The sequence below is a fragment of the Nitrobacter sp. Nb-311A genome (assembly GCF_000152905.1).
Taxonomy (GTDB): Bacteria; Pseudomonadota; Alphaproteobacteria; order Rhizobiales; family Xanthobacteraceae; genus Nitrobacter.
The window spans coordinates 379,412-437,082 of record NZ_CH672416.1 but is presented as its reverse complement, the minus strand read 5'-3'; the positions used below and the strand labels follow the sequence as shown (position 1 = coordinate 437,082).

Below are 57,671 nucleotides of genomic sequence, written 5' to 3'. Positions count from 1 at the left end.
GCGTGATCGTGCACGGCCTCGACGATGTCGAGCGCAAGGCGGCCTATGCCTGCGACATCACCTACGGCACCAACAACGAATATGGCTTCGACTATCTGCGCGACAATATGAAGTACCGTCTGGAGGACATGGTCCAGCGCGAGCACTTCTTCGCCATCGTCGACGAGGTCGATTCGATTCTGATCGACGAGGCCCGGACGCCGCTGATCATATCCGGCCCGCTCGACGACCGCTCCGAATTCTACAACACCATCGACACATTCATGCCGAATCTCGAAAAGGTGACCGACTACGAGGTCGACGAGAAACAGCGCACGGTGGCGCTCACCGAGGCCGGCATGGAGAAGATCGAGACGCTGCTGCGCGAGGCCGGCCAGCTCAAGGGTGATTCGCTCTACGACGTCGAGAACGTCTCCGTCGTTCACCACATCAACCAGGCGCTGCGCGCGCATTCGTTGTTTACCCGCGACAAGGACTACATCGTCCGCGACGGCGAGGTCGTCATCATCGATGAATTCACTGGCCGGATGATGCCCGGTCGCCGCTATTCGGAAGGTCTGCATCAGGCGCTGGAAGCGAAAGAGCATCAGCCGGTTCAGCCTGAGAACCAGACGCTGGCCTCGATCACCTTCCAGAACTACTTCCGGATGTACAAGAAGCTTGCAGGCATGACCGGCACTGCGGCGACGGAAGCCGATGAACTGGCCGACATCTACAAGCTCGAAGTCGTCGAGATACCGACCAATCTGCCGATTGCGCGTCTCGACGAGGACGACGAGGTCTACCGGACCCAGAACGAGAAGTACGCCGCGATCATGGCCGAGGTTGAGCGCGCCAACGCGCGGATGCAGCCGGTGTTGGTCGGTACTGCCTCGATCGAGAAATCCGAAGTGCTCGCCGACTATCTGAAGAAGCATGGTTACAAGCAGATCGATTTCAGCGATCCGAAATCGATGCGGAAGCTGTACGCTGCGGCTCGCGCCAGCAAACCGGCAAAGCTGTTCGCGGTGCTGAACGCCCGCTTCCATGAGCAGGAAGCCTATATCGTCGCCGAGGCCGGCGTGCCCGGCGCGATCACCATCGCGACCAACATGGCCGGTCGCGGCACCGATATCAAACTCGGCGGCTCGCTGGAGATGCGCGCTCAGGCCGAGACGGCCGACATTACGGACGAAGCTGAGAAGGAAGCGAAGCTGGCGGAGATCAAGGCCGATATCGAGCGCTTCCGCGACATGGTGCTCAAGGCGGAAGAGGTCATCGAGATCGAGCCGGCCAAGGGATCAAAACCGGCCAAAACCGTGACCCGCCCCGGCGGGCTCTACATCATCGGTTCGGAACGTCACGAGTCGCGGCGCATCGACAACCAGTTGCGCGGGCGCTCCGGCCGCCAGGGCGATCCTGGCCGTTCGAAATTCTTCCTGTCGCTGGACGATGATCTGATGCGGATCTTCGGATCGGATCGGCTCGACACCATGTTGCAGCGGCTTGGCCTTAAAGAAGGCGAGGCGATCACCCACCCCTGGATCAATAAGGCCCTGGAGAAGGCGCAGCAGAAGGTCGAGGCGCGCAACTTCGACATTCGCAAGAACTTGCTCAAGTACGACGACGTGCAGAACGACCAGCGCAAGGTGATCTTCGAACAGCGCGTCGATCTGATGAAGAACGAAAGCGTCGCCGAAACCGTCGACGACATGCGCCATGCGTTTGTCGAGGACCTCGTCTCAAAGCATGTACCTGAGAACCAATATCCTGAGCAGTGGGATGTCACCGGCCTGAAAGAAGAGCTGAAGCGCGTGCTCGACATCGAGTTGCCGGTCGATGAATGGGCCGCGGAAGAGGGCATCGCCGGCGAGGAGTTGCTGTCGCGTATCGAAAGCCGTGTCGACGAGCATATGGCGGCCAAGGTCGGGCAGTGGGGGCCTGACGTCATGCGCTACGTCGAGAAGACCATCCTGCTACAGACGCTGGATCATCTCTGGCGCGAACACCTCGTGATGCTTGATCATCTGCGCCAGGTCATCGGCCTGCGCGGCTATGGCCAGCGCGATCCGCTGCAGGAATACAAGTCGGAAGCCTTTTCCCTTTTCGAGAGCTTGATCGCCCACCTGCGCGAAGCGGTGACGGGGCAGTTGATGCGCGTCGAGATCGTGCCGCCCGAGGAGGAGCCGATGCTACCTGTAATGGAAGCCCACAAGCTCGATCCGAATACCGGCGAGGACGAGATGGCGTTTGCGCAAGGCAGTCTTGCCGGAATTTCATTGGCGCCGGCTGCGAACGCCGGCCGTTCCAGCCGTGATCCGAATAATCCGGCGAGTTGGGGCAAGGTTGGCCGCAACGAGGATTGTCCTTGCGGTTCGGGCAAAAAGTACAAGCATTGCCATGGTCGCTACGCCTGAGGCTCCCTGACGTGGCCTATCATTCGTGGCGAGCGAGCCCCAGAGCGTTTTCGCGCCTCCGGCTTGACCCAGGATGGATACGGGTTCGGGTGAAGACAACGCTTCAGATTAAAATCATGAAGGCATGCTTCTGATTTCTGTCAGAGGTCGACAGTCTCCTAGCCGCTTCTGATAGAATCAGAAACGAGCTCTATGATTTTGTTTTGTCGCGTTTTCTTCACGCGAACCGGTGTCCACTTCGCTCGAAAACGCTCTAAGACCGCGTCGTATGGCCGGGAAAAACGCCGGTCTGACATGATCCCGAAAACCGGAAACCGGTTTTCGGGAAAAGATCATGCTCAAACAAAAATATAAGCGACGAGTCGGTTCAACGCAGTTGAAACAGACTCTAGCGGAACGCCGAGAAGCGGCTGTCGAACGAGCCCGTTGACGCCACCGGCGCGGTGCTCGGAGTCGGTGTGGCCACCGTCTCCGCTGATCTGGATTGCGGACGCGCGGTCGCGACGTGTTCGGGCTTGGCCGCCTTTCGGGCCGTCTTCTCTGCCGGTTTAGGCGTTGCGTGTTTCGCCACGGTCGGGCGCGACCGAGCGCTTCGCGCCGGAGTTGCGGCCTTCGGTCTGGCCGGAGCAGATTCTTTGGCCGAAGCCGAAACAGAGCCTTTGGTTGTGGCAGTCGTGTCGGCGTCTCCGAAACCAATCTTGCGGGCGAGGTTGGTGAAGATGTTGTTCGGCTTGGAAGGGGCGAGCAGAGATGACGACGGCCTTGTCACGTCGGTCTCCGGTTCGTATGAGGTCGTAACCGTCGCTGCCGCTGAATTGCGCGGCGGGTTGACCGTCGGCGGAATCGTGCCGGGTGCCGGCGAAAACGCCGCGGCCCTCAGGCCGGGTTCCACGGGATCTGAAAGCCCCGTCTGACCTTGCGGCAGCTTGGCGGCGAACACTCGGTTCATACCGCCGTCGATTCCGGTGTTGAGCTTGGCGACCGGCGATCCTTTCGAGATCAGGTTGGCGATTTCGGCGTTGTCGCGCTGCTGCTTCTCGCGTACGGCGCTTGCGATGTCGTCAGGCACCGCATAGGCCGGACATCTCGCCGAGGCGTTGAACTCAAGCGGCCGGGTTGAGCCGGGCGGAGGCGCCGGATCGAACACGTACTTATGCTCGCAGAATGCGACCTTCGGCTCTTGACGCGTCACTTCGAAATGATCGTTGCCTTCCTTGATCATCTTCCAGAACGGCATGTTCGGATTGTTGCGGTGCTTCGCAAGGTTCGCAGCCGTCATGCGGAACGGATAGGCTTGAAGCTGGAAGGCGCGCTGACCGCCGAAGAATGACTCCCGGCCGACGGCGTAGATTTCGGCAATCTGCTCGTCGGTCATGGCGTAGCATCCGCGCGAGGAGCAGTCGCCATGCACCATCAATTGCGAACCGGTGCGTCCCAATGACTTGTCGAACTCGTTGGGGTAGCCGGTGTTGAACGAGAGATAATAGGAGGAGCGTGGGTTCATCTGCGCGGGCGTGATACTGTAGAATCCTTCCGGAGCCTGACGGTCTCCCTCACGCGTCTTGGGGCCAAGATCGCCGGACCAGCGGCAAATCGGGTAGATCTTGAGCAGTGCGAACTTGCCCGATCGGTCCTGCTTCCAGACTTCGAGCTCGGCCTCCTGCTTGAAGAGGCGGATCAGGATCGGCGATTGCAGTTCCATGTCCTTCGCGGTCATGGCAGCGACGAGCTTGGGGGGAACCGGCCGGTTGGCCTTGGCGTTGCTCGCGAGCGAGGCGTCGTCGGTGTTGCAGCCGGCCAGAAGCGTTCCGCCCGTCAGCGCGGCCAAGGTCATGATCGCGCGAGCGGTCGAGCGACTGATCACAGCAAAGCTCCGCAAGAGACAGGCAAGCCTGCACCCCCATTCATGGCATCCTGCCCCAAGCCATTGAATAAAATATTATCCTTAAGCCTGCGTGACCGCAAGCCGAGCGGAACCGAACGAGGCGAACACTGGCTTCGATGGTGAATGGAGATTAAATATTCCCCGCGAGGCTGAATTAGGGCGATCCGGCGACTTCCCGAAAAGCCATGTTCCGGAACGGCCATGATACGCCGGGGGGCAAACTCCCGCTTGCCTGTGATCGGAGAGGCATGAATTCGTGTCGCCAGACGTGACGAAGCACCCTGCTCAGCCCAGTTTACGCCCGATATCGAGAAATTTCTGCCGGCGCTGCTTGCGAAGCGCGTCACGCTCGAGAGAGCGCAGATCGTTCAGCGCCTCGGCGATGGCGGCCCCGGTCAGCGCGACGACGGCGGCGGGATCGCGATGGGCGCCGCCCGCCGGCTCCCTGAGAATGGCGTCGATCACGCCGAACCGCAGCAAGTCCTGCGCCGTGATCTTCATGTTGGTCGCGGCTTCCTGCGCCTTGGAGCCATCCCGCCAGAGTATCGACGATGCGGCTTCCGGAGAGATCACGCTATAGATCGCGTGTTCCAGCATCAGCACGCGGTTGGCGGTCGCGATCGCGATCGCGCCGCCGGAGCCGCCCTCGCCGATGATCACGGCGATATTGGCGACGCCGAGCGACAGGCACGCGTCGGTCGAGCGCGCGATCGCCTCGGCCTGACCGCGCTCCTCGGCGCCGATGCCGGGATAGGCTCCCGCGGAATCGATCAGCGACAGCACGGGAATGTCGAAACGGTCGGCCATGTCCATCAGCCGGACCGCCTTGCGGTAGCCTTCCGGGCGCGCCATTCCGAAATTGTGCTTCAGCCGGCTTTCGGTGGTTGCGCCTTTCTCCTGTCCGATGACGCAGATGCTTTCGCCCCGGAAGCGGCCGAAGCCGCCGATGAGCGCCTCGTCTTCGCCGAACTTGCGGTCGCCGGCCAGCGGCGTGAACTCGGTAATGAGGCCCTTGACGAAATCAGAGAAGTGCGGACGTTGCGGGTGCCGGGCCACCTGGGTTTTCTGCCAGGGAGTCAGGTTGGCGTAGAGATCCTTCAGAGCCTGCGCGGCCTTCTCCTCGATACTGGAAATCTCCTCGCTGATGTCGCTGCCGGAGGCAGCGAGCGCACGGAGTTCGTCGATCTTGGAATCAAGCTCGGCGACGGGTTTTTCGAAATCGAGGTAGCTACGCATGGGGTCGGGCATTCCAGCAGTATAGAGACGAAGGCGCGTGGAGGCGAAATCTATCGATCGGATAGAGAAAAGTCATTTTTGTCAAATATTTAGGAGGCGGGAGAGACTGGACGCCCGAGAGCTGGTTCGGCGCGGTTGGGCGCGAGCGCTCTTTCGCGGCTGATTGGCGTTAAGTCAAGGGCGAAGCGAGGGTGCGGACGTCGGGGCCGGGGTTGCGATGTCTGTTCGAAAGCGTCTGCGTCTACGCGGCCGGTCAGGCTTCCGCTAACGGGTGCAGGTCGCGCACCAGGCTTTTCAGGCGCTCTTCTACGACGTGGGTATAGATTTGCGTGGTCGAGATGTCGGTATGGCCGAGCAATGTCTGCACGATCCGCAGGTCCGCGCCGTTATGCAGCAGATGGCTTGCGAAGGCATGGCGCAGCACGTGCGGCGAGACCAGCCGGGGCGCGAGACCGGCCGCCGCCGCGAGTTCCTTCAGCTCACGCGCAAAGTGCTGGCGCGTCAGGTGGCCGCTATCGCCGAACGACGGAAACAGCCATTTCGGTCGTGTCGCCGCAGTTTTGCCCGCGCCGCGCTGATCGTCGATCGCGACGAGATAGTTTGCCATCGCCTGCCGCGACGCATCGTTGAGCGGCACTAGCCGCTCCTTGCCGCCCTTGCCGCGCACCACGATCATGCGGGCGTCGCGCCGCGCCGCCGACAGCGGCAGGGAGACCAGTTCGGAGACACGCAGGCCGGTGGCATAGAGCACTTCCAGCAGGCAATACAGCCGCGCCGCGCGTAATCGCCGGGCAGGTGAGATGTCGGGAGATTCGGCATCCGCCTTTGCGCGCGCGAGCAGGCGGTCGACATCGGCTATCGACAGGATTTTCGGCAGGCTGCGTCCGCGTTTTGGCCCTGAAAGGATGGCCGCGGGATCGTCGCTCCTGACGCGTTCGCTCAGCAGGAAACGAAACAGATGACGCATCGCTGACAGACGCCGCGCGACGCTCGATGACTTGAAACCCCTGAGGTCGAGGTCATTGAGGTAGTCTCGTAGCGTCTGGGTGTCAGCGATGACGAAACTCCGCCGCGCGCGGGCGAGGAACGCGGATAAATCCTCGAGATCCCGGCGGTAGGCGTCGAGCGTGTTCTCGCCGGCGCCTTGTTCGGCCGCCAGCATGTCGAGAAACAAGGCGGCCAGCTTCGTGTCGGAGACTTTGTCGGATGTCATGCCGCCGCCTATAGCGTTTTCGAGCGAAGTGAATGACCTGTTCGCGTCAAGAAAACGCGTCAAAACAAAAAGCTGGAGCCCGGCTTGGATTCCGTCAAAGCCGGAATAGCTCTAGCAGCTATTTCTTGAGAAATTTATCCGGGTGGACGGTCACCGTCATTTCCCGCGGCGTCGGTTCGACGAAATTCGCCAGCCCGAAAATAATGCCGTAACCGATCGCGCCGAGCACCGCGACGATTGTCAGAAAGCGGAACAGGCTGGGCATTTGCAGTCCCGAGCACGATATTAACCTTCAGGCGAGCGCAACAAGTACCAACATGTTCGCAGGCGGAGCGCAAGAGTCTCTGGCAACGCCCTTGACGACAGTAGTATAGCTGATCGTGACGAGGCGGTCCCAACCTGACACCGCATCCCGTTCAGCGAACGCCCTTGACTGGATGTCTGGATCAAGAAGGATCGTCAAAAGCTTTGGATTCGACATTCGCCGCCGGCGAAGGGCCGAATGTCAAAACCGCTTCAGACTGCAACCGCGTTCCGGCAGGTGTCCTTTGGCGTCCGAAACCATTTCACCGACCAACATCGGCGCATCTCCCGAGACAGCCATTGTCACGGCGCTCGCCGGCCGGTCGTTGGCGCTCGTCGGCATGATGGGAGCCGGCAAGTCCACCATCGGGCGACGTCTCGCGGCGCGTCTTGGGATGCGATTCGTCGATGCCGACGCCGAGATCGAACTGGCGGCCGGGATGTCGATTCCCGAAATTTTCGAAACTCATGGCGAACCCCACTTCCGGGATGGCGAAGCGCGCGTGATCGCGCGGCTGTTGAATGGCGGCCCGATCGTGCTCGCGACCGGTGGCGGCGCCATGCTGCGCGATGAAACCCGGATACGCCTCTGCGAGCGGGCGGTCTCGATCTGGCTCAAGGCGGACGCCGAGGTGATCCTGCGCCGGGTCCGGCGCCGCGCCGACAGACCCTTGCTGAAAACGGCCGATCCCGCCGCGACAATCGAGCGTCTTATCGCCGAGCGCGAGCCCATCTACCAACAGGCGGATATCACCGTCGCCTCGCGCGACGTGCCGTACGAATGGATCGTCAATGAATGCGTCGGCCGGCTTCATCGCAGGCTTTGCAGCGGCTAAATGACTGCTTTGAAACACGCAACACGATGTAAAAACCCTGATGGGGGATTGAACACCACGCAATGACCACTTCATTGAAAAGCCCCGATCCGATCACGGTTGATGTCGCGCTCGGTGAGCGTTCCTACGACATTGTCATCGGCCGGGGCATCCTGCCGTCGCTGGGCGAGCGAATCGCCACGTTGCGTCCCGGCGCGCGCGTCGCCATCGTCACCGACGAATATGTCGCCACCCATTGGCTTCAGCGAACCGAGGCGTCGCTTATCGGCGCCGGTCTCGCGACGTCGCGGATCATCGTCGACGAAGGGGAGATTTCAAAGAGTTATGAAGGAATCGAATTTGTCTGCGAGGAACTGATCCATGCCAGGATCGAGCGCAACGATCTTATCGTCGCGCTTGGCGGAGGCGTGGTCGGAGATCTCGCGGGTTTCGCCGCCGCGATCGTACGCCGTGGCGTCGATTTCGTGCAGGTGCCGACCTCACTGTTGGCGCAGGTGGATTCATCCGTGGGCGGCAAGACAGGCATCAACTCGCCGCAGGGAAAGAACCTCGTCGGCGCCTTTCACCAGCCGATCCTGGTGGTCGCGGACACTGCCGTGCTCGATACGTTGTCGCCGCGCCAGTTCCGCGCGGGCTATGCCGAAGTCGCCAAATACGGCCTGCTCGGTGATGAAGCGTTCTTCGCGTGGCTGGAAGCCAGCCATGCGGATATCGTCAGGGGGGGCGCTGCGCGGGAGCAGGCGGTTGCCGGCAGCTGCCGCGCCAAGGCTGGCATTGTCTCCCGCGATGAGCGTGAGACGGGCGAGCGTGCGCTGCTCAATCTCGGCCATACTTTCGGCCACGCGCTGGAAGCCGCGACCGGATTTTGCGAGCGCCTTTATCACGGCGAGGGTGTCTCGATCGGCATGGTCCTGGCCGCCGAACTCTCGGCGCAACTCGGAATGATCGCGGCTGCCGATGTGTCCCGCATCCAGCGGCACCTGGCGGCGGCGGGTCTGCCGACGCGCTTGCAGGACATCGCCGGGTTCAAGCAGGAAGGTCTGGCGGATGCGGACGCGCTTATGACGCTGATGGCGCAGGACAAGAAGGTGAAGCGCGGCCGGTTGACCTTCATTCTGCTGAAGGCGATCGGTCAGGCGGTCGTATCGTCGGATGTCGAGCCCTCGATGGTTCGGGATTTTCTTGCCCGCAAGCTCGCCGACGCGCCGGTCTAGAGCATGCTCACTTCTGATTGACATCAGAAGTGAGGCTCTCGTTTCTTGTTTTGACGCGTTTTCTTCACGCGAAGCGGGATCCGCTTCGCTCGAAAGCGCTCTAATATTTTGATCCGACGTCGCAATGTTCTCGCTGCAACTTTGATTCCGACGTTCGCAGCAATACCCGCCGGAGGGGATGCGCATGGTAAGAATCGGATAGGTTCGGCAAGTCCATGGGACCGCAATGAGTTCGACTTTCCTGCAGATACTGCTCGCCTTGCTGCTGCTCGCGGCGAACGGATTCTTTGTCGCGGCGGAATTCGCGCTGGTGAAAAGCCGCGGCTATCGAGTCAAGGCAATGGTGGAGCGCGGTCAGTTCGGCGCGCGGCTGATGCGCGACATCATGGGCAATATCGAGGCCTATCTCGCCTGCTGCCAGCTCGGCATCACCATGGCGTCTCTCGGCCTCGGCTGGGTTGGCGAGCCAACGGTGGAGGCGCTGCTCGCTCCTCTACTGAAGCCGCTCGGCATGCCGGAACCGGCGCTGCATTTGACCGCGTTCCTGACCGGATTTCTTGTATTCTCGTCGCTGCACATCGTAATCGGCGAGCAGGTGCCGAAGACCTTGGCGATCCGGCAGCCGGAGCCTGTGTCGCAGTGGATCGCCTATCCGCTCCGTGCCTCCTATGTCCTGTTTTATCCGCTGAACTGGCTGCTCAATGCGGCCTCGCGCGCCATTTTGCGCGCGCTGCGCGTCAGGGAAGTCCTGCAACATGACGTCTTGACCGGCGCGGAGATCGAAGGGCTGATCGGTGAGTCCGCCGAGCACGGCGGAATCGAAAGCGGCGAGGCCGAATACATTCAGAATGTGTTCCGCTTCGGCGATCTCGCGGTGTCAGACGTGATGGTTCACCGCACCGCGATGGTGACGATCAATGCCGACTTGCCTCCCGAGGAGCTGGTCCGCGAAGTGCTTGCCAGCGAATATACCCGCATTCCGCTCTGGCGCGACAAGCCGGAGAACATTGTCGGTGTGCTCCACGCCAAGGATCTCTTGCGGGCGATCCACGCCTCGGAGGGCGATGTGGCCAGCATTAACTTCAACGCGATTGCGCTGCCGCCCTGGTTCGTGCCGGAAATGCGTCCAGTGTCCGATCAGCTTAAGGCGTTTCGTCGTCGCAAGACTCACTTCGCGCTGGTGGTCGACGAATACGGCGAAGTCGAGGGCATGGTGACGCTGGAAGACGTTCTCGAGGAGATCGTGGGTGATATATCCGACGAGCACGACGTGGTCGTAGCCGGCGTTCGGCAACAAGCCGACGGTTCGGTGGTGGTGGATGGTTCGGTGCCGATCCGGGATCTCAATCGCGCCATGGACTGGCATCTTCCGGACGAGGAGGCGACCACCATCGCAGGCCTCGTGATTCACGAGGCGCGCTCGATCCCGGAACGTGGCCAGAATTTTACCTTTTACGGCTTTCGCTTCAGGGTTTTGCGGCGCGAACGCAACCGCATCACGGCGCTGCGCATCCAGCCGGTGCCGCGTGGCGGGGAGGCAATCGAGAGCAGGCCGAAACGGACAGGAACGATGTCCTGACAGTTGTGAGTGGCTCGCGATTCGCGAAGGTTCTGATGAAATCAGAACAAGGCGGGCGCATGGAGCTTTCCCGCTATTAACAGAATCAATGGGGGAGAACGAGCGTGGATCGCCGCGCGGATCTCGTCACGAATCGGATTTGGCAGGCGCCCGGCCTTTCTTCTTGAAATTGCCCGGTACCTTGTCCTCAACGAATTTGACGCCAATCTCGTCGCCATTGACGCGGACGAGTTCACAGCGACGAAAGGCGAGGCCGGTCGATGATAACAGCAGGAAGAATTCCTTGAGGTTGAGTCCTTCGATCGAGTCCTTCACCTGAAGGCGCGCGCCGTTGTTGGAGATGTCCAGCATGGTGCATGGCCGTTGCCACGTTCCATCGATTCCCATCATCAGGACGGCGTAGCCTGTGGCGAATGCCACCCGATCCGCTTTTCGACTGTCCCAGCTCATGGCTCAGATATCCGAAACGGCGACCGCCGTGTCTGGTGCATCGGCCTTTTTCGCCGAGCCGCGTGCGGACCAGAACCGGATGGTGCGTTGCGCTGATGACAGAGAAAGCGCATCGAACACTTCGCGACCGCTCTCGAATTCCTGTCTGGTCAGAGGACGGCAATGCGGGCGATTGCGGAGAATCATATTGGTCGTTGACCAGTTCAGCCGTGCGGCCTTGCAGGCGACGATCAATCCATCGGGGCGGGGGTTGGTGATCAGCGGCTCGATCGCTTCGATTTTCACCGAGTTCAAAAGCGAGAGCGCGGCAATAATGTGGGTATACTCGTTTTGTATCGCAAACCGGTTGATGGTTTGATCGCCGAGTTTTCCGGCCCGGTTCAGGGCAAGGACCATCGACTCCGATTCGGCGTAGTTGACCGGCGCCAGGCCGGGGGAGGCGATCTGCTCGACCACTGATTGAATCGCGGCCTGTATCCTCGCCCGCATTTCAGGGGGCGCGGCCTTGAGCAGACGCTCTCGCACCGCCGCGCTGGCTCGCGACAGAAGCTCGCGGAGCACCTTGAGCGGGATGTCCAGCCGCAGCCCGAGCTTCTCGGCGAGCGTATCATCCTTTTGGGAGCTTTCAACCAGCACCGCGTAGCCGAGTTCGGAGAAACGCGCGCCCGCATTCTTCGCCAGCGTATGAGAGACCCGCGAGTCGCCGCGTTTGAGCAGTACGTCGGTCACTCCTTCGCTCAGGGTATCGCGATGCGATATGGCGAGCAGGTGCTGAGGTCCGCGCAGACTCGCGATTTCAATCAGGTCGCCGTCAGACAGTCTGGCTGATTTTGTCAAAACCGGTACCGCGACCGACGCATCCTGATGATACGCAAGTTGCCGGACGGTCTCCTTCGGCGCGAGACTTGACCCCGAAAGGTGGGTACTGAGTTGCGCCAGCGCGCGCGCCTCCATCTGCTCCATCAGCCGGACGAGAACATCATCGAAGACGCCGATCTGGTTTTCATTGAGCCGGTCGGCATCGGACAGGAACAGGTCGGTGACCTGGCGAAGCATCTGGAGCCGCCGCTCGGATGAGCCGCCCTTCACCGCACTTTCCAGTTCCGCGATGAGCGCTGTCGAGGCTGCTTCGGCCATGGATAATTCCAGCGAGTCGAATCGGATGCGTTACGTCCTGCTGCCTTCGCGTTTTGCCGTAACGCGAAGGTAGCCTTCTCCGGTTTACTGAAAAGCGGGTTAATTTCCGATAAAAACCAGCCGTGAATTTTGGGCGGCGCGGGCGCGACACGCTGCTTGGAAGCGGCTTTTACCGGCGGACCGCTGGCGTGCGGTTGACGCGATTACCAGGACGGACCTTGCCGTCCGGCATGGCCAACATTCAGCGCTCCTGTTCGCCCGGTGCCGTCGCCCGAATCGCCAGCGCGTGAACGGGTCCGGCCAGTTCCGTGGCAAGCAGCGTATTTATCATGCGATGACGCTCGACCCGGCTCTTTCCTTCGAAAGCCTGCGATACAATATGAATACGGAAATGCGTCTCGCCGCCCGGCCGATGGCCGGCGTGACCCTCATGAAGATATGACTCGTCGGCGACATCGAGGCTTTCCGGCGCGAAAGCTTCGCTGAGTTTCTGCGAGATGTTATCCTTGACGCTCATGGCGAGCGACTTAACGCTCATCGCTCGTTTCCGTCAATGGCGCGGATGCCGAACGGAATAAATGCGATGTCAAGACTTGAAGCCTGGAGCATTGCGGTGTCAAACACAGACCATGCCGATAGATACGTCGAAATTCTTCGATAACATCCGCATCAAGCCAAGAGCCGGTGCGAAGCAGCCGCGCGCGCGGGAGGAAGTGGTCGCGTGCGAGTGGCCGGACTGTGAGAGCAAGGGACCGCACCGTGCACCGAAAGGTCGCGGCAACGAAGGCGGTTATTTCCATTTTTGCCTCGACCACGTCCGCGCTTACAACCAGTCCTATAATTTTTTTCAGGGCATGAATGCGGAAGCGGTGGCGCGCTATCAAAAGGATGCGCTGACCGGCCACCGTCCGACCTGGAAAATGGGCGCCAACGGGGCCAAGGGCAAAGGCAGGAGTGGTGCGATCGATATCGAGGGCGTGGCCGATCCCTTCAGCGTATTCGGCGAGCTTCATGGCGGCGGAAAGTGGCGTCCGGGTTCCGGGTCAGGATTTGAAGCCAAACCAGAGACGCGCAAGATATTCAATGCGGAGCGCAAGGCGTTGCAAGTCTTGGGGCTCGGCGCCGACGCTACGCTCGAAACCGTAAAGGCGAAATACAAGATGCTGGTGAAACAGCATCATCCCGATGCCAACGGCGGTGATCGCTCGACGGAAGATCGCCTGATCGAGATCATCAAGGCGTATAATTATCTGAAGACGGTCGTGCGCGGCGCCTGATGGGTTGCCTCGCGCCGGTTGCCATCGAGCTTTGACGCAACTTGTCAGCGCTCATCCGTTTTCTTCTCAAGCATCAGCGTGCCTTTTTTCTGAATAACGCCCTGAATTCCGTGCGCCAGGCGACTGAGCAGCCATGGCAACGTCACTTCGAGGCGAACATGGTCTTCCGCCACGTCCATGATTCCCGATACCTGCTGCTTCATAGCGGTAACGGAAAAAACCAGACGATCTCCGCTCCACAGCTCTTCATTGACCTGAATCAATTGGGCGTATTGCGTTCGGGCACTGCCAAGCCCCGCTTTCATCCGGCGCAGCGCTTCATCCTTGCCGAGGCGGTGGGGAATGGAAACCACAAGAGGTCGGGTCATGATCGCTCCAATGATGGCTTGAGCATTCTCGCTTCCGATTGAATCAGAAGCGAAGGCCTGGTTGTTGTTTTGCCGCGTTTTCCTTGCCCCTAGCCGGGTTGGTTTGTCCGCAGAGGCGTTCACGTTGAAGCCGCGCCCGCGATAGCGCCACCATGTCGCGGTGCCGATGATCGCGGCAATGACGATCACGGCAGCAATCCAGATCAGTTTGCCGAAATGATGAGGCAGCCCGCTATAATGATGCTGGGCCGATATTGCGAGCGCGCCGGGCGAGCGCGCCGGGCAAGATGTGCGCGGAAGCCCAGAGCAGGATCGGCTGGCGCCCTGTTCGATCAAACGTCTCCATCGTATCTTGGGTTCAAGAATTGTTCCTGCAAAATTTTGGCCGACGGGACCTGATTCGCGGGTCAGTCCTTCCAAATCTGCATTTGGTATTTATCTCGATGATATTCCAATGGAACTTTGATCGCGCGACGGGCTTCTGCCGGCTACGGCTCTCTGCTAAATTTCGGGCGAGCTTCTCATTCGCAGCCATGCGCAGTCCTGGTTTCGGGAGCGCGCCCCGAACCTCGGAGGATTGATGACGACCGCCGCCATAACCAAGACCGAGACTTCCGCGGGCCTGCCAGACATGAAGGTGTCGGTGCGGCAGGTGTTCGGAATCGACAGCGATCTCGAGGTTCCTGCCTATTCAGGGACCGATCCGCATGTCCCGGATGTTGATTCCGACTACCGCTTCGATCGCGCGACCACGCTGGCCATTCTCGCCGGCTTCGCCAAGAACCGCCGCGTCATGGTGACCGGCTATCACGGCACCGGCAAATCAACCCATATCGAGCAGGTGGCTGCGCGGTTGAACTGGCCTTGCGTGCGCGTCAATCTCGATAGTCACATCAGCCGGATCGATCTCGTCGGCAAGGATGCGATTGTGATCAAGGACGGCAAGCAGGTCACCGAGTTCCGCGACGGCATCCTGCCGTGGGCCTATCAGAACAATGTCGCGTTGTGCTTCGACGAATACGATGCCGGCCGTCCGGATGTGATGTTCGTGATCCAGCGCGTGCTGGAATCCTCAGGGCGCCTGACCCTGCTCGACCAGAGCCGGGTCATCAAGCCACACCCGGCGTTCCGCCTGTTCGCGACCGCGAATACCATCGGTCTCGGCGACACCTCTGGTTTGTATCATGGCACCCAGCAGATCAATCAGGCGCAGATGGATCGCTGGAACATTGTCACCACGCTGAACTATCTGCCGCACGACAACGAGGTCGAGATCGTCCTGGCCAAGGCCCGTCACTATCGCACGCCGGAAGGCCGTGACACCGTCGGCAAGATGGTGAGGCTGGCGGATCTCACGCGCAACGCCTTCGCCAACGGCGATCTCTCCACGGTGATGAGCCCGCGCACCGTTATCACCTGGGCGGAGAACACCGAGATTTTCGACGATCTGGGCTTCGCCTTCCGCGTCACGTTCCTCAACAAATGCGACGAACTCGAGCGGCCGCTGGTGGCTGAATTCTACCAGCGCTGTTTCAACGTCGAACTGAGTGAGTCTGCGGTCAACGTGGCGTTGAGCTGATTTTTCTTCCCTCTCCCTTACGGAGAGGGCGCCAAGCAGTCACGCGCTGGAGGCGGGCGAGGGGCCTCTTCCAGTCATGCAGGACCTCCTCAACCGGCACGGACTTCATCCGCGCCACCTTCCACGGGGAAGAAGGAAAAGCAGTCCGGACGGTTATGAGCACCGCATCACCCAGCAACAAGTTCCGCACCTCTCCTAAGGAAGCGCCGACCGAGCCGTTCAAGCGAGCGGTCACGTCATGCCTGCGCGCCATCGCCCGGCGACCTGAACTTGAGGTGACGTTTGCCATCGAACGGCCCGGCCTGTCGCCGGGTAAGGCGCGGCTGCCTGAGCCGGGGCGCAAGATGAGCAAGCGCGACGCGGCGATCGTGCGGGGTCATGCCGATTCCATCGCGCTGAAAATAGCCTGTCATGACCCGAAAGTGCATCGCAAGCTCATGCCCGGCAATCCGCAGGCGCGCGGCGTGTTCGACGCGGTGGAGCAGGCGCGGGTCGAGGCCATCGGCTCACGCCGGATGACAGGCGTCGCAAAGAATCTGACTGCGATGCTCGACGATCAGTTCCATCGCGGCAAGTATGACGAGATCACCGACCGCGCCGACGCGCCGCTATCGGATGCGCTGGCAATGCTGGTGCGCGAGCGGCTGACCGGGCTGCCGCCGCCTGCCGCCGCGTGCAAGTTGGTCGATCTTTGGCGGCCGTTCCTGGAAGACAAGATCGGCGCCCGGCTGGATCAGCTCAGTCATTTTACCGAGGATCAGGCGAAGTTCGGCGACCTCGTACACGACCTGTTGTCGGAACTCGATCTCGGTGACGACATCAATGCCGAGACAGAGAAGGAAGAGAACCAGGACGACAATCGCGAGGGCGAGAACGATCAGTCCGGCGCGGAAGGCTCGCCCGATAGCGAGGCCGCCCAGGAGATGAGCGCGGATCAGGCGCAGGACACGACGGACGACATGCCGGACGGCGCCATGGAAAGCGCGCAGGCTTCGGTGAGCGACACGTTCGACGACGGCGACCTTGCCGAGGATGAGACGCCTGGCGAGGCGACGCGGCCCAACGCGAGGGGCGCCAACGAGCCGCGCGGTCCGGAATATCATGCATTCGCGCCGAAATTCGACGAGGTGATCGCTGCCGAAGACCTCTGCGATCATGACGAACTCGAGCGGCTGCGCAGCTATCTCGACAAACAGCTTGCGCATTTGCAGGGCATCGTGGCGCGGCTCGCCAATCGCCTGCAGCGGCGCTTGATGGCACAACAGAATCGCGCCTGGGAGTTTGACCTGGAGGAAGGTATTCTCGATCCGGCGCGGCTGTCGCGCGTGGTGATCGATCCATATCAGCCGCTCTCGTTCAAGCACGAGAAGGAGGCGACCTTCCGTGATACCGTGGTGACGCTGCTGCTCGACAATTCGGGTTCGATGCGGGGCCGGCCGATCACCGTGGCCGCGACCTGCGCCGACATTCTGGCGCGCACGCTGGAACGTTGCGGCGTCAAAGTGGAAATTCTCGGCTTCACGACGCGGGCCTGGAAGGGCGGTCAGTCGCGCGAGGCGTGGCTCGCCGCCGGCAAGCCGGTGATGCCGGGGCGGCTCAACGATCTTCGCCATATCATCTACAAGGCCGCCGACGCCCCCTGGCGGCGATCACGGAAAAACCTGGGCTTGATGATGCGCGAAGGCCTGCTCAAGGAGAACATCGACGGCGAGGCGCTGGATTGGGCCCATAAGCGGCTGTTGGGCCGCTCCGAACAGCGCAAAATTTTGATGATGATCTCGGACGGTGCTCCGGTCGACGATTCCACCCTGTCGGTCAATCCGGGAAATTATCTCGAGCGCCACCTGCGATGGGTGATCGAGGAAATCGAAACCCGATCGCCGGTCGAACTGATCGCCATCGGCATCGGTCACGACGTGACGCGCTATTATCGCCGCGCGGTGACCATCGTGGACGCCGAAGAACTCGGCGGTGTCATGACCGAGCAGCTCGCCGAACTGTTCAGCGAGACCCACGATCCGCCGCCTCGCCTGGCCCGGTGGCCCCGCAAGTTGCATTCGTAGTCGGTAAGCCGGCCTTGGTTGCATTCCGGGCGGGAATGCCGCCCGGCGTATGGGGCGCATGACAGACAGATTTGGTCCTCTTCGCGAATGGCACCGTTGATCGATCGCCGCAGCCTGTTTCTCCTGACCGCATCCGGTCTGCTGTTGACCCGTCACTCGGCGGTCCGCGCGCAGCTCGCAAGCTTGCCGAGGCAGCCGCCACCCGACGAACTCACACCGCCAGCGCCGGTGTCGATCATTGTGAATGCCCGTCCTGTCGCCGCCTTCGATCTGCGCGATCACGCGCGCACCCGCTTCGGATCGCTCGCTTTTCGCAGCGGGCTGATCCTGACCTCCTCGTTTCGCGGCTTTGGAGGACTGTCGAGCTTTCTGTTGGATTCGAAAGGGCGGCAGTTTATTTCCGCGAGCGATAAGGGCGCCTGGTTCACCGGTCGCATCGTTTATGGGACGTCCGGTGAGATGGCTGGGCTCGCGGACGTCGAGGCCGCGCCGATGCTGGGTGACGATGGCAGGCCGATCGCCGAGCGCGGCTGGTTCGATACTGAATCGATCGCGCGCGATGGATCATTGGTCTATGTCGGTATCGAGCGGGTCAACCGGATCATGCGGTTTGATTTTGCCAACGGAGACACTCGCGCGCGGGGCGAAGAGATCGACGCGCCGGCGGCGATCCGCAGGCTGCCGTTCAACAGGGGCATCGAGGCGATGGTCTTTGTTCCACGCGACAGACCGCTCGGCGGTACGCTGATCGCGATCTCCGAACGGGGACTCGATATGGAACGCAATATCATCGCGTTCCTGATCGGCGGACCCTCGCCCGGCCGGTTCGCCATCCGCCGAACCGACAATTTCGATATCAGCGATGCCTGTTTGCTGCCCTCGGGTGACCTGTTGATCCTCGAACGCAAATTCTCGCTGACGGGCGGCATCGGCGTTCGCATCCGTCGTATCGAGATCAATGCGATCATGCCCGACGCGCTGGTGGATGGCCCCTCGATTTTCGAGGCTGACCTCGGGCAGGAGATCGACAATTTCGAGGGCCTCAGCGCGTTCGTGAACGACAATGGCGAAATCGTCCTGACGCTCGTATCCGACGACAACTTTTCGTTGTTCCAACGTACGCTGCTGATGCAGTTCGCGCTGGTCGAGAATTGAAGCTGTGGGAACGCTCGCGCCCCCGGAGCGAACGATCGGGACCATGGGCGTTTCGAGCAATGCATGTCCTCGGGCTTGACCCAAGGGTGACATCCGCGTGAAGAAAACGCGTCAAATCAAAATCGTCAAATCAAAATCATGAAGCCGCGCTTCTGGTTCAATCAGAAGCGGATAAGGCGCATCCTCAGAGTATCGCCGCCGAGTAAATCCGGTCAGCCGCAAGCTCTCAATCAATAGCTTGCGCATATTCTGGTCGCAAAACCGGTTATCTATTTTTGCGGAATACGTTAGCCGGCCTTGGCGGCCTGCTTCTTTTGGATCTGGCGCTTGATCTCCACCGCCTTTGGTGAAAGCTCCGAGTCTTTCGCCTTCAAGAGGAAGGCATCGAAGCCTCCGCGGTGATCCACGCTCCTCAGGGCATGGGTCGACACCCGGAACCGGACCGAACTCGCCAGAGTGTCCGACACGAAAGTCACGTTCACCAGATTCGGCAGAAAACGCCGCTTGGTCTTTATGTTGGAGTGGCTGACCCTGTGGCCCACCAGGGGAGCCTTGGCCGTCAGTTCGCAGCGCCGGGACATGGCGAAAATCCTCTGTCGTCCCCGGCGGCGGCCCTCAGGGCAGGCTCGGGGTTCGAAATCGCGTCCATTTCAGGAACGGCGGACGTATAGGTGGACAGCGGCAAGGCGTCAAGCGTCAGGACTGAACTGGGCTTGTTCGGGCAAACGAACGCCAACCTGCCTCATTTTCGGTTGGTTCGGCGAGCGGAGCCCGTACATCATGCTGTGCATCATATAAAGGGCGTAATCCGTATCGACTCATGCCATCGACCGCGGGCGTTGCGGGTCAGGAGGCCGGGATTTGTCAGGGTCCGAAGCGGTGAGCCCCCGAACCGGTCCTGCTTTACTCGCGCGCGCGGACCTGCCGGGCTGATCTCGCAGTGGTTTCTATTCGGATGAGCATTCGACGGTCATAATAAACGATAAACGGCAGTCAGCGGGCCTTGGGGAGCCTTGCCTGTCGAAACGAGAATATGCGAGGCCAGACGGAGACATGCAGGATCACCCGTTGTGAGCTTATGCCGCGCGATGTTGCGCCGATGGAAACTTTGTTCGGTTCAGGTTCTGACCGGCGCATCGTTTGCGTTTTTTGCGGCGATGTCGACGATGACGGGTCCGGCGGCGGCGCAGGGCAAGCTCGAGGCTCACTATGACGTCACCCTGGCCGGGATTGTTGTCGGCACCGGCGCCTGGGCAGTCGATATTCTCGATGATCAATACTCGGCCGCGGCAAGCGGGGGCGCCACCGGACTTCTTAAGGCGCTCGCCCATGGCACCGGAACCGGCTCCTCGCAGGGACGCATCGTCAACGGAGCGTTGATTCCATCGAGCTATACGGCGACCATCTCGTCCTCAAAGAAATCCGAGACCATTCGCATGTCGCTGGCCGGCGGCAATGTAAAGGATTTCGTCATCGAGCCGACCCCGCCGGTCGACACCAGGCGTATTCCAGTCTCCGATGTTCACAAGCGCGGCGTGTTCGACCCAATGAGCGCAACGCTGCTGCGGGTGCCCGGTACCGCCGATCCCCTCGGCCCGGACGCCTGTCACGCCTCGACCGGAATCTTCGACGGCCGCATGCGCTATGACCTGCGCCTCAGCTTCAAGCGCATGGATACGGTGAAATCGGAAAAAGGCTATCAAGGTCCAGTCGTGGTCTGTGCGATCTATTTTTCGCCGATCGCCGGCTATGTCCCGGACCGTTTTGCGATCAAATATCTCGCCGCCCAGCGTAACATGGAGATTTGGCTCGCTCCCATCGCCGGAACGCGGGTGTTGGTACCCTATCGTCTGACGATTCCGACGCCGCTCGGCACGGGAAAGATGGAGGCGACCGAGTTCAACACGACGGCCATGCCGCCGCAGACGGCGGCTAAAACCCGGTAGTTTCCGGGACCTCGCCGAGACGGACGGACCCGTTTTGCTTTCAAGAAATCCTGTTGACTCCCGCTGCTGAATTCATGCGTCCATGAATTCATAAACAAGGAGAAATTGGTGATCTTGTTAAGCCGCGCAGAACTTGATCTAGTTCCAAGATGTCTATTCCACACGAGATGTTGCGGTGAACGAAGCCAGATAAATCAAGAGTCAGCGATTCGGGCGCGATTCGTTCTGGACTCGTTCCAAAGCTTAAGCTGCGACCCAACCTGCGTCGCATAGTGAAACATATCCGAACCCGTGGTCCGGTTGGAACGTTCGTGTTCCAAGCAAGCGCCCACGACATTTGCCTCGCCCTCGACCAGCGCCGCGAAAGCCCCCGAAAGTATGGCCTTTTCATCTTCGATATTTTTGCCTGGCAATGACCGCGCGCCCGGTGCGGGCGTAACGGCGGTGCTAGGTCCGACCAACACCGGCAAGACCCACCTGGCCATCGAGCGGATGCTGGCGCATTCCTCCGGCATTATCGGCCTGCCGCTGCGGCTGCTCGCCCGCGAAATCTACAACAAGATTGTCGACCGGGCCGGGGTGGAGTCCGTCGCTCTGGTCACCGGCGAGGAAAAGATCAAGCCGGCGCGCCCGCGCTTCTGGGTTTCAACGGTCGAAGCGATGCCGCGAGATCTCGACGTGTCGTTCCTCGCCATCGATGAGATCCAGATCGCTGCCGATCTTGAACGGGGCCATGTTTTCACCGATCGCATTCTGCGCCGGCGTGGCCGCGACGAGACGCTGCTGCTCGGCGCCGCCACCATGCGTCCGATCGTCGAGCGGCTTTTGCCGGGCGCGAGCATCGTCACGCGTCCGCGGCTATCCCAGCTTGAATTCGCCGGCGACCGCAAGATCACCCGGCAGCCTCGCCGCACCGCGATCGTCGCCTTCTCGGCAGACGAGGTTTATGCCATTGCCGAACTGATCCGACGTCAACACGGCGGGGCAGCCGTGGTGCTGGGATCGCTTAGCCCGCGGACCCGCAATGCACAGGTTGCGATGTTCCAATCCGGTGACGTCGATTATCTCGTCGCCACCGATGCGGTCGGTATGGGCCTCAATCTTGACGTCGATCATGTTGCCTTCGCCTCGGACCGCAAATACGACGGCTACCAGTTTCGCAGGCTGAACCCGGCGGAATTCGCCCAGATCGCCGGCCGCGCTGGCCGCGCCACCCGCAACGGGACCTTCGGCACCACAGGACGGTGTTCACCGTTCGAGCCCGAACTGGTGGATGCGTTGCAGAACCACACGTTCGAGGCGGTCAGAACGCTGCAGTGGCGCAATTCCGATCTCGACTTTTCCTCGCTCGGCGCCTTGCAGGTCTCGCTGGCGTTGACGCCCTCGCACGAGGCGCTGACCCGCGCGCCGATCGCCGAGGATCTGCGGGTGCTCGATCATGCGGCGCGCGACGTCGAGGTCCGCGCCATAGCGCAAAGCGCGGCTGCCGTGGAGCGACTGTGGGACACCTGCCAGATTCCGGATTATCGCAAGATCGCGCCGGCGGCTCATGCCGAGCTGGTGACGACGCTGTTCGGCTTTCTGATGCGCAAGGGCAGGATTCCTGACGACTGGTTCGCGGCCCAGGTCGCGCAGGCCGATCGTGCCGACGGAGATATCGATATCCTGTCGGGGCGGATCGCGCAGATACGGACCTGGACTTTCGTGGCAAATCGGCCTGATTGGCTGACTGATCCCGAGCACTGGCAGGGAATTTCGCGAGAGGTCGAAAATAAATTGTCCGACGCGCTGCACCAAAGGCTCACGGAGCGTTTCGTTGACCGCCGGACCAGTGTATTGATGCGCCGCCTGCGGGAAAACACGATGTTGGATACGGAAATCGGCAAGACGGGTGAGGTGATCGTTGAGGGCCATGTGATTGGCCGTCTCGACGGATTTACGTTCGCGCCGGACGCGACGGAGGCGGGTTCCGAAGCCAAGGCATTGCAGGCTATCGCGCAAAAGGCGCTGGCCGGCGAAATCGAGGCGCGCGCGGAGAAATTGGCGGGGACGCCGGATGACCAGTTCGTGCTGACCTCGGATGGCACCATCCGCTGGACGGGCGACGCGGTGGCGCGACTGGTGGCTGCAGACGACGCGCTGCATCCGCGGTTGCGGATCATTTCCGACGAGCGGCTGACCGGAGCGCCGCGCGAGGCGGTGCAAGCCAGGCTCGATCTATGGCTGAAAACCCATATTGAGAAGCTCCTCGGACCGCTGTTCGAGTTGTCTAAAGCCGAGGACATCACCGGTATCGCACGCGGCATTGCCTTCCAGCTGATCGAGGCGCTTGGCGTGCTGGAGCGGCAAAAGGTCGCTGCGGAATTGAAGGATCTCGATCAGCCGTCGCGTGCGTCCTTGCGCAAATACGGGGTGCGGTTCGGCGCTTACCACATCTATTTCCCCCTGCTCCTGAAGCCGGCTGCGCGGTCGCTGGCCTCGCTGTTGTGGGCGCTGAAGCAGGACAATGTCGACTTTTCGGCGCTGTCCAGCGCGCAGCATCTCGCAAGTAGTGGACGCACCTCTTTCCCGGCCGACAAGCTGCTCGATCGCGGCGCTTACCGCGCCCTCGGCTATCGGCAGTGCGGCGAACGCGCCGTCCGCGTCGATATCCTCGAAAGGCTTGCCGACCTGATCCGTCCGGCGCTGTCCTGGCGGAAAGGCGCGCTCGGCGAAAAGCCCGCTGGAGCATTCGATGGCCGCGGGTTTGTCGTGACGCAGGCCATGACATCGCTCGCAGGCACTGCCGGCGAGGATTTCGCCTCCATCCTGCGTGCCCTCGGCTATCGCATGGAGCGATGTCCGGTGCCGCCACCTGTTACGCCCCCGCCTGTTACGGAGGCTGATCCGGCCGCCGACGGCGACGCGGAGGCGGCGTCCTCCGAGGCGGCGGAGAACGTGTCGGGCGAATCGGCTGCCGCGGCCGCCACGCCCGAGGGGCCGGTCCCGGATAAGGTGGAGACGTCCGATGCCGGATCGGGCGCCGAGCCGGTGCTAACGGTGAATGCGAACCCGGATGAGGGGGCGCCGGAAGTTGTCGTTATGGCGACCGAAGTCGCGAGCCCGATCGAGGAGACGCCGGTCGCGGTTTCGCCCGACGTCGCGGTCCAGCCCGCTACCGACGTTCCTGAACCCGAGCCCGCCGCCGCGCAGGGCGGCTTAGTGGCTGGCGAAGCCGCAAGCGCACCGGCAAGCGACGCATCGGCCGGGACCGCCGCGGTTGCCGCGGATAATGTCGCGGCGGATGCCGAGCCCGCAACAATCGAGGTCTGGCGGCCGGGCGGGCGTCCAGCCGATCGGCGTCCGCGCCACGATGGCCATCGGCACCGTCGGCAACAGCCGCGGCAGGATGGTCCGCAGGCGGCAACCGTGGACGGAGAGGTTTCAGAGGGAGCGCAAGGGCGCGAAAGAACTGGACGGAACCGGCGTCGGCAGTCGGCCGGTGCCTCGGCCGACAGCATACTTGCGGGGAAAGAGAGCGAGTCGCGCGAAGGCAAGGGACGTCCGCGTGAGCGCTTCAAGGGTAAGGGTCGGGACAGGGATCAGGACAAGGGTCGGGTTGAGGGTTCCCACAAGGGCCGTCGGGAAGGACGTTCCGATACCGGACCTTCGCATCGTCCCTACGCCAGCAGCGCGCCGCGCGAGCGCGAGCAATCGATAGACCCGAACTCGCCCTTTGCCAAGTTGGCTGCCCTCAAGGACCAGTTGGCCGGACGTAAGGATTGAACGGCTGGTCCTTGAGAACAATCCGGTATCCACTCCGTTCGGAAACGCTATGGCAGTGTAGTTTCGCGATTTGAGCGACTGTTGGGTATCTTGGAGCGCCAGCGTCTCGATAAGTGGTTGTGGCATGCGCGTGTGGTCAAAGCCCGTACCCAGGCTGCTGCGCTGGTCGAGGCGGGCCATGTTCGTGTCAACGGGACGCGCGAGACATCCCCCGGTCATTCGCTCAAGATTGCTGATGTTCTCACGATCAGGCTGGACCGTGGCGTTCGTATCCTTAAGGTCACGGGATTCGCCGAACGGCGAGGCGGTGCGACCGCAGCACGAACCCTCTATGACGACGTGTCGGATGTTTCCGGCGGAGCTGATAGCTAGAGCGTTTTCAAGCGAAGCATGTCCTCGGGTCTGACCCGAGGAGGACATCGGTTCGCGTGAAAAAAGCGCGTCAAATCCAAATCTTGGAAGCTCGTTCTGATTCAATCAGGAGCGGAAAGGCTCCAGATCGTGATTCAATCGAGCTCCGGCGATTCGATCGTGTGCCGTTGCGGGTTACGGATCACCTTTACGCGCACCGGGTGGTTCCTCAGCTTGCGGCAGTGCTATTCCTGCGCTACCCCAGCCTGCAAAACCGAGTCTGCCGGAGCCTTGGATGACTTACGTCGTCAACGATGCCTGCATCAAATGCAAATATACCGATTGCGTTGAAGTTTGCCCCGTCGATTGCTTTTACGAGGGCGAGAACATGCTCGTCATTCATCCGGATGAGTGCATCGATTGCGGTGTTTGCGAGCCGGAATGCCCGGCCGAGGCCATCAAGCCTGACAGCGAGCCGGGACTTGAAAAGTGGCTTGAAGTTAATGCCGAATACGCCAAAAGCTGGCCCAACATCACGCAGAAGAAGGAAGCCCCGCCCGACGCCAAGGAATTCGAGGGGCAGGAGGGCAAATTCGAGAAATATTTTTCTCCAAATCCCGGCACAGGGGACTGATCGTTTCCCGCACCGTTCTGGGTGCCTAAGTTCCTGAGGCCTTTCACGGTCGGTATTTACCTTTTTCCGACCGGAAGCGCCGGAATCCGCCAGCGCGCGGGGCTGGCGAGCATAAATCATTGATTTTTGCGGAAAATGTGCTAGAGTAGGCGCGTTCTGAGTTCGATTCTGTCCTTTACCTGCTTATGGGTCCGGAAGGGCTCCGGCGTGAACATCCAGGAAGGCGTGGGTATCCCACGCGCAGGCTGTGTCACAGAAAACACGCAAGAAAACTAGCTCGAGAGCGTCTACCGCTCGCCGCGGTGCAACGAAGGTCCGTGGCCGGACTGTTGCCTCGATTACCCGAACGACGGCTGCCAAGGGCTCGGCCGGAAAATCCTCAAGAAATAAAAGAGGCGAAATGCCAAGCAAGACCTCCAGAATGCCCGCGAAGGCCGCAAAAGCGGCTGCTTCAAAAACCTCTGCTTCGAAATCCGGTTCGAAAACGGTCGCTTCGAAGACCGCGTCCGCGCCTAAGGGGGCAAGGACTTCTGTCAAGCCGGCTACAAAATCTGCGACGAAAACAGCGGTGGCCAGCAAGCCCGCAGCGAAGCCTGTCGCCAAGGCTGGTGCACTCCGTGTCGAGGAGCCGAAGAAGGTTCTGACCCAGCGCCAAGGGTTCAAGACCAACGAGTTCGTAGTCTATCCTGCGCATGGTGTCGGCCAGATTTTGGCGATCGAGGAACAGGAGATTGCCGGAGCCAAGCTCGAACTGTTCGTCATCAATTTCATCAAGGACAAGATGACCTTGCGAGTCCCGACGGCTAAGATTGCCAATGTCGGTATGCGTAAGCTGTCCGAGCCTGATCTGGTCAAGCGGGCGCTCGAAACCTTGAAGGGCCGCGCGCGCATCAAGCGCACCATGTGGTCGCGGCGGGCGCAGGAGTATGAAGCGAAGATCAATTCGGGAGACATCGTTGCCATCGCCGAAGTGGTCCGCGATCTCTATCGGTCAGAATCTCAGCCCGAGCAGTCCTATAGCGAACGTCAGCTCTACGAAGCCGCCCTCGATCGCCTGTCGCGCGAGATTGCGGTCGTTCAGCATGTCACGGAGACCGAAGCGATCAAGGAAATCGAGGGACAACTGGCCAAGAGTCCCCGCCGCGGCGCCAAGGCGGAGTTGGACGCCGAGGCCGACGGCGACATGGAAGCCGATGGCAGTGATGCCGCGGTTGCCGACGAAGCTGCTTAACTGGATTTCTGCGAATCACGACAAATAGACAAACAGAAGCTCGGCTGAGAGGCCGGCTTTTGCATCATGCCCGCTCGGGATTGCCGTATCAGCATAATCAGTCCTATATGGCATAGCGTCCCACATCGCGATATCCGTCTGCTTTGAGCTTACGCACCCGGTCCTCCCAAGGAGGATTGCTGAACGAACTGGCCTGGAAGACGGTTCGCGTCAGTCCACCACGATCTTGACTCGAGAGCGTACCTTCACTTGGGCGCGCGGATCGAGGCCGTTGAGCACGCGAAAACGCTCGGCGGGATGATCGACACCCGCCATGCGGCGAGACAGCGATTCCACGGTGTCGCCCGGTTGTACGGTGATCACCTTGATCCGCAGCGGTCGCGCGGCCTGAATCTCGTCCAGCGTCAAGCGGCGGAAGGAGGCGACCGTTTCGCGCGCATTGCGTTCGCTTTCGGTTGTCTTGCGACGGGTGGCGAAAATGAAGCGATAGACGTCGCTGCCGAAGCGCAAGGCATAGACCCGAAACTGCCATTGCTCCCCGCTGGCGACCGCCGATGCCGCGGGGAAGCCGTTGATGGTCAGTTCTTCCGTCGACGCCTTGTCGACGTTTTCCATCCAGCCTGAGTTAAGGTACTCGGTAAGCTTCTGTTCCGCAGGCACCCGGACCACGTCGAAGCGCATGGCCTGACTGCCGCCCTCCCGAACGCCGATCACCGCCTGAGCCGTATTGTCGAGCGCGAAACCTTCTGGCGCCTGAAACGTAAAACCGAGCTTTGGATGCAGGAAGCGCCGGCCTCGAACGAACCCTTCGCTGGGATCCTCGCCGTAGACGATGTTGTCGATCGCGTCGAGATAGGTCTCGCGGTCTCGTTCGCCTTGTGCGGGAGCGCTATATTGCCGCGCGTTGGCCTGCGCGTTCTGGACGCGCTCGGGCGTTGCCGGATGCGACGACAGGAAGTCCTGCGAGCGCGGATCCAGCGAGGGCTTGCCGGCCTTGAGCGCGGCATTGCGCTCCATCGCGGCCAGGAAGCGCGCTGCGCCATAAGGGTCAAAATGGGCTCGCGCGGAAATCCCGACGCCGATGCCGTCAGCCTCGAATTCCTGGGCGCGCGAAAAGCCTGCCAGCGTCAGTTTGGATTTGGCGAGCGCCAGCGCCGTCAAATCCGGGTCGGTTCCCATTTCGGTGACGACGTGGCTGACGAGGGCGGCCTGCCGCGCCTGGTCTTCGCGGATGGTCGCGTGCTTGGCCAGAACATGCGCCATCTCGTGCGACAGCACCGAGGACAATTCCGAGGTATCGTTCGCCAGCGCAACCAGACCGCGGGTCACATAGAGCTGACCGGTCGGCAACGCGAAAGCGTTTACTGCGCCTGAATTGAGGATCGTGACCTTGTAGGTGAGGTCGGGCCGCTCGGACACCGCCACCAGCCGCTCGACCGTTCTGTTGATCAGCGCTTCAAGTTTGGGATCATCATAGGCGCCGCCATAAGAGGCGAGAATGCGCTCGTGCTCGCGGTCGGATGCCGGTGTATGGGCAGCCGCCCGCGCGGGCTTCACCGGTTTGGCGGATGGGGGGGTGGCGGTCTGGAACCGGGTCATGCCGCCGCATCCGCTGAGGGCAAGCGCCGCGCAGAGCAGCACGACAGGCGCAGCCAAAAGGCGGCTCACTCCTGTCCTGCGCCATATTGGGCTCGCCGTCATGGTCGCAACATTCTCCCTCGGATGGAAGATTCGATTTCAGCAGTCGCAACTTGTTCAGCAAGCCTGACTGCAAATGCTGACATTCAACCGCTGAATCTTACTACGCCAGCGTAGCCTACCTTTAGACGTTGGCTTCCGCAGAAACCGGGCCGCTTCTAGTCATGGGCCACTTCGATCTGCCCAACCCGGAGCACCTCGACCCGCGGTCCTCCGCGCCGTTCGATCCAGCCACGGACACGGATCCGCCGTTGTTCGAAAGACATCGGCGCTATACCTGCCGCCTCGAAAGATGGCATTATGCGTCTTGAAATAGTCGCAGCAAAGTCTCGTGTCCAGCGGGGGCCGAAGTTCAGATATATGGTGCCGCCGACAGCCCTGACAGACCGGACATAGCCTTCCACGATGGCGAACTGCCCAATACGCGCCAAAATATCGTCCGGACGTTCGGCGCTTTTGACGACGGACGATTCCGCCCAAGTTCCACGTCGGGTCTGACGCGCCGCCGCTTCGGCGGCTGCGAGTTCCGCTGCGCACGACTTGTCGGAGACCTCGGCAGACACAAGCGCTTCGCCGCGTGCCAGAAGATCGCTCTGGACCGAACTCGTGGACGTTCCGAGATATATGAAGGCGGTTTGCCGGCCATAGCGATCCGGATCGTCGCGCTCCCCGCGCAGGGTCACGCGGCGGCCGATCAGCGCCGCGAGCGCCGGCCGACGATTGGCCGGTTCTCCGGCGACCACTTCGACCCCTGCGAGCCTGATGTCGCGGCCATCTTCGAGGCGGAGCGTCCGCTGGTCAATAACAGCGCTCACGACGCCTTCACCCTGAATGACCAATTGGCAACCGTCGGCGAGCGCTGGCGCGGCCTTGGCAAACGAAAACCCGCAAAACAGCGCCCCGAATAAAATATGGCGCATGCGGAGATATCGGGCCGTCATCACCGGCAGTCTCGTGCCTGCGCCGTTTCGGCACGCGTCCCTTTGATCGCGCCGCCCCTCAAGACTTCGCCCGAGAACGGGATTGCTATCTCGGACCGGAAATCACGCCGCGGGCGACCAGCCTGTTCCAGATGAACAGCACCACCACCGCGCCGATGGTCGAGGTGATGAAGCCTGCACCCTGATCGGGACTGTAATGACCGATCGACTGCCCGATGAAAGTGGCGAGGAATGCACCGGCGACGCCGAGCGCCGTGGTGAGAATGAATCCGCTCGGGTTGTTCGGGCCGGGGGACAGGAATTTTGCGATAACCCCTGCGACGAAGCCGACCAGAATGATCCAGAGAATACCGCTCATGACGGAAGCCCTCCTCAGCGTGATCGTGATGGTGAACTCTCCGCGAGATCAGTCGGCCCAGGGACGACTCCCGCAGGGGTCAGCGATCCTAAAGCAGTCGCGATAGCTCATTCTCCGTCGGCAGGCGCCCCTCGGGGGTCAGATGGTGAACGACCTCGGGCAGGTGCTGACTCAATTCGGCGAGCAATTCGTCCCGGGACAGGCCGGTCTGCGCTGTCAGGGCGTTGATCTGGTCGGCGCCCAGCGCGTCGGCGAGATCGCGCGGCGCGATCTGCTTGTTCGGTCCCGGGCCGACCCAGGAATTAGCTGTCTCGCCATGGCCCTTCTTCTGAAGCTGGTTCAGCAGGTCGCTGAGCCCGCCGCTCAGAATGCTTCCGGCTGCACCGCCCGCAAGCAGCCCGCCAAGCCCGCCTTTCAGCAGGTCGCCGAGGTCGCCTGTGCCGCCGCCGGGCAGGCCGGCGTTGACCGTACGTTCGGGCGCGGGGGGAGGGGGTGTGGTCGTGCCAGGTTCAGGCCGGCTCCCGGTGAAATGTTTCAGCGCCTTGTATCCCAGCACAGCGAGGATCGCCAATGTCAGTGGCGACAGGCCGCCGCTTTCGCCTTCCGCGCTGGGTTTGCTTGGGCCGCGCGGGCCGTTCTGCATTCCGTTGAGGACGTCGAGCAAACCCATGACCGTCTCCTGATTGCGAACCAGCCCGCGCAAAAGATAACGTTGCCGTATGAGACTCACAAGGCGCTTTTGGCGGGCGGAGAGGCTGTCGCTCCATTCCGCAAGCGAGAGTGGCTGCGGGTTGCGGGTGAAGGCACTTTCAAAACAAAGAGCGCCCGGCGTCTGCAACGGTCGCCGCCCCGTTATGACAACAAGTCCCGCCCTGTAATTCTGTGGTCTTGCCGGATCGCCTGCCGGCGAGAGCTTCGGTCCGGGCTGGAATGGACCGCGCGTCGGCATCGGCCTCTTGAATCGGCAATTTGATTCGGATCGGATGCTTGGGGCTTGCCCGAGACGCTCATGTGCCGGATAAGTGCCACGACTCGGCGTTCAGTCCCGGTAGCTCAGCTGGATAGAGCACAGGTTTCCTAAACCTGGGGTCAGGGGTTCGACTCCCTTCCGGGACGCCATTTTCAGGTGCGATTTTTTCGCCAGTCACGCGGATGAAAAGCGGCGAAGTGGAAGTTCGAATAATCGATCGAATTTGCATTATCGGGAGGTTCCATTCTGCGCCTGCCACACCATCGATTCTACAATAGGCAAGCGCCCCGGCCGGAGTCTCTATTAGAGTCTGTTTCCACCGCTTTGAATTAGACTCGTCGCTTATCTTTTTGCTTGAGCATGATCTTCTCCGAAAAACCGGTTTCCACTTTGCACTGGCGCGGCCCTTCGGGTCGGGATCATGCTCTAGCAGACGTCGGCGATTTGTCTCGGGCCAGCTGTGCTGTCCGCTGGCCTCTGCGTTTATGGTCCTCTCAAAATTCTCCGTCCGATGGAGGAGGGCTTGACCTAAGCTGGTTTTTGCGCTCCTCGCTCACTGCCTGCAGATAGGCGAAGAGATCGTGGCGAGAGGGTGCATCCAGCACGCGCACCGGCATGCGGGTGCCGGGCACGAATTTCTTCGGATCGGCAAGCCAGCGGTCCAGATTGTCTTGCGACCAGACCAGACCGGCGTTCTTCAACGCCGGCGAATAGTGATAGCCGGGAACAGTGCCTGCCTTGCGGCCGACCACGTCGCCCAGCAGAGGGCCTGCCTTGTTGGTATCCAGCGCGTGACATGCCGTACATCGCTCGCTGAAAAGCTGCTTGCCGTGCATGGGATCAGGCGGCGCATTGGGAAGGAAGCGCGACAGGTTCTTGCTCTGCGACGGATTCACCGACCGCAGGAGCGTGTAACTGAGCGTGATCGTGTCGACAGCGCGGTTGTCGGGATCCTCGGCAAAGGCTGGATCGACGAAAAAGACAACCGGCATCTCGATCTTCTGATGTGGATCGAGACGCTCCTCGTTGAAACAAAAGCACTGAATTTTATTGAAATAAGGTCCGCTGGTGTCCGGAGTGACATTATACGTGGCATGGCTGACGATCGACTCGTTACTCAGATTCTCGGCCGTGAAGAAAACCATTTTCTGTTCGCCGAGACGAACCGTCACGGAACGCTGTTCGGGCTCGAAGCGCCACGGAAGATCCGACGCGACGTTGGTGTCGAACGCAACGGTGACGGTCTTGTTGGAGGTGACGGCCGGATCCGCATATGCCCGCTGCGTCGTTCCTCCGTACCCGGTCGCGCCGCAGAATACACGATACAGCGTCGGCGCGTAGGCGACCAGTCCGAGCATGATGCCAAGCACGACAACGACAGGCAGGAGAACGTTCAGATGCTTCCGATTGCGCGGCATCATCTCCATCCCTCACGTTGGCTGCGCAGCGTCGGTCGCGGTGTAGGGGGATGGGCAGCGATTGTCCACCTGGGGAAATGTCAGGAAGCCGCTCGAAACGCGATAACAAGACGTTTTTGATGGGGTCTTACGAACTTGTGATCCTGATTCGGTCGAAGGGCGGAAATCCATTCAGGAACGAGACGCGCTGGCGATGAAGCCCTGGCAAGACCAGGACAGGCGCCTTCCTTGCGCGGATGAGGGGCGATGCTGAGCATGCGGTCAGCGATGCAGCCATCAGCGGGACGGTCCTCGCGATCCGGGACGGGCGAGAGCCTCCGCAAATTTGTCAATAATAAGCTCGATAATACATATCTTGACGCCGCCTATCTTGACGCCGCCATGTTTGCAGGAGGCTTGGGAATGAAAGGTCGCCTAGCAGGCTGTTGAAAAAGCCAGTCGCGGCCGAGCTGTGAGCATGATTTATTGCTCCGAAGCGATTTGGAGATGATGAGTGCGCGGTGGTGACAATCTGACTGGCGAGCTGTTCAGCTACGTTGATCTGGAGGCGCGGGTTCGACGCGACCACCCGCTTCGCGCCATCCGGGTCACGGTGAACGAAGGGCTTGTCGCTTTGGAGCGGGAGTTCGCGGCGCTGTACTCGCCACTCGGGCGGCCGTCGATCCCACCCGAGAAGTTGCTCAGGGCGATGCTCTTGCAGGCGTTCTACTCGATCCGCTCGGAGCGGTTGCTTATGGAGCGGCTGGAATACGACCTTCTGTTCCGCTGGTTCGTGGGCATCGGCGTCGACGATCCAGCCTGGGACCATTCGGTGTTCTCGAAGAATCGCGAGCGGCTGCTTGAGGGCGACATCGCGGCCAAATTCCTGAGTGCGGTGCTGGCCCAGCCCAAGGTGAAGAAGCTGCTGTCGACAGATCACTTCTCGGTCGACGGCACGCTGATCGAGGCCTGGGCTTCGATGAAGAGCGTCAAACCGAAGGACGGCTCTGGCGAGCCGCCGGCCGGCGGCGTCGGGCGCAATGCCGAAGCCGACTTCCACGGCCAGAAGCGGACTAACGACACGCATGCCTCGACCACCGATCCGGACGCAAGGCTCTACAAGAAGGGCAAGGGCAAGGAGGCGAAGCTATGCTTCATGGGTCATGGGCTGATGGAGAACCGCCACGGCCTGTTGGTCGACGCCTGCCTGACGCTGGCCGACGGACATGCCGAGCGGGTGGCGGCGTTGCACATGATCGAACCTCGCGCCGACCGGCCCCTGGCCATCACACTTGGCGCTGATAAGGCCTATGACACGGAGGACTTCGTCAATGAGTTGCGCGCGATGAAGGTGACGCCGCACGTGGCGCAGAACACGAGAGGCCGAAGCTCGGCGATCGACGGACGCACGACGCGGCACAGCGGCTATGCCGTCAGCCAGCGTATCCGCAAGCGCATTGAGGAAGCCTTCGGCTGGATCAAGACGGTCGCCCGCCAGGACAAGACCCGCTTCCGCGGCCGCGACCGCGTCGAATGGGCCTTCACCTTCGCAGCCGCCGCTTACAATCTGGTGCGACTGCCGAAGCTCATGGCGGTGCCAGCATGACCCCCCGTCCCACGGCCACGCCAAACTGCTCGACAGCTCAATCCAAATCTCATCACAACGGCGATTAAGCCATCCCGAAAGCCAGACGGGACACTTCTTCAACAGCCTGCTAGAGGTCTCTCCAAAAGCGGGCCTGCTCTTTGTGTTCTTCCTCTTTTGCTTCGACGTATTGTTTGCTCTGGACCGAGGAGAAGGGGTGGTCAGCCATATATGGGGTCCTCTTGTCTGGGGACTCATTGCCTTTGCTTCTTTGGCAATTTACATCCGTATCTGGCGAGTTCGCAAAAATCCCGGGGAGATGAGGAAGATTGAGGCGCAAAGTCTATATGGCATATTGCCCCTCAAGCTTCGCAACTGGCTTTTTCCTTAAAGAGCTCGCCGTCTCTAACTCCGCCGCCGCGCCATCTAAAACCCGAGGATGTCGCTGCGACGTGGCGCGCTCCCTGCCGCTCCGTTCTGATTCCTTCGCTTGGGGAGCCGCGAAATGGCGGAGAGGGAGGGATTGCCGCGCAGCTTCAACAAAATCAATAGAATCAGAGACTTATCGCTCGCCCGAGCGGCTCGTGTGTACCAGTCTTGTGTCCCGAAGTCGAGCCGCCTTCGCTTCTGCCGTTGCAAAATATCGCTTTCGACTGTGCGAGGTCATCTGCTGGCCCGGCGCTATTTCAGTTTAGAAGGCAGTTTCCCCTCCATCTGAACCGTCTACTCCTCTTTACCTGCCATCCACTCGCCTACCCATCCACTTTCCGGAGGGCAGGGCTCTCCATTCTACGGCACGGGCGTTGGCGCCAGCTTGCGGCCGCCTCTCAGGCAACTGCCGTAATGACGTTTCCACCGTATCGAGCCCCCGCGCCGCCGCGCCCATGCCCACGCTCGCCCCCTCGGAGAGCGTTCGGCCCAGATCTAGGGTTCGCTGCAGGGTGCCGAACGTGGTCTCGAACGTCTCGCTCTATGTCCTCGGCAACCGCCGTCAAGCAAGCGCGTTCCTCACACATCACGGGCTGCAAGGTCGTCAGGCGTCGCCTTGTTCGATACAATGCGCGCGCGCCGTTCGTCGTGGCGTCTTTTTCCGTCATCAAGGAAGAACAGCAAGTCCTTTGCTCCGCCGGTGTGACCGTCGAAAGTGTAATGCGTACTGCCCTCCGTTAAGTGAAGCTCAATGGCGTTGAGGATTTCTGACAGTGTTGCAATGATTTTATTCACTTGCTCTCGGGTGCCGCCGTTTATCTGGTCGGCGGTACCGTTGATGGCTACGTCTAAGTCTCGATGGGCCACCAGCTTGTTTCGCCAATCGCGGCAGAACTCCGACTGCTCAAGCGCAGACTTAAGCAGCGGGTCGACCTTTGCCTTTAGCTTTTCATCGTTGATAAGGTCGGAAAGATTTTGAAAGGTCAGGTTTGAGAATTTCCCCATCTGTGACGGGTCGGTAAGCCGGGCTATGTGCAAAAGCATATCGTCGTAAAAGACATCCTGCACGGTCCGGAAAAACACCGGCGCGGTTGCATTCATAAGCTGAACGCGCGTCGGCTTAGTGCCGAACAGGGTAATATACTCCATCCACTTGCGGTTCAGATAAATGACCTCTTGGCGCAGTTCGTGAAACTGCGGCCCAAGTTTGTCGCCCATTTTAGCGGTGTATTTTTCTTTCGCTTGGGCGGCCGTCTGATAGCTCATGGCTTCCCCCTCTTGCGCTTTGATGTTGTCCAATATGACATCGCTGTCAGCGTAGAAATATTCGGCGAGTTCGCCTGACATCGGCGAAACGTAGTTGTGACGTGGCTTCTCATCTTCTGGTATGCATAAGCAAGCTGCAGGGAGCGATAAAACTGTTTGTCCATATATAAGTCGGCGGGGGTGTGAACGCCGGACCTAGTCGCCGCACGCGCGGCGTCGTCGATTGCCATGAGCTGGGCAATCGGCAAACCCAAGCTATTTAGCGAGATGTGATTGCCACTCTTGGAAACATGCGTCACGCCGTCATCGTGGTATTCATTGCTTCCCTGCGTGAAAACGCCATAGGCGTTCAAGCCGAGAATGTCTCGGTATGCCGCCTGAACTTCAACGTAGAGATACAGCAGCAATTCCGGTTCAAAAGTGTATTTGACGGTGCTTTCGTAGTGCCCGACCGTCCAATTGCTTTTGAGAAGAACGCTGTCGGCAAACGAAACGAACGACACTTGCGGCCATTTTCCCGCAAGTTCGTCCAAGCGCTCCCGCAGCCTCAACAAACCCTCGCGGGTTAACTTGTTCTCCACAAGCGCTGCTTTGACGCCCACGGCGTCAATGAGAGCAAAAACGTTGTAGCTGCGCACGTGGAGGTGGGTCAGCCAATCGCCTTTGACAAAAATGTGCGGCGTTTCATCACACTGCCAGGAACCGACGCAAGTCACGAATGCCTCGTGCTGAAGCCACGCCGTCACCTGGTGGAATCGGCTGTAGACATTCGGACCAAGAGACCTCAATGCCGTTGGTGCTGTGTATTCGGCGGGCAGCGGCATAGCTAATCAACCCGGGCGATTGCAGCCCAGCCCCCTTTGCCTGCGAATACTGCGAGCACGTACCGCTCGTACTCGGGCATCCATTTTTCATCCATCAAGTAAATGTCGCGATTTAGTGGAACAGCCTCGAAGGAGTATTTGTCAAAACGCTCGTCATCGAACATCAGAGCATTCGTAACGCCGTCCCTGTTTGGTGGGCAAGAAAATTCCAGGTGCAGTTAGTTGGGCGGCGCTTCGCCTTCCGTGGATTTGCTCCCCAGATCTACCCATCAAGCGCGAATCTCCGGAAAGCAGAATCGGCTCCTGCCACTCGGCCAGCGAGCGGCGGCAGGACGAGCCGAGATTTAGTGTTCTGCGCTGCGCGGGCTAACCGACGCCGCTTCACTTGCTCGGCTTCACTGTATATCGCGCGACCAGTTCCGCAGGCGTTAGCCCAAAGTGCTCCAATTGGGCAGCAACCACCCGAGGCTCCGCGAACCCGTTGTTTTGGCCGACAGCGACCGCGTAGTCGTTCAGCGCCTTAATCAGTCTAACCAGGCGATCCCCATCGATAATTCGCGAACCGGCGTAGAGCGTCGCCGCGAACTCAGGTTTCGTCTTTGGGTGCACCATGATCGGCGTCGCCGAACAGGTCTGGTCGTATTGCGCCGAGAACCAGGTCATTGAGCCGTTCAATTGATTGCAGTCATGCTTGTTGATCGCCTGTGCCTGGGTCGCTCCGCTCTTACACTCGATGACGAAATACTTGAGCGCCCCGACCGCCCACAGGTTGTCAGGGCCTCGACCTGATTCTTTTTCCGGCTGTTGCGAGCCGTAGCCGAGGAACAGGCCGAGATCCCGCATCGCGCTCTCGAACGTGCCGCTGTTCTCCTCGCCCCACGCGAGCGATTCGGTCAGTGCGTTGACCCAAAGAATAAGCTCGTTCTTCTCAAGGAACTGCTTCATGAAGCCGACCGCTGTCGCGGCCTGTCCGTCCCTCGGGACTTCGAGTTTCCGGTAGCTTACGCCCTTGATCGGCCTCAACAGCGCCGCGTTGGCCTGTACCGCAGCGAGTTGCGTCTCCTGCGCCTTCACGGGGTCCAAATGATGCAGGAACTCCGCGCGCTGCTGGAGAAGGTAACCCCGAGCCGGCCGTTCCTTCGTCTTGTCGATGACCACCTGCACTTCCTTTTCCGCAGCGTCGTGGCGTCCCAAACGCGCGGCATCAAAAGCGTTCCGGAGTGCCACGACAGATTCTTCGATGTGGCTCGCGTTGCCCGCGTCAGCATTCACCACGGCCGACCGGCTCAATTCGAGCCATTCATCACGACCGTTCAGACAGTCCTCCATAACCTTGGCGATCTCCGCTAGAGGCTCGCCTTTCAACTGGGACGTGATGTCGCGCCCCAATTCCAACTGAGCGCGGGTAGCCGGCGAGAACATCGCGCGCGCGTCCGCCCCGTGAAGTCGCGACGTCAGTCTCGAGCCCATGAGTATGACCACACAATGATCCTGGCTCGAACGGACACCGCGTCCCATGCCCTGCTCAATGCGCTGAACCTGCCGCAGTAACTGTCGGCGCGTACCATTGAGAGCCTCCTGCTCAATGCGCTCCAGCAGGCCGTAGACTTCCGGTAGTCCGTCGATCACCAGCACCTCGCACGCCGGCCCGGGCAGATCCACGCCGTCGTATTTCGCCACGAACACCGTCAATCCAACGTGACCCGCGCGTAACCGATCAGTGCCTGCCTCCATGTTGTCGGCGGTCAGGGTCTGGTGGGCGACGTCGCTCCAGAATTCGGCCCTCTTCTTCGACGGGACGATCACGGCCACGTTCAAGCTCTGGGCCACGTGCGAAAGCAACGCCTTGATCTCGTCGGTGGTGATCTCCGGATTGATTTCCTGCGGAGCGAGGATCATGCGATCCCCGATGTCGCCACCGCCTTTCGGTCGGATGGGGTCCGCGACCTCCTTCGGGTCTGCTTGGAAGTGGCTGACCAGGATGCCGTCGTCGGCCAGAGTTGCCGTCATATAGATGCGCCGTTTCGCTCCCGTGAACGCTGGAACGTTGTCGATCGGAATGAACCGTGGCGCGATTTCCACATGGCCTCCGCCGAACGCGCATTGACTCAACGACAGCACGTCCTCGACGAGCCGCCACGGCCACCCCAGGAATTCGTCCTCTCGATGAGGATGGAGGATGCGTAGCACCTCGTCCTGCTTGTCTTTCCAAGCCCAGTAAGGCACCGCCATAACGGTTCTCGGGTCCTGCGCCTCGATGTCTAGATAACCGGACGCCGATTGGCTCGCGAGATCCGGCTTGAACAGCTTCAGAAGCGGTCCGTAGGCCTTGTGCGTCGAAGAGAGACGAATCCGGAACTGCTCGGCTACGGTGGCCAGACAAGCGTGCGCGTCGTCGATCACAAGACTTCCGATCGAGATCTTGGTGCCGTCGCGCCCGACGCCGAAGACCGATCTGCCGTTCACCAGCTTCTTAATGTTGATGACGAGGATCGCGGTGCCGGCGATGAAACCTGGATCGTTCTCATTCTCTGTAACCGTGACGCCCAGCGACGCAGCCTCGGCGACGACCTGTTTCACGAGATACTTGTCGGGAGCCACGTAGACGGCCGGCCCAACACCTTCGTTCAGGCTACTCTGTAGGCAGAGCAGGCCAACCACCGTCTTGCCTGAGCCCGTATTCATCTTGAGTGTGTTGTCGGCACGATCTTTCTTCGCGTACCAGAGATCAAGCACGTCGGCTTGCTCATCCGACGGTCGCTTGAATTTGCTGGTGTCACGCTTCAGTGTCGTGAAGATCTTGCGCGGATCGGTCTGCTTCTGCCCGGAAATGCCAGATTGCAGCTTCTTGTAGTTCAAGGCCATCGAACGTCCTCTGGATTCTTTCTAGTGTTTCGCTGGACCGTTTGAAAGCCATGGGCGGCTGCAGCGATTGTTGTCGTGGGCTAGTCAACCATCGATGGATTTGCAAGATTTGTTTCCAAGGCGAAATCAAATTTCCTGGAACGGATGAGTCTCCGCCAAGATGGGTGTGCCGGCGCAACCGCAGGGATGTGGCGCTGACGTGGAGATCTATGAGTACTTAGGAGCGGCGAGCGGCCTCAATCGCTTTGATCTCGATCACCGGATAGATTTCACATTGTTCTTGAGCAACTACGAGCGCCGCATAGCGGCCCGCACATAGCCAGCCCCCAACGGGCTCCGCCCTCCGAGCTAGCCAAGCTGTTGGAGACCCCGCGGACGAGATCGAAAGGCATCGATAAAAGCTGACAGTTTAGTGACTGAAAGCAGGAGTGGGCTCCGGTGACTCCCGACCCACAGTGGTTGCGCGATTGATGGATGTGTCGCGCAATAGCCCCGCCAGATGAAGCGGCGCGTAAAGGCCGACCGACTGACCCCGGCCTCCCCGTAACAGGGTGCGCTTATCCAAAAGACTGACCGACGGCGTGGCTCCGGTTTTCGAGCATTGCCTTTAACTCAGCAGCTTCGCCTCGCAGGCGAAGCTGTGCCCTTCGGGCCCCAGAAAACATCCCTCAGACGTACACCAATTTTCGAGAATGCCACAGCGATGCGGACCTCAGATCGGCAATCCGTGTATCCGTCGATTGATTTCCCAAGTCGCTTACGGTCATCCGAGCGTCAGCGACGGAGCCTTCAAGTTTCCATATCGCAATCCTATCAACCAATTCGTGAGCACCAAGCATGATCGTCGGAGACGACTTTAAAAGACTGGGGCGACGTATCACTGGCGCCTTATGCGACGGAAGCCTGAGTCTTAAAGAGGTGTCCTTTCTGCAAAACACACTTCGTAAAATCGAACTCTATCAGGCGAGAGCTTTCATCAGCGAAAGCCAAGCAAGCTGGTTGTTCACGATCATCACGAGGTTCGAACAGCGAACGGCCGATAATTCAATCGCACGTTGGCAAAATCCCCTTAGCGAGCCGTCTCGGCCTTCATCGTTCGACGATGCTTCCAAAAGGCTTCGTACGCTGGCGGGTCTCGACGACATCGTCTGGACCGAGGAGGAGAAACCCCGAGGTTTCGACCTCAGTGAAGCGATAGAGACAGATAACAGCACGTAGATCGTTAACCGAGTCACGACCATTCGCGTCAACGGTCAAACGTATCAGCGCTTGGAACTGCCGTTAGTTTGGCGCGAACATTGCGAACCCGCATGAGATTCTTACCCCAAATTAACGCCTAGGATCTCAGATCGAAGGATAGCGTGCGACCTAAGGCTAGCGCCCCGAAATCCCGCCGCGTCTCCGTGATCGTCGCATAGCCAAATGTCAGCCAGCGTGGCCCATAACTGGTGAAACGACATTCCCCGCTCGGCTGATCGGGCGGTGATTTGGGACACAAGGTCCGAGATTGGGTTATCTTTCAAGTGCATCAGGGCTGGATGTCGCGTCTCTCCGCCTGAACCGACATAGTAGATCTCGTTCAGAACCGAGCTAACACGACGTGCCATTCCGCTGGGAGGCACCCCCGCCGGAGGATTAAGCTCCTTTTCGTTCAACTCATGTGGCGTCAGGAGTGAGCGCCAAAAACCAATTGCTGCTTTTGCCCAATCTAGTCCTAATGCCTTTCGCACTTCGTCGAGAGTTTTCGACTGCGTGCTCTGGATGCAGTCACACAACTCCCGCAGCCGACCAGGCAATCCGCCAGATTCGGCCAATATCACATCAAGCACTTGGCTGTCGTGTGGATATGCGGCTGACCCTAAGAATCGCTCTGCGAGTCGCCTGCTCTCGAGCGGAGTAAGTGCGAAGAGGCGATACATCTCGGCGCGGGATTGCCCGGCGCCGCTAAGCCCCCTTACATGGGTAACGGTGAAAATGAAGCTGTTTACTGCTGAGGATTTTTCGAGCGTCTTGAGGCAGACTTCGACCAGCTGTGGATTGCTATCTGGATTAGTGATCATTACCACGCGGCGCCCTATGGATGTTTCGAACCGCAGGTTAGGTAGCAGTTCCTCCCGCACATATTGCGCCGCCGACGATGCGCCAGCGTCGAATTCGACGAACTCAAGGGGGCTTCGAGTTTCAAATTCTTTGCAGGTAGGGCAACTTCCACACGGCGACGCATCCACGTTTGTGCCGCTCTCGCATAGCAGCCTTTTTGCATAAATCCGGCCAAGCGTTCTCTTACCAACGCCCTTAGGCCCGCAAAGAACCAGCGGCGCACCATGCCGATCCGATCTGATGCGTTGCTGCAGTCCTGCGACCGCAACTTGATGGCCGATTATGTCGACAAACGACTGCGGCTGAAATCTTGAGCCTAGACGTACCGAGCCCGATTCAACGGCTTGCCGATTGTTGCTCGTAAGGTTGTCCGCATCGCTCGTCAGAAGATCACGCAGACGTGCAATCCACTGCCTTTCCGCCACCGTCGATTCACCTAAAAGGGAAGCAAGATCGCGCACAACTTTGCTGAAGCTCGTTTCGCTCTCCTCGCTGCTGGCGCGTACGAACGATATCGAGCTCCGCAGCTGTGCCCAGAGTCCAACTAGCGGATCGTCTGCCGTGATCGGGGTGGTTCGATCTAAAAACGCGCGTCCCAGTTCGTCCACCAAGATCAGCGTTTGATCAACATGGGATCCGGAAATGGGCTGCTGGGCGTCGATTTCGGAGAACCGATTAGTAAATACTAAGAAAACGCAGACCCAAACCAACACCCTACATTTACGATCTTCAAGCTGATCTGTGCCCGATACGCACCTCTGCCTCGCGGGATCTAACTTCAAAAGAGTAACTGTGTAACGAGCTAGGTCATCGGCCAGTTCATCTCCTCGCCGTCCGCACGGGAAACGAACCGCTAGCCCGCGGAGAAATTCGGGAAGCTGGAGGGGATCCCGCCGCTCGACCATTGAGCGCAATGGCCGCATGACGATGCTGCGGCTGCGATGCTGTTTTTCGTTGGCAACTTCACCAGAGAACAGGCCGGTATCGGGATCAACGAACAGCAAGACAGCGCGATCGAATGCCAGCCTTAGCTCATGTAAATTCATCCGATCGTGAACAATGATATCTTCAAAATAGTTCAAGAATTCACGCTGTCTTACGAGATTTCTTTGCGGAACAAGAGCGCTTCGCGACTCGAGATACTTCAATATTGGCAGCAGAGCAGGGGAGCAAACGACGGGCTCGTGAATCAGTAAGCTTACTTCCTCCACCTTTGACCACAGCCGATGCCTCGGAAGTGTGCTCTCGCTGGAAACGAAAAGGATCACCGGCTGCCCGTCCTGATGGCTAATTGCTTCCAATGTCGCGGTAATCCGTTCAGCGGTAGCGTTAAGCCCCTCTTTTGGCCAGTCACAGATGCCTATTCCTTGAAATAGACCGCCGCCGACACTCAAGGAGAACAAGTCGCCGAAGGAACAGTCAAAGATCAGATTTCCACCGCGCCCCGAAATCTGTGAAAGTGCTTCAATCATGGCCGAACGTAGCATCCCCGTTCGGTAACGATAGACCACCGTGCGACTGAGGCAGGCGGGCGGCGGCTTTGAAAGAAAATCCACGTCCAGCAAGTTTCGCGACCTCTAAGCAAGCCACCAGCCGCGCCAACTGCGATTGCGATTCTCAGCGAGAGACCAATTCTTTATGAGCTTCTCCACTTCCGCGAGTTGCCGGCTGTGATCACCGCTCCAAAGTCGCTGAATTTTCGCTATCTCATCGCGCCGCCTGTTAACCTCCCCTTGCCGGTCGACGAATTCCTTCTGCTCCCAACCTCGCCGAATCCATGGCCACGCCTGCGCGTCGAATGCGGACAGGGGCAGCATGTTGTTCATGCAGGATTTCTCGATCGATTCCGCTGTCAGAGCACCCGAAAACTCAAGCAACGGGCTGCGTATCGGTCCCGATGGTCGTCTGATCTTACGAGGGATTTGTAGATGATCGAGCAGCGAGCACGCACCATGGGACACCCCATCGTCATAGAACGAACCGCAAAGCGCCAATACGCGATCCCAATGAAATGTCAGGGATGTCGAATTCTTGGGGTCGCATTTTTGATCCCACTCAACAAACGGCCCTTCGCTGTTGTCTTCGTTGAAACCGTTGCACCAGTCCGCCAGAACAGTCGCGAAATTGGGATCAACAATCTGTGGAACATGAGCGACTATACGGCCGAAAACGCCATCCAAGTCACGTTCATAGACTGTCATGCTTGCATGCGGCTCTCCAGCATCCGAGCAGAGACAATCCAATTTTTCTCGAAATTGCCTGATGGCTTCAATTGCGGTGCGTTCAGACGACTTGGCCCGCCAACCGGGAAAAACGGTGAACGCTGCATTCATCATCCGTCCATGATGCTGTATAAAGAATGAGGCGCGGTTTACGATTTCGCGGACGTCAGCGCGGCTCAGATATTGATCGGTCCTGCCGCCGTCTTCTGAAAAGCGTTCGCTGATAAGTTCGGTGGCGACATGTGGAATCCACACTGCTTGTTGCGCCGACGGCCGTTCGACAATTGGGACAGCAGTCGATATCAGTCCGACACCATCTGTGAGACCTCGGTTTACCAGATTTTCAAACAGCGAGAGACACAGGGTCAGACCCGTTTCATCCATTGACTGACGACCAGCCCAAAAACTCAGCATCTTCTCCCAGAAGCGCTCAAGTTTCCGCGGGCTGTCAACATTAAGACGCTCGCAGAAGCCCGATACAATTCCGAACCGCTCGCTGATTAGCGAATCCACAAAAGCGTCGATCAGTACCTTCTGTCCCAGGATCTCATTGTAGAAGATCGATGTGAGAAGCGCTCGCACGCCTTGGACCTTTGCGGAAATTGGATCATGCCATTTCCGCATGGCCGACATCTGACCTTCAGAATCTCCGGCGGCAAGTGCCTGGAAATACTCGACCAGCAGTTCAAGATGGTGGACGCAAAAGATCGATTTTACATTTTCGGCGCTCACGTGGCCAAAAGCGCCCGCAACATGCTCAAGTCCACCGAGTAAATCGCGGACATGCCCCTGTTTAACTGAGGCGAGTAAGATCAGTCCCTCTCTGTCGTAAGCGATACCTTCGCGTCGGGCGATGGACTCCAGGAACTCGACCGCATCAGCCACGTCAAGCGGGCGAACTTCAATCTCCAGCAACCGAGACCGCAATGCCGCTGTTAGCTGCCACGGATCGGTTGTCGCAAAGGCGAACGCAATTCCACGCTTGGAGTCCTCGACCTCTTTGAGGAGGCTAGTCATTGCCGCCGGTGTCAAGGCGTGTGCTTCATCAAAGAATAGAATGCGCCAACCGTCTCGAACTTCGCGGTGGTGCGCTTCAACCCACCCTCTAACTACGTCCTTCTCACCGCCGAGAGCAGGCACATCGTATTCAACCAAACAGCTGTGTTCTTGGCCTAGGCAGAAACGACACTCGTGACAGGGAGACCCGTGCTCGTTCGGAGCTTCACAATTGAGGGCCTTGGCAAAGAGTCGAACTAGCGAAGTTTTCCCGGACCCATAGGCGCCACTGAGCAGCAACGGTCTACCATGACGTAGCTGGGCCAACCTGGAAAGAAGTTTCACAGACGTGGCCTGGCCCCAAATATCCTCAAATCGTTGAGGCCGGTATTTGTTAGCAAGCGTAAGCTTCATGGCTGTCCAATCGCTTCATCCACGCTCAACGAGGATGACGGACCTGACGAAGCTGATGGACCTGACAGAGATGACAAGCTTGAGGTCGGCGGATGAGACCGCGGAGAGCAACAGTGGCGGCCGTCATCCTGCGGCCTTTTGAGGCGATAGAGCGCACCGGTTTCGGTTTTGATTTTGTCGGCAAAGGGCGTGTCCGGCTGTAGTGACACGCGGTGCATTTCATCCGCAAAACATTTCGCCGAGATCTCCGTTCCCGTCTGCACCATGAAGAGGGCATGCAGCGCTTGAGCTCGCAGGCCGCGTTTCGTCGTTAAATTCCGGACCGGCTCTGATTCGAAATCGAGCTCACGCACCCAGTCAAGAACGCTGTCTCTGCTACGAGACGCGCCTTGGTGATCTCGAAGCTGCCTCAGGTAGGGAAGGATGGGGCTCGGGGCGAAGGCATCGACCGATTGCCACAGTAATTCGTAATCCGTCGAGTTCACAACGTGCCAAACTTCGGCATCGCCGCCTTTCGTAACAGCACCGTTGCGGAACGGCATCATGGCGAAACGTCGGTGGCCGGTGCTATCCTGCACCAATTCGTGAATCGGTCGGTTCGAGGTGCCTATGGGAACGCTGCTCTGCCGAATTCCATCCGAAAAAGAAGTACCCATGCGGCGACGCCGAAGTTTGTCCGCTGTTAGAACCGATTTCAATGCCGGGCCTTCCCTGGTCCGAACTTCCTCCATGTCGTCCAGAAAAATGACTGGGAATCGGAAAATGTCGCCACTCCGGCGATCCGACAAATCGCTGAACAGTGCGGCCTCCGTCGCGAGTTCGCGCAAGGGCGAAATGAACTTCTTGACAAAGACGGTCTTGCCGGTGCCCTGCTCCGCGCTAAAAACGATGGGGAAGCAATGATGCAGGACGGTGCGCCCGAGCTGCTTTTGCTTCACACACCAGCAAAAATGCTTCAGGATTGCGACAGCCAGTTCACGTTCCATATCGAACAGGGTGCCCAATCTGTTCCAAGATTCCCTCGCCCGCTCATAAGCCTCTAGCGAACAGTTTTCTAAGAGGGGACGCATCACGATTTGATATCGGCGTCTCCTTTCCGTTCGCAAAACCTGACGTAATGCAGCGCTAAGGTCGCCCTTCTTGAATCGAGCGCCCCTGCCTCGGGCGAAGAGTACGATTTCGTCTAGCAAATCGTTGGTGTTGGGAGGGTCGACAGCAAGAACCGCGTCGATGTCCTCGGCGGTGATTGCCTGCAACGGGCGGTCTCGCAAGAACAAAGTCCCATCAAAAAGCACTTCAATTTGCCGGCGCGCCATGTAGTCGCGAACAAAGCTTTCCACGTTGCTCTCATCGACCACTTCATCGGTCGGCGCTGAGTGAAAATCGTTTGCGGTTGAGGGTGTAGTCCGATTCGATAAGCCAACGACTTCATATTGTGAAATTGTCGATATATCCAACGCGACGTTGGACGTTACGCGCTCTGCGCGTTCGATGTCGTGCATGATAATTTACTAACTTGGTTTGCGGAAACCGGCATCCGGGATGGAGGCGGCTATTGGTCGGCCTTGCCATCTACTTACTCGATCAACTATTAGCAGGGGATCGAGGTTCAACGCAGTTTTCGCTATTTAGATGCGGTGCTCGCCTTGAAAATCGAAGTCAAAGAGCCGGGCTCGGTTCGGAGCGTGCTCAAGCGCATTTAGCTGGCACTGTTCGTTATGGATTTCCATTCCTGCACGACAATGTCTTCCGACGCGACGAATAGAAAAGGCGGCCACGATTTCCGCGGCGGCCTCCTATGTAAATGTCCCAGGCTTAATCGAGCTTGAGCGCATAGCTCAGAGGGTAGCCAAGATCTGGGGTAATACTCTAGATTTGACCGCAAAATATGGTACCGAAGGACGGTCCGTTGCCCTTCACCTAATCGCCGGCTTTATACTTCCACCCGAGTACCTTGTTCATCCTGAATTCCATTTAGGATCCGGCCCCCTTTTGGTGCCAGCCCAACCGGCCTGAGCCACCATCGTGGTGGTCCGACACTACCGGGCCTGAAACCGCCGGCCTTCTTGCTGAGGTACGCCAACGATTGCTTCAAACTAGTAGCAACCGAGCGCCTATCGCTCTCGGCTGATTCCATATCGCCGTCTACATCGGCAGCCCTCGATTGAATCTCCCGTGTCAACTCTCGTGGAGATATCGATGCCGAAAATTTCTACTGTTCCGTCGGAAGTCCAGATTGGGACGCTTCCCAAAGCTGCCAGCCTCGGACGGACACCGTTCGTCAGCGACGCTATCGCTAAACATTACGGTTCGCACTGCCTAATCGACTCGCGCTTTCGGCGGGCCGCACGCCTGCTCCAAATTTTGTGGATGCATGATCAAGGCATTCCGAGCGCTGACGTGAAAGAGCACGGCGCCCACCTCGGCTCCTACCTTCGAGCCGACGCGGCCGAAACTGGTCTGAACTTCATCTCCCCCCAGGTTCACCTGCTGGCACTCCGTGAGTTTCTTCTGCTTCGCGAGGACGATGCAGCGGTCGACGAAGATCGCCTCATGACCAACACATTGACGTCCATGTGCCTCGTGGCGAATGCCTTCGGTCCGCTCGCTCTCGATACAAAATTGGCGACAAACGTCTTCCGCCAATTGCTGCCCGAATTCGTCCATTCCGTCGAGCGCATCGCGTTTGAACATTCCCCGGGACGTCGCGACGAGCGCTTCCTTGCCGACCGTACCGCATTTGATGTCGCCATTCACGTGACGACGCCAGACGGCGAGTCCGCCATCGTATACGTCGAGGTCAAGTATTCGGAAGAACCGACCAACGTGGCCCGGTGGCGCGACCGCTATAGCGAGGCGTTGAAAGAGGTCCGTCTTTACAAGGATCCCGAGAGCGCAATTCTCCGAGCGCCGCTCATTGAGCAGTTGATGCGAGAGCATTGCGTCGCCCAACTCGCGGTCGATCACGGCATCACACCGCGAGCGATGTTCGTTGGCGTAGGTCCCCGCCTCAACCGGCGCGTCGACGCCGCCTTCCGCGTCTACGCCAGCGAACTGCTCCCGCTCTCGGAGGACGACCCTACCAGGGTCCGGTTCCAGCACTTCACCCTGGAGACATTCATCGACGCTATTGACGTGGCGGGCGATCGAGAAACGGCGGAGCAGCTTTGGAAGCGCTACTGCGACTTCCAGCGCGTTTATGACGCCGCTCTTGCTGTCATTGTGGCGAAGGTGCCGGGCAGCGAGACGCCGAATTCTACGACAGCAACATCCGTCGCCAAGAGCAAGAAGCGGCCTCGCAAAGCAGGATCCCGCACCAGGCACACTCAACCGGGCGGCCAAGCCGAAGTCTCCGATATCGCGGAGACCTTTCATGGCTGAGACAGATCTGCTCACTGTCGAAGATCGCGTCGCCCTTCTTGTCAACGCCTTGGTCGACGAACGCGATCCCTTTCCAGTCGTAAAATTGTTCACGCCGGATGCGGGCGCAACCTGGCTACTGACGGAGTGCGATCCGGATGAGCCGGACCGGTTTTTTGGACTTTGCGACTTAGGCTTGGGTTGTCCCGAGATCGGTTACGTCAGCTTGACCGAGATCATGTCGATTCCTGGGCCGCTCGGCTTACCTGTCGAACGGGACCTCCACTTCGTCGCGTGCAAGTCGCTCACGACCTACGCCGACGAGGCACGGATCAAAGGACGAATCGTCGCGTAGCATCTAACATCAATTTGCAGCGGCACCGGATGCCGCTGCTTCTTCAAGATGGATTGGCCGATGCCGTTATTCCGAAATTTCTATCACTGCTATCGCTGCGACTACGAGTGGGAGGGCATTTGGTCTGCCACCTGCGACGACGATTGCCCAAAATTGCGGCGCTCGTTACGTCTCGCCCGAGCGCAGCGAGGATGCCTAACTAACCAGTCGTCGACTGAAATATGATATCAATCGAGACGACCAGCGAGATGGCGGGGTTCAGTTGATGTGTGCAGCATAGCGGCTCTTTAGATGTCGGGCACCGCTCTGGCTCCCGCCGCCATGTTGACAACCGCATCGATCAGGATCTTGACAGCATGCACGGCAGGACCTTCAACTAGAATCCCGCATTCCAGGTTAGCAAGTTTCGAGCGCCGGAGCAGATTGGCCGAGCCCACATAGGCCGCGACGCCATCCGCTAGCACGATCTTGGCGTGGAACGCCTCTTGTGTGAGGCCAGCACCTCCATAATCGATAATGCGGGTCGTCGCCCTTTCGAGCCGCCGTCCCGCCTCGCCGCAGCCGCTGATCTGCGAAGCATCCCTGATTACCAGAATACGTTCTATGGCTTGCGTAGTCTCGAACAACTCAGTGGCCCAGTCTGCCCCAATCCGATCCATGTACGGAATCATGACCGTGAACCTCTGGCGTGCCAACAGTGCTAAGTGCCGAAAGGCATCCGTCGTCGGCGTAAGCGTGACATAGTCGCTGGCGATATCAGCCGCGAGTGCGTCGGCAAGCCGACTCGGCGCCGGCGGCATTGTCACAACCAGCCTCGCGGTTGCACGCGGCGAGATCAGGACCTCGTCGGTCATTTCGAAAGAGCTACATCGAAGAAACCAACCAGATCGGGCGCCGACTTCGGCTCCCATTCGGGACCCTTGCCGCCCTTGAGTACGGCGCGCGACAGCAACAGGTTGGAGGCAATGCAGCTCACCTCTGACACCATCACGCAGGCAGGGCAAGCTCCACCTCTCGCGTCGCACAAACTCCCGGACCCGCATCTCAACATGCGTGGGGCGATAGCTCGGCGCAGGAATTCGTCCGCGTGGTTGCGCCACATCGCCGAGATGTTGCCGAGGTCGGGCGTCATACCCTTGCGATAGATCACGAAAGCAAGATCCGCGGGAAAAATGTGCTCGCCAATGCCGTCACGGTCGACGCCGGACGCGTCAGCTAACGAATGCATCATCTGGTGCGACAGGGTATGAAGAAGTAGGTAAACATAGGCCGGCAGCGTGCGTGGATAGGCTCCTGTACCCTCACGATCCTTGAACATTTCCAAGAATGGTCCAAAATCCTCATACCGTTCTAGATATGCCCGGCCTAAACTCTCGTCGGGAATGTCGACCACGATGTTGGCCTTCAGCCAGCGCAGCACTCTCGCCTCGTCCAGCTTGAAGTAGAGCGCCTCGTTTTGCTGCTGCGTGATGTAGATTGGTCGCTTCGTTCCCTGGACCGGAAGCTGATCGAAAGCCTTGAGGCGCACCGGCATATCGACGCTTATGCCCTGGTGCTCTCGCTTGTAGACGGGCGTAGCGGAGACCCGGGTATAGCCGAAGCTGAATTCGCAGATGGGCAGATTGCGGACGATCACCAGACGCTCGACGCCCAGATGTTCGAGAAGGTTGCCGATATTGGCTTGGTAACGCGTCTTCCGCAGCGGGTCATTGACGACGTCGGTTAGGGTGATGTCTGGCTCCATGACGTCAACGGCCGCGTGTCGCGCCATCGCCTCTTCAATGTGTTCACGGATAAACGCATTGTGCTGAATGGTAAGTCGGATTGGGTCGTATCGGCGTGTCCAGTCTTCACGCACGTTGATGGCCTGGAGCACGCCTGGGCTACCAAGTCTGCCACGCTCGACGATGCCGGCGGCGAACCAACCCTCGCGCAGCTCGTGCGCATTGTCGCGGTATGCGCGCGCGCGTTCTGGGCGACCACCTTCTTCCGCCCGCCGCGCCATGTCGAGGAAACTGACGTAGTCGTCCCAGTCTCCAGCATGCGTCGGATCGGCCTGAACCATGACTCGCACCTCATCGTCCGATGGCTCAGCGAATGGAATGTGATGTATCTGGGCCAGCTTCGCGACGAGTTCTCCGGCGCGCGGTGGGGTCATCAGCTCAACGACAGAGCTGTCCTGGAATTCGATGAAGCTAGTGCGCTGGGGGTAGAAGGTCGAGTTGGCGCGGTAAGACACCGGCAGCATGTTGACTTCGATCCACTGGAAGGCGCGCCCGCCGGCGTTTTGTTCGGTCTGTAGCCGTGCGAGCACCTCCGGATCAGCTTTCTTGAGCGAACGCGCGTCCCCACAGCCTTCACAAACGTAACGCCATTCCGAGAATACCGGAGCTTCGTTGCGCAGCTTGAAGCTGGCCGAACCGCAAGTGCACATTCTGATCTGGCGCGTACCTCCGGTCTGTGGGTCGAAGTTGAAGTTGAACGGACTTAGAGGTTGAATTTCACCAGACCAGTGCACGTAGACAACGTCGACTTGCGTCCAGCGGGCATCGTGGCCATTGCATTTCTTGGGGAGTGGCTGCCGCGCCTGATCGGCGACGCTTTCGTACTCGCGCGTCGAGCCACAGATACCGCAGCGGTAAAGCAACGGGTAGGGGACGTACCCGACGCGGTCCGGCCCGGTCATCTGGAAATCACCGCGCTCTATCCGGACCTCGCCGGTTCTTGAGTCGCGGAAGGGGGCGTCAAGAACGAGCTCGGGAAGCGCGTTGGGGACCGCCTTCATGGCTCGGTCACGCCAGTTGGTGGCGGAGTCGCTCAGGTGTTCGAACACGAGGTCGATTGTGGTTCGGTTAAGTTGCTTGGTGATGTCGTTTGCCAACGGTACAGAGCGGCAGATGCCCTTTCCGCCCTCCCAGGTCATGAGCACCCCGGGTGCGTATGACCCTGCTATTTGCACGCGCGATCTCGACATGGTTGGGGGCTCGAGGATTTCAGCCTCGCGCCTCACGCCGCCGAAGGCCGCTGGCCGCCGGTTCGCGGTCCGCCAGTCTCCTCCGCCCCGCTTACCCACGCTCATAGCCGCCTCCGTCCGCGTCCATCTCCGAGGCCGTCCCTCGTTGTGACCTGATCGCGCGCATGACCTTGGCGAGGTCTTGTCGGTCTACATCCGTGGATCGCCCACGGGCCAGCGGATCGCGACCAGCGGCGACAATGTACCCCGCCTCGTCGACATCTCGCAGCGACGTCATCGGAGGGCGAAACGCCGGCAAGTCATCCCAATAGTCACGCAGGCTCGCGATTGTGCCCCGATTGGAGATGTCGCGCACGAACGTGTCGACCTGCTTCTCGACAAGGGCACGGTAAAACTCCGCGTAGTGGGGCGTTCCCAGCTTTGAGGCTCCTCTTCCGGCGAAGCCGCTCGCCCGCAGCATGAATTCGCCAAGCGCCTCGCAGAAGGCCACATGATTGCGCCGCGCCAGAGTGGCAAACCGGCTAATTTGATCCATGTGGTTTACCTCTGCTTTTCTGCAGTCCTCCTGCGCGATGAACTCGCGCGCCTCGCGTAGCATCGCCCACGTCTGGACATATGAGGCCATGGTCCGCTTGATCGCGTTTTCTGCCCAGCGTTCGACAGCCGGCGGCGCAATCATCCGTTCAAGGAAACGATGGAAGATGTCATGGGTCTCGATGACGTAGCGGTCACGGCGGTTCTGGGGCGTGGGAAGCAGTATGACAAAACCGACATGCGTACGTCCGACGCGGCTCGAAGCCTGGATATATTCGGCAATGTCCGATGGCAAACCGGCGAAGAACATGCTGTTGAATCGGTCGACATCCACGCCGTGGCTTATCGCGGAGGTAGCCACAATATTGCGTAGGGTCGTTGCAATGTCGGGATAGATAGCACCTTCGAACGAGGTCTCGGCATCCTCCATGACCCCCTGGATGTCCTTCATGTCGATGCCGCCAGAAATAAGGCGGCTTTCGAAGGCCGTATGCGCTCTTCCGATGCGCCTATGCTGGTGTTCGACCGCGGCGCTCAACGCGTCGATGATCTGATCGCCTCCCTTTTTGTTGGTGACGTAGGCGAGCGCGATACGATGAAGGTCGACGAGAGCCATGATCTCGTCTGCCCGGCCTCGGGCGATAGCGCGATCTATCGCCGCTCGGTGCCAATCTCCCGCCGTCCCCTGGGGTATTGCCGAGCGGATCAAGGCCACGGTGGGCGCTCGGCGGTTATCGTCGAGCAAGCCATCCCACAGGGAAGTGACGATGCCATGGAACGCCGCCAGCACGCCGACCGTGGTCACTGTGTGGGTGGCGTCGTTCGTCATAAGCGACACGTAGAGCCGCATCCAGGGCGCAGTCTGCTCGGGCCGCATTGTGAATGGAAGGGCTGCAGTGAACGCGACGCGTTCCCCATTGCCTGCAGGCGGGTCGGCCGGTTCGGCAAAGAACGAGTGGTAGAGGTCTGGCCCGGGGTATGGAAAACGAAGCGGGAGACGCTGATAGATGGTCTCGAGCTGACGCTCGGGCGCGGAGATCGTGGCTGTCGCTGCGATGACCTTCGGCATACGTGGGGCGCCCCACGCGTCCCCCGTCCAGCGACGCGCGACCTCAAGTCCGTCGCCCGCCATGTCCGCTACGTCCTTCATGACCGTTTCCAGCAGCGTCTCGAACAACCCGCTGAAGGTACCGAGGCTTTCCTCCAGTAGGTGGGCCTCATCCTGAATGATGAGCGACGGGAACGGATCGTGGAAGACGCGTTGGCCGTTGGCATAGGCCGGAAAGACGTTGAAGCAGTCATCGTCGGCGGGGTCGCGCCGAAGGTCGTCCTCCCGCCGCGGCGTATCGAAATTGCCCCACCTGTCCATCCTGCGAGCTAGGCCGAACATGCCCAGCACCTTGCTGACTGTCGCAGTGTGTTGTCCGAGCATCGCGAGCTTGTCGACTGTCCCCAGGACTATGGCCGGTGCGCGAGCGTAGATCGCGTCATCGGTCAGCAAGAACGGCAGGGGATGCCGCCCGCCATGCTCGCGATTCCATGTGCAGCCTTCGTTGAAGCAAACAATTACCGCGCGCTTGCCGAACGGGCTTTCACCTTCGTCGCGCCTTAAACCCGTCGGCTTGCCGCAAATCGGGCACTCGGGGATCTTGTCATACGCCTCGAGCGCCTCGACGTAGCGACGACCCTGTGCGCGTTGCTCCTCATTACCGGATTTACCATCGAGCTCGCTGTCGTCAGTGAACCCCTCATCGCTCGCAAGAGGGATATCGGCGCGGAACGCGCGGTAGTGATTCGGCGTGTTCTGATTTCCAACCCAGAAGCCCATCTCGAAGGGCCAATGTCCAGCTTTGTGCTTGCGGCGCACAATCTCCGCTCGCACAACAAGCTTGAGTAGGCGTTGCGCCTGCTGCAGCGTGAGCAAACGCAGAGGGTAGCGGATCATCGCTGTGATGCCCCGATCCTTCCCGCGCAAACGATCGAGAAACATGGCGAACAGCAGAGCGCCGTAGAAGGCCTCGGACTTTCCGCCACCGGTGGGGAAGTATAGGAGGCTGACACCTTCTTCGTCGAGTTCAGGGTCGTGGAATTCGCGCCACTCAGTCATGTGTGAGGCAAAGACCGGCACATGTGCCAGGACGAAGGCTATTTGGAAGAGGCGCCAACCTCGCTTGGGGTCATACTCGTCGCGAAGCGCGAAAGTTTCATTGGTCATGGTCCACGCCCGCCACGGCGCGGCCCTGCGCTCGAGCGCTTCTCGTTCTGCCAGGCTCGCTCCAGATAAGCACTCGTATGCGATCTTCGAGGCCATCAGGACTTCGATGCCGCGCTCAATGTAGCGCGCCTCGGCACGCTGAGCGGCAATGTCCTTGCGCAACCGCGCGGCTTCAATTTCCGCATCGGCTGGATCGAGATCTGCCCCGACCGTGTCCCGGAGGCGCAATTCCTGTCGATCAATCCATTTGACGTAGGATCGAGGCAATTCGAGCAGCTTAGTCGGATCGAAGCCCTGGTCCTTCAAAACCACGAACTCGAACGATACATCAATGCGACGCGCGACGATGCGCGGCTGCGCGAAGCGAGGAGCCACCGTGGTATCGAGCCCAAGGTGGCCTTCAGCGCGCCGGGCCTCGACACCACAATTGATGCCGATCGCCGGGTAATCGAGATAGTCGCGGAAACGATACGACGGCTCCACCCGGTCGAGTCGCAACGGATGATGCGCGGCCTCGGGCAACAGCAGCGAGAGGCTGGCGCAGAAAACGGTGTTGCAGCGGCCCTGCGCGTCCCGCGGCGTGAGCTCGGGCGACTGATTGTCCAGCATGATCCGCAGCGACAGGCGGCTGGGGTCGAGGAAGTCAGCTTGCCGTTCTACTTTCACCACCACACGGGAGAGGTCTGGGACAACACGTGCGCGCTCAACGGGCCGCGCGGCAAGTGCGGCCGTCGCCGCAGTCCATTTGGCCTCGTCAAGCGTCTCGCCCGGCTGCACTGCGGCATCACGCCAAGCTTCGGTCGACCCGTCGCCGGCGGCCCACGCCTCCAGTTGCGCGGCCACCGCTTGCCTGAGCGAGGAGTTGTACGCCTCGACTGTCGCGGCGAGGCTGGCGTCATCGGCGTCACTGGCAAATTCGATAGCCGGCAATGACAGATCGAGCCGGCGCCACTTGCCGGGAACGGGCGCGGGATCAACCAGGCCGAGCGGGATCGCACGGCCTTCGCGCACGAGGCGCGCGATCGGCGCGGGCTGGGGAGGGTTGTCGTCGAGGATGTTGGGATCGCTTATTGCGCCGTCGTTCGGCAGAACTGCATCAGCCGGTTCACTCTCAGGTTCGCCGGACAGGAGCTTGATGCCATGCGCCGCGTAGGCTTTGGTCCGGATTGCCGCGAGAATCTGTGTCCGCCGCGCGCGCACGGTTGCGCGCTTCGCTTCATCCATGCCTTTCCAATCGGGACGATCAACACCGGCCGCTTGCAACGCAGGTACGCGTTCTGCTCTGATGGCATCGTCGATCTGCTGCTGGATACTCTTTAGCAGCCTGAAATCGAAATCGAGCTCGCCGCCGCCTGCAGTCAGGTCCCGCCAAAGCGGAATGACGCGCACATATGCAGAAAAGCGCGGGGTGACCCGGATGGTCGCGCCACTGCCGGCTCTGACAATGAGGTCCATCCCGATCGCCGCGATCCGGATATCGGAGGTCTCGTCAACCGCGCCACCCACATCGAAGCGCGGGAGCAACTGCCCGGCGAAGATTCCGCGACGCGGCGAATTGCCCAAGATAGTCCGGCCACGCTCATCATTGCCGCTGACCCTTGCAACCAGCGCATTTACCAAGGAGTCGCAAATGGCCTCCTTGAGTTCGATGTCGACGTTGGCGAGCTGTTTGCTTGAAAGGCCTTTCACGCTGCCTCCAAGTTCCGTGTTTCGGCGACGATAGCTACATGTTCTTCGGCCATGGCGCGAAGCGCGCGAATGTCGGCGCTACGGTTACGATTGATTGCGAGCGCAGCATGCGGATCAGTGAGAATGCCGCGAAAGGCATCGTGGAAGATGTTTCCTGCGCGCAGCCTGTGCGACCGCTGTGCGACTACAGCCCAAAGCCAAAAGCTTTCCGCCAGCTTCTGGCCGATACCGAGCGCCGCCGTGAGGCGCATGAAGGTATCGCGATCGTGCGGGGCATGGGGGACGACATCGTGCAGCGGCTTGTCGAGTTCGCCGTCGAGATCGACCCAGTAGCGCGCCCTATCGATCGAGATAAGCGGCACTCCCATCTGAGACACGACGGCCCGAAGGCGCTCGTTGATCGAGGAGCCCGGGATTTCGCCGAAGCGGCGAGCGACCTGATGATGGTATTCGCGGATTTCTGCTACCGCGGTCGCGCGCACGTTGACGAGTGCGCGCGCCCGTTCAATGAAGCCCGGGCCGATCACGCAAACCTCGTCCCCCTTTTGCACCTGCGAAGCCGGGCGCTCGATGAAGGCGGTCGTCGTGGCGTTGTCATTGCGCAGGACGATGCCGGTCGACGGGCGCGCGATGATCCTCTGACCGTTGTCCATAGAGATTTCGATCAAGCGCCGCTCGCCCCGAACTCCGCCGCTCAAGTCGACTACGGAGCTGGTTGGGAACTCGACATCGTCGGGCGGCATCTCCGCGTCGAGCTGCACATTGTGCCGTCCAATTTCGGTAACGCGCGCCGTGGCACGCGCCGCGAACAATCGCAGCCGGGCAGCGAGTGGGGCTATGTCGATCTCGTCGGCCAGAGAGTTCGCGTCGCGCGCGGCGAAGGCGAGCGTGTCGGCGTCAGCCAAGATTAGGATCTGCTCGGGCAGCCAAGCCTCGGCAAGCGACGCAAGGATCGCGGACCTTGTGGGGGCAACGACGACCGCCCGCTTGAATTGGTTTCGCATTGAGTTGGGCATGGCCGTGATCGTACTCAGGACACGCTCGCCTACGAACCGGATAATCCCAGCGTCGAGCCTTTCCGTCAGCTTCGCATGCGCCGTCGATAGCCGATCGGCCGCAAATTCTGCGACCATGTCAGAGCGAAACAGAAAGATTGACCTCGAACTCGAGCGAAGGGCCGGCTGTATCGCGTCCTCCATCAGCGTCGACATCGGTGTCGCCTGTTCCAGCGAGCGCATGATGGCCCTTGTTTCCGACATCACCTGCGCCTGTGCGTCGGCCTGGCTGGCCGGGCTACGTGGATCGGTAAGACATGAGAGCTCTGCGGCGACGCGGTAGATCGCGAGTTGGTCGTTCGCCGTTGCCGTGGAGGTTTCTCGTTCAAGAAACCGGCTGAGTTCGGCAATCGAGCCGGGCAGGCACGCCGAGCGGCGAACTGTGGCGATAACGACCCTCACCGCATCAGCGCCGGTCAGGTCACCTAGCTCCGTTAGCCGGCTCGCCAGCCCCCGCAGCCGTTCTATATTGCGATCGACATCGCCAAAGAAACCGTCGACCTTGATACGCGTGCCGCCCTCGAATTGCGGTTCTGCCTGTCCAGGATTCTGCAGGAGTCCCGACACTGGCGAGTACACAACGTGCCCAATGGCCGGCAGCGTCTTTGCCTTGCGGCCAGGCTGCTTGGTTCCGAGAAGGTCAAAGCGTGCGGCTCGGTAAGTCCACGGATCGTCAACAATTGCGAGGATGCCGGTAGATGGATGGACCTACCGCATGGTGGCGACCATGTCCGCGGCGTGCTTTTGCCAGTTCCAGCCGAGCCGGTCGCGCGCACTTTTAGACAGATCGAGTATGAGTAGGTCCG

At 60.0% G+C, this 57,671-nt stretch carries 43 protein-coding genes and 1 tRNA gene (2 of these 44 running past the window's edge); 18 read left to right on the top strand and 26 right to left on the bottom strand.

All coding sequences use genetic code 11. From position 1 onward, the window contains the following. Positions 1 to 2,396, top strand: partial view of a preprotein translocase subunit SecA gene (gene secA, locus NB311A_RS11045; protein ID WP_009798632.1) — the 3' portion only. It extends 463 nt beyond the left edge of the window; only the last 2,396 of its 2,859 coding nucleotides appear in the window; the start codon falls outside the window, past its left edge; the stop codon is at positions 2,394 to 2,396. A gap of 388 nt (positions 2,397 to 2,784) precedes the next feature. Here the strand turns inward: secA and NB311A_RS11040 are convergent, their stop codons facing one another. The 4 genes from NB311A_RS11040 to NB311A_RS11025 form a co-directional block, all read right to left on the bottom strand. Next, entirely contained in the window at positions 2,785 to 4,260 is a 1,476-nt protein-coding gene (locus tag NB311A_RS11040; protein WP_009798631.1) for a murein L,D-transpeptidase family protein, read from the bottom strand. A 306-nt stretch (positions 4,261 to 4,566) separates the two neighbouring features. Beyond that, positions 4,567 to 5,529 (bottom strand): acetyl-CoA carboxylase carboxyltransferase subunit alpha, encoded by a 963-nt coding sequence (locus NB311A_RS11035; protein WP_040674752.1) that lies wholly within the window; start codon positions 5,527 to 5,529, stop codon positions 4,567 to 4,569. Positions 5,530 to 5,770: 241 nt separating this feature from the next. After that, positions 5,771 to 6,730, bottom strand: coding sequence for a site-specific tyrosine recombinase XerD (gene xerD, locus NB311A_RS11030; RefSeq protein ID WP_040674927.1), 960 nt, complete (start codon positions 6,728 to 6,730; stop codon positions 5,771 to 5,773). Between the two features lie 118 nt (positions 6,731 to 6,848). Continuing rightward, positions 6,849 to 6,995 carry a hypothetical protein gene (locus NB311A_RS11025; protein ID WP_009798628.1) on the bottom strand — a complete coding sequence of 49 codons (147 nt, stop codon included), beginning with the start codon at positions 6,993 to 6,995 and terminating at the stop codon, positions 6,849 to 6,851. A gap of 283 nt (positions 6,996 to 7,278) precedes the next feature. On the opposite strand from NB311A_RS11025, the gene NB311A_RS11015 reads away from it, so the two are divergent. The 3 genes from NB311A_RS11015 to NB311A_RS11005 all read left to right on the top strand — a co-directional run bounded on the left by NB311A_RS11015 (position 7,279) and on the right by NB311A_RS11005 (position 10,662). Further along, positions 7,279 to 7,869 carry a shikimate kinase gene (locus NB311A_RS11015; RefSeq protein WP_009798626.1) on the top strand — a complete coding sequence of 197 codons (591 nt, stop codon included), beginning with the start codon at positions 7,279 to 7,281 and terminating at the stop codon, positions 7,867 to 7,869. A 62-nt stretch (positions 7,870 to 7,931) separates the two neighbouring features. Further along, positions 7,932 to 9,083 (top strand): 3-dehydroquinate synthase, encoded by a 1,152-nt coding sequence (gene aroB / locus NB311A_RS11010; protein WP_009798625.1) that lies wholly within the window; start codon positions 7,932 to 7,934, stop codon positions 9,081 to 9,083. A 226-nt stretch (positions 9,084 to 9,309) separates the two neighbouring features. Then, positions 9,310 to 10,662 carry an HlyC/CorC family transporter gene (locus NB311A_RS11005; RefSeq protein ID WP_009798624.1) on the top strand — a complete coding sequence of 451 codons (1,353 nt, stop codon included), beginning with the start codon at positions 9,310 to 9,312 and terminating at the stop codon, positions 10,660 to 10,662. 126 nt (positions 10,663 to 10,788) lie between these two features. Here NB311A_RS11005 and NB311A_RS11000 read toward each other — a convergent pair whose 3' ends face one another. From NB311A_RS11000 to NB311A_RS10990, 3 genes are all read right to left on the bottom strand, one after another. Next, the gene (locus NB311A_RS11000) at positions 10,789 to 11,112 is read right to left on the bottom strand and encodes a PilZ domain-containing protein (RefSeq protein ID WP_009798623.1); all 324 of its coding nucleotides are present in this window, start codon (positions 11,110 to 11,112) and stop codon (positions 10,789 to 10,791) included. A 3-nt stretch (positions 11,113 to 11,115) separates the two neighbouring features. Continuing rightward, complete coding sequence (locus tag NB311A_RS10995) at positions 11,116 to 12,249, bottom strand: DUF2336 domain-containing protein (protein WP_009798622.1); 1,134 nt, start codon at positions 12,247 to 12,249, stop codon at positions 11,116 to 11,118. A 241-nt stretch (positions 12,250 to 12,490) separates the two neighbouring features. Next, positions 12,491 to 12,766 carry a BolA family transcriptional regulator gene (locus NB311A_RS10990; protein WP_040674924.1) on the bottom strand — a complete coding sequence of 92 codons (276 nt, stop codon included), beginning with the start codon at positions 12,764 to 12,766 and terminating at the stop codon, positions 12,491 to 12,493. A 112-nt stretch (positions 12,767 to 12,878) separates the two neighbouring features. Here NB311A_RS10990 and NB311A_RS10985 point away from each other — a divergent pair, with 112 nt between their 5' ends. After that, positions 12,879 to 13,526 (top strand): J domain-containing protein, encoded by a 648-nt coding sequence (locus tag NB311A_RS10985; protein WP_009798619.1) that lies wholly within the window; start codon positions 12,879 to 12,881, stop codon positions 13,524 to 13,526. 44 nt (positions 13,527 to 13,570) lie between these two features. Here NB311A_RS10985 and NB311A_RS10980 read toward each other — a convergent pair whose 3' ends face one another. After that, complete coding sequence (locus NB311A_RS10980; RefSeq protein WP_040674921.1) at positions 13,571 to 13,894, bottom strand: polyhydroxyalkanoic acid system family protein; 324 nt, start codon at positions 13,892 to 13,894, stop codon at positions 13,571 to 13,573. Between the two features lie 580 nt (positions 13,895 to 14,474). On the opposite strand from NB311A_RS10980, the gene cobS reads away from it, so the two are divergent. The 3 genes from cobS (at position 14,475) to NB311A_RS10965 (ending at position 18,691) form a co-directional block, all read left to right on the top strand. After that, the gene (gene cobS / locus NB311A_RS10975; RefSeq protein WP_009798617.1) at positions 14,475 to 15,473 is read left to right on the top strand and encodes a cobaltochelatase subunit CobS; all 999 of its coding nucleotides are present in this window, start codon (positions 14,475 to 14,477) and stop codon (positions 15,471 to 15,473) included. A 155-nt stretch (positions 15,474 to 15,628) separates the two neighbouring features. Continuing rightward, on the top strand, positions 15,629 to 17,536 hold the full coding sequence (cobT, locus tag NB311A_RS10970; RefSeq protein WP_009798616.1) for a cobaltochelatase subunit CobT: 1,908 nt from the start codon (positions 15,629 to 15,631) through the stop codon (positions 17,534 to 17,536). A gap of 87 nt (positions 17,537 to 17,623) precedes the next feature. After that, on the top strand, positions 17,624 to 18,691 hold the full coding sequence (locus tag NB311A_RS10965) for an esterase-like activity of phytase family protein (RefSeq protein WP_009798615.1): 1,068 nt from the start codon (positions 17,624 to 17,626) through the stop codon (positions 18,689 to 18,691). A gap of 287 nt (positions 18,692 to 18,978) precedes the next feature. On the opposite strand, the gene rpmB is transcribed toward NB311A_RS10965, so the two are convergent. Further along, entirely contained in the window at positions 18,979 to 19,272 is a 294-nt protein-coding gene (gene rpmB, locus NB311A_RS10960) for a 50S ribosomal protein L28 (RefSeq protein WP_009798613.1), read from the bottom strand. A gap of 507 nt (positions 19,273 to 19,779) precedes the next feature. Here rpmB and NB311A_RS10955 point away from each other — a divergent pair. The 5 genes from NB311A_RS10955 (at position 19,780) to NB311A_RS10930 (ending at position 26,618) form a co-directional block, all read left to right on the top strand. Then, on the top strand, positions 19,780 to 20,637 hold the full coding sequence (locus NB311A_RS10955; protein WP_009798612.1) for a DUF3108 domain-containing protein: 858 nt from the start codon (positions 19,780 to 19,782) through the stop codon (positions 20,635 to 20,637). A gap of 378 nt (positions 20,638 to 21,015) precedes the next feature. Then, entirely contained in the window at positions 21,016 to 24,402 is a 3,387-nt protein-coding gene (locus NB311A_RS10950) for a helicase-related protein (protein WP_009798611.1), read from the top strand. Positions 24,403 to 24,492: 90 nt separating this feature from the next. Further along, positions 24,493 to 24,774: an RNA-binding S4 domain-containing protein gene (locus NB311A_RS10945; protein ID WP_009798610.1), complete on the top strand. Its 282-nt coding sequence runs from the start codon at positions 24,493 to 24,495 to the stop codon at positions 24,772 to 24,774. 274 nt (positions 24,775 to 25,048) lie between these two features. Next, positions 25,049 to 25,387, top strand: a complete 339-nt coding sequence (gene fdxA, locus NB311A_RS10940; RefSeq protein ID WP_009798609.1) for a ferredoxin FdxA — start codon at positions 25,049 to 25,051, stop codon at positions 25,385 to 25,387. Positions 25,388 to 25,787: 400 nt separating this feature from the next. Continuing rightward, on the top strand, positions 25,788 to 26,618 hold the full coding sequence (locus NB311A_RS10930; RefSeq protein ID WP_083780440.1) for a CarD family transcriptional regulator: 831 nt from the start codon (positions 25,788 to 25,790) through the stop codon (positions 26,616 to 26,618). Positions 26,619 to 26,828: 210 nt separating this feature from the next. On the opposite strand, the gene NB311A_RS10925 is transcribed toward NB311A_RS10930, so the two are convergent. The 4 genes from NB311A_RS10925 to NB311A_RS10910 form a co-directional block, all read right to left on the bottom strand. After that, positions 26,829 to 28,319, bottom strand: coding sequence for a M48 family metalloprotease (locus tag NB311A_RS10925; RefSeq protein ID WP_050752094.1), 1,491 nt, complete (start codon positions 28,317 to 28,319; stop codon positions 26,829 to 26,831). A 155-nt stretch (positions 28,320 to 28,474) separates the two neighbouring features. Then, positions 28,475 to 29,236 (bottom strand): thermonuclease family protein, encoded by a 762-nt coding sequence (locus tag NB311A_RS10920; protein WP_009798605.1) that lies wholly within the window; start codon positions 29,234 to 29,236, stop codon positions 28,475 to 28,477. Positions 29,237 to 29,342: 106 nt separating this feature from the next. After that, on the bottom strand, positions 29,343 to 29,615 hold the full coding sequence (locus NB311A_RS10915) for a GlsB/YeaQ/YmgE family stress response membrane protein (protein ID WP_009798604.1): 273 nt from the start codon (positions 29,613 to 29,615) through the stop codon (positions 29,343 to 29,345). An 88-nt stretch (positions 29,616 to 29,703) separates the two neighbouring features. Continuing rightward, positions 29,704 to 30,285: a YidB family protein gene (locus NB311A_RS10910; protein ID WP_040674916.1), complete on the bottom strand. Its 582-nt coding sequence runs from the start codon at positions 30,283 to 30,285 to the stop codon at positions 29,704 to 29,706. Positions 30,286 to 30,657: 372 nt separating this feature from the next. Here NB311A_RS10910 and NB311A_RS10905 point away from each other — a divergent pair. Further along, positions 30,658 to 30,734: transfer RNA gene (locus NB311A_RS10905), tRNA-Arg, on the top strand. Between the two features lie 345 nt (positions 30,735 to 31,079). On the opposite strand, the gene NB311A_RS10900 is transcribed toward NB311A_RS10905, so the two are convergent. Further along, the gene (locus NB311A_RS10900) at positions 31,080 to 32,006 is read right to left on the bottom strand and encodes a cytochrome c oxidase assembly protein (RefSeq protein WP_040674914.1); all 927 of its coding nucleotides are present in this window, start codon (positions 32,004 to 32,006) and stop codon (positions 31,080 to 31,082) included. 490 nt (positions 32,007 to 32,496) lie between these two features. Here NB311A_RS10900 and NB311A_RS10895 point away from each other — a divergent pair, with 490 nt between their 5' ends. Next, on the top strand, positions 32,497 to 33,588 hold the full coding sequence (locus NB311A_RS10895) for an IS5-like element ISNisp7 family transposase (protein WP_009797950.1): 1,092 nt from the start codon (positions 32,497 to 32,499) through the stop codon (positions 33,586 to 33,588). A 987-nt stretch (positions 33,589 to 34,575) separates the two neighbouring features. Here the strand turns inward: NB311A_RS10895 and NB311A_RS19750 are convergent. From NB311A_RS19750 to NB311A_RS10880, 4 genes are all read right to left on the bottom strand, one after another. Continuing rightward, complete coding sequence (locus NB311A_RS19750) at positions 34,576 to 35,262, bottom strand: hypothetical protein (RefSeq protein ID WP_009798598.1); 687 nt, start codon at positions 35,260 to 35,262, stop codon at positions 34,576 to 34,578. Beyond that, a complete protein-coding gene (locus NB311A_RS10885) occupies positions 35,259 to 36,086 on the bottom strand; it encodes a hypothetical protein (protein WP_009798597.1) in 828 nt (275 codons plus the stop codon). The genes NB311A_RS19750 and NB311A_RS10885 overlap by 4 nt, the downstream gene beginning before the upstream one ends. A 2-nt stretch (positions 36,087 to 36,088) precedes the next feature. Further along, a complete protein-coding gene (locus NB311A_RS21985) occupies positions 36,089 to 36,250 on the bottom strand; it encodes a hypothetical protein (protein WP_009798596.1) in 162 nt (53 codons plus the stop codon). A gap of 217 nt (positions 36,251 to 36,467) precedes the next feature. Further along, positions 36,468 to 38,951: a DEAD/DEAH box helicase gene (locus NB311A_RS10880; RefSeq protein WP_009798595.1), complete on the bottom strand. Its 2,484-nt coding sequence runs from the start codon at positions 38,949 to 38,951 to the stop codon at positions 36,468 to 36,470. 837 nt (positions 38,952 to 39,788) lie between these two features. Between NB311A_RS10880 and NB311A_RS10875 the strand changes: the two genes are divergently transcribed. Further along, the gene (locus NB311A_RS10875) at positions 39,789 to 40,169 is read left to right on the top strand and encodes a hypothetical protein (RefSeq protein WP_009798593.1); all 381 of its coding nucleotides are present in this window, start codon (positions 39,789 to 39,791) and stop codon (positions 40,167 to 40,169) included. A gap of 101 nt (positions 40,170 to 40,270) precedes the next feature. Here NB311A_RS10875 and NB311A_RS10870 read toward each other — a convergent pair whose 3' ends face one another. From NB311A_RS10870 to NB311A_RS10860, 3 genes are read right to left on the bottom strand one after another with little or no spacing between them, the layout of a single operon-like run. Beyond that, positions 40,271 to 42,607, bottom strand: a complete 2,337-nt coding sequence (locus NB311A_RS10870) for a hypothetical protein (RefSeq protein ID WP_245256985.1) — start codon at positions 42,605 to 42,607, stop codon at positions 40,271 to 40,273. A 21-nt stretch (positions 42,608 to 42,628) separates the two neighbouring features. Next, positions 42,629 to 44,683, bottom strand: a complete 2,055-nt coding sequence (locus tag NB311A_RS10865) for an AAA family ATPase (protein WP_083780438.1) — start codon at positions 44,681 to 44,683, stop codon at positions 42,629 to 42,631. Then, positions 44,680 to 46,185 (bottom strand): VapE domain-containing protein, encoded by a 1,506-nt coding sequence (locus NB311A_RS10860; protein ID WP_009798590.1) that lies wholly within the window; start codon positions 46,183 to 46,185, stop codon positions 44,680 to 44,682. Before NB311A_RS10860 ends, NB311A_RS10865 begins: the two co-directional genes overlap by 4 nt. 697 nt (positions 46,186 to 46,882) lie before the next feature. On the opposite strand from NB311A_RS10860, the gene NB311A_RS23180 reads away from it, so the two are divergent. Both NB311A_RS23180 and NB311A_RS10850 read left to right on the top strand, forming a co-directional pair. Next, a complete protein-coding gene (locus NB311A_RS23180; RefSeq protein WP_371256503.1) occupies positions 46,883 to 48,064 on the top strand; it encodes a hypothetical protein in 1,182 nt (393 codons plus the stop codon). Then, positions 48,057 to 48,398, top strand: a complete 342-nt coding sequence (locus NB311A_RS10850) for a DUF2958 domain-containing protein (protein ID WP_009798588.1) — start codon at positions 48,057 to 48,059, stop codon at positions 48,396 to 48,398. The genes NB311A_RS23180 and NB311A_RS10850 overlap by 8 nt, the downstream gene beginning before the upstream one ends. A 287-nt stretch (positions 48,399 to 48,685) precedes the next feature. Here the strand turns inward: NB311A_RS10850 and NB311A_RS10845 are convergent, their stop codons facing one another. The 5 genes from NB311A_RS10845 to NB311A_RS22290 form a co-directional block, all read right to left on the bottom strand. Beyond that, a complete protein-coding gene (locus NB311A_RS10845) occupies positions 48,686 to 49,252 on the bottom strand; it encodes a phospholipase D-like domain-containing protein (protein ID WP_009798587.1) in 567 nt (188 codons plus the stop codon). Next, complete coding sequence (locus NB311A_RS10840; RefSeq protein WP_116394756.1) at positions 49,249 to 51,477, bottom strand: hypothetical protein; 2,229 nt, start codon at positions 51,475 to 51,477, stop codon at positions 49,249 to 49,251. Before NB311A_RS10840 ends, NB311A_RS10845 begins: the two co-directional genes overlap by 4 nt. Then, positions 51,464 to 55,810 (bottom strand): DEAD/DEAH box helicase family protein, encoded by a 4,347-nt coding sequence (locus NB311A_RS10835; RefSeq protein ID WP_009798585.1) that lies wholly within the window; start codon positions 55,808 to 55,810, stop codon positions 51,464 to 51,466. The genes NB311A_RS10840 and NB311A_RS10835 overlap by 14 nt, the downstream gene beginning before the upstream one ends. Further along, positions 55,807 to 57,432, bottom strand: a complete 1,626-nt coding sequence (locus NB311A_RS22295; RefSeq protein WP_009798584.1) for a hypothetical protein — start codon at positions 57,430 to 57,432, stop codon at positions 55,807 to 55,809. The genes NB311A_RS10835 and NB311A_RS22295 overlap by 4 nt, the downstream gene beginning before the upstream one ends. Positions 57,433 to 57,573: 141 nt before the next feature. Beyond that, positions 57,574 to 57,671 carry the end of a hypothetical protein gene (locus tag NB311A_RS22290; protein WP_009798583.1) on the bottom strand. It continues 886 nt past the right edge of the window, so 98 of the gene's 984 nt are visible here — the last part of the coding sequence; its start codon lies beyond the right edge, outside the window; it ends in the stop codon at positions 57,574 to 57,576.

What these genes read in the sequence shown, in the direction of transcription:
- NB311A_RS11035 (WP_040674752.1), bottom strand. Translation starts at nt 5,529, where the DNA reads ATGCCCGACCCCATGCGTAGCTACCTCGATTTCGAAAAACCCGTCGCC.
- xerD (WP_040674927.1), bottom strand. Translation starts at nt 6,730, where the DNA reads ATGACATCCGACAAAGTCTCCGACACGAAGCTGGCCGCCTTGTTTCTC.
- NB311A_RS11025 (WP_009798628.1), bottom strand. Translation starts at nt 6,995, where the DNA reads ATGCCCAGCCTGTTCCGCTTTCTGACAATCGTCGCGGTGCTCGGCGCG.
- aroB (WP_009798625.1), top strand. Translation starts at nt 7,932, where the DNA reads ATGACCACTTCATTGAAAAGCCCCGATCCGATCACGGTTGATGTCGCG.
- NB311A_RS11005 (WP_009798624.1), top strand. Translation starts at nt 9,310, where the DNA reads ATGAGTTCGACTTTCCTGCAGATACTGCTCGCCTTGCTGCTGCTCGCG.
- NB311A_RS11000 (WP_009798623.1), bottom strand. Translation starts at nt 11,112, where the DNA reads ATGAGCTGGGACAGTCGAAAAGCGGATCGGGTGGCATTCGCCACAGGC.
- NB311A_RS10995 (WP_009798622.1), bottom strand. Translation starts at nt 12,249, where the DNA reads ATGGCCGAAGCAGCCTCGACAGCGCTCATCGCGGAACTGGAAAGTGCG.
- NB311A_RS10990 (WP_040674924.1), bottom strand. Translation starts at nt 12,766, where the DNA reads ATGAGCGTCAAGGATAACATCTCGCAGAAACTCAGCGAAGCTTTCGCG.
- NB311A_RS10985 (WP_009798619.1), top strand. Translation starts at nt 12,879, where the DNA reads ATGCCGATAGATACGTCGAAATTCTTCGATAACATCCGCATCAAGCCA.
- NB311A_RS10980 (WP_040674921.1), bottom strand. Translation starts at nt 13,894, where the DNA reads ATGACCCGACCTCTTGTGGTTTCCATTCCCCACCGCCTCGGCAAGGAT.
- cobS (WP_009798617.1), top strand. Translation starts at nt 14,475, where the DNA reads ATGACGACCGCCGCCATAACCAAGACCGAGACTTCCGCGGGCCTGCCA.
- cobT (WP_009798616.1), top strand. Translation starts at nt 15,629, where the DNA reads ATGAGCACCGCATCACCCAGCAACAAGTTCCGCACCTCTCCTAAGGAA.
- NB311A_RS10965 (WP_009798615.1), top strand. Translation starts at nt 17,624, where the DNA reads ATGGCACCGTTGATCGATCGCCGCAGCCTGTTTCTCCTGACCGCATCC.
- rpmB (WP_009798613.1), bottom strand. Translation starts at nt 19,272, where the DNA reads ATGTCCCGGCGCTGCGAACTGACGGCCAAGGCTCCCCTGGTGGGCCAC.
- NB311A_RS10955 (WP_009798612.1), top strand. Translation starts at nt 19,780, where the DNA reads ATGTTGCGCCGATGGAAACTTTGTTCGGTTCAGGTTCTGACCGGCGCA.
- NB311A_RS10950 (WP_009798611.1), top strand. Translation starts at nt 21,016, where the DNA reads ATGGCCTTTTCATCTTCGATATTTTTGCCTGGCAATGACCGCGCGCCC.
- fdxA (WP_009798609.1), top strand. Translation starts at nt 25,049, where the DNA reads ATGACTTACGTCGTCAACGATGCCTGCATCAAATGCAAATATACCGAT.
- NB311A_RS10930 (WP_083780440.1), top strand. Translation starts at nt 25,788, where the DNA reads ATGCCAAGCAAGACCTCCAGAATGCCCGCGAAGGCCGCAAAAGCGGCT.
- NB311A_RS10925 (WP_050752094.1), bottom strand. Translation starts at nt 28,319, where the DNA reads ATGACGGCGAGCCCAATATGGCGCAGGACAGGAGTGAGCCGCCTTTTG.
- NB311A_RS10920 (WP_009798605.1), bottom strand. Translation starts at nt 29,236, where the DNA reads ATGCGCCATATTTTATTCGGGGCGCTGTTTTGCGGGTTTTCGTTTGCC.
- NB311A_RS10915 (WP_009798604.1), bottom strand. Translation starts at nt 29,615, where the DNA reads ATGAGCGGTATTCTCTGGATCATTCTGGTCGGCTTCGTCGCAGGGGTT.
- NB311A_RS10910 (WP_040674916.1), bottom strand. Translation starts at nt 30,285, where the DNA reads ATGGGTTTGCTCGACGTCCTCAACGGAATGCAGAACGGCCCGCGCGGC.
- NB311A_RS10900 (WP_040674914.1), bottom strand. Translation starts at nt 32,006, where the DNA reads ATGATGCCGCGCAATCGGAAGCATCTGAACGTTCTCCTGCCTGTCGTT.
- NB311A_RS19750 (WP_009798598.1), bottom strand. Translation starts at nt 35,262, where the DNA reads ATGAGCTATCAGACGGCCGCCCAAGCGAAAGAAAAATACACCGCTAAA.
- NB311A_RS10885 (WP_009798597.1), bottom strand. Translation starts at nt 36,086, where the DNA reads ATGCCGCTGCCCGCCGAATACACAGCACCAACGGCATTGAGGTCTCTT.
- NB311A_RS21985 (WP_009798596.1), bottom strand. Translation starts at nt 36,250, where the DNA reads ATGTTCGATGACGAGCGTTTTGACAAATACTCCTTCGAGGCTGTTCCA.
- NB311A_RS10880 (WP_009798595.1), bottom strand. Translation starts at nt 38,951, where the DNA reads ATGGCCTTGAACTACAAGAAGCTGCAATCTGGCATTTCCGGGCAGAAG.
- NB311A_RS10875 (WP_009798593.1), top strand. Translation starts at nt 39,789, where the DNA reads ATGATCGTCGGAGACGACTTTAAAAGACTGGGGCGACGTATCACTGGC.
- NB311A_RS10865 (WP_083780438.1), bottom strand. Translation starts at nt 44,683, where the DNA reads ATGAAGCTTACGCTTGCTAACAAATACCGGCCTCAACGATTTGAGGAT.
- NB311A_RS10860 (WP_009798590.1), bottom strand. Translation starts at nt 46,185, where the DNA reads ATGCACGACATCGAACGCGCAGAGCGCGTAACGTCCAACGTCGCGTTG.
- NB311A_RS23180 (WP_371256503.1), top strand. Translation starts at nt 46,883, where the DNA reads ATGCCGAAAATTTCTACTGTTCCGTCGGAAGTCCAGATTGGGACGCTT.
- NB311A_RS10850 (WP_009798588.1), top strand. Translation starts at nt 48,057, where the DNA reads ATGGCTGAGACAGATCTGCTCACTGTCGAAGATCGCGTCGCCCTTCTT.
- NB311A_RS10845 (WP_009798587.1), bottom strand. Translation starts at nt 49,252, where the DNA reads ATGACCGACGAGGTCCTGATCTCGCCGCGTGCAACCGCGAGGCTGGTT.
- NB311A_RS10840 (WP_116394756.1), bottom strand. Translation starts at nt 51,477, where the DNA reads ATGAGCGTGGGTAAGCGGGGCGGAGGAGACTGGCGGACCGCGAACCGG.